At 64.0% G+C, this 55,690-nt stretch carries 57 protein-coding genes and 1 riboswitch (1 of these 58 only partly in view); of the genes, 29 read left to right on the forward strand and 28 right to left on the reverse strand.

The genetic code is table 11. The features are described from left to right. Positions 1–97: 97 nt before the first annotated feature. Both KY465_RS00335 and KY465_RS00340 read left to right on the forward strand, forming a co-directional pair. Entirely contained in the window at positions 98–1,480 is a 1,383-nt protein-coding gene (locus KY465_RS00335; protein WP_219157171.1) for a L,D-transpeptidase family protein, read from the forward strand. 102 nt (positions 1,481–1,582) lie between these two features. Further along, positions 1,583–2,692 (forward strand): pyridoxal phosphate-dependent aminotransferase, encoded by a 1,110-nt coding sequence (locus KY465_RS00340; protein ID WP_219157174.1) that lies wholly within the window; start codon positions 1,583–1,585, stop codon positions 2,690–2,692. Between the two features lie 42 nt (positions 2,693–2,734). On the opposite strand, the gene KY465_RS00345 is transcribed toward KY465_RS00340, so the two are convergent. Together KY465_RS00345 and KY465_RS00350 are read right to left on the reverse strand one after the other, a co-directional pair. Next, positions 2,735–3,259, reverse strand: a complete 525-nt coding sequence (locus KY465_RS00345) for a superoxide dismutase family protein (protein WP_219157177.1) — start codon at positions 3,257–3,259, stop codon at positions 2,735–2,737. Positions 3,260–3,492: 233 nt separating this feature from the next. After that, the gene (locus KY465_RS00350; RefSeq protein ID WP_219157180.1) at positions 3,493–3,759 is read right to left on the reverse strand and encodes a sel1 repeat family protein; all 267 of its coding nucleotides are present in this window, start codon (positions 3,757–3,759) and stop codon (positions 3,493–3,495) included. A 479-nt stretch (positions 3,760–4,238) separates the two neighbouring features. On the opposite strand from KY465_RS00350, the gene KY465_RS00355 reads away from it, so the two are divergent. The 5 genes from KY465_RS00355 (at position 4,239) to KY465_RS00375 (ending at position 7,691) form a co-directional block, all read left to right on the forward strand. Continuing rightward, positions 4,239–4,577 carry a DUF2147 domain-containing protein gene (locus KY465_RS00355; RefSeq protein ID WP_219157182.1) on the forward strand — a complete coding sequence of 113 codons (339 nt, stop codon included), beginning with the start codon at positions 4,239–4,241 and terminating at the stop codon, positions 4,575–4,577. A gap of 341 nt (positions 4,578–4,918) precedes the next feature. Then, complete coding sequence (locus KY465_RS00360; protein ID WP_219157185.1) at positions 4,919–5,083, forward strand: hypothetical protein; 165 nt, start codon at positions 4,919–4,921, stop codon at positions 5,081–5,083. Positions 5,084–5,096: 13 nt separating this feature from the next. Beyond that, positions 5,097–5,270 carry a hypothetical protein gene (locus tag KY465_RS00365; RefSeq protein WP_219157188.1) on the forward strand — a complete coding sequence of 58 codons (174 nt, stop codon included), beginning with the start codon at positions 5,097–5,099 and terminating at the stop codon, positions 5,268–5,270. A 191-nt stretch (positions 5,271–5,461) separates the two neighbouring features. Beyond that, positions 5,462–6,097: a DUF805 domain-containing protein gene (locus KY465_RS00370; RefSeq protein ID WP_219157191.1), complete on the forward strand. Its 636-nt coding sequence runs from the start codon at positions 5,462–5,464 to the stop codon at positions 6,095–6,097. A 94-nt stretch (positions 6,098–6,191) separates the two neighbouring features. Continuing rightward, positions 6,192–7,691 (forward strand): AMP nucleosidase, encoded by a 1,500-nt coding sequence (locus KY465_RS00375; protein ID WP_219157194.1) that lies wholly within the window; start codon positions 6,192–6,194, stop codon positions 7,689–7,691. A 15-nt stretch (positions 7,692–7,706) separates the two neighbouring features. Here the strand turns inward: KY465_RS00375 and KY465_RS00380 are convergent, their stop codons facing one another. From KY465_RS00380 to KY465_RS00390, 3 genes are all read right to left on the reverse strand, one after another. Beyond that, positions 7,707–8,612 (reverse strand): alpha/beta fold hydrolase, encoded by a 906-nt coding sequence (locus KY465_RS00380; protein ID WP_219157197.1) that lies wholly within the window; start codon positions 8,610–8,612, stop codon positions 7,707–7,709. A 32-nt stretch (positions 8,613–8,644) separates the two neighbouring features. Continuing rightward, complete coding sequence (locus KY465_RS00385) at positions 8,645–10,297, reverse strand: electron transfer flavoprotein-ubiquinone oxidoreductase (protein WP_219157200.1); 1,653 nt, start codon at positions 10,295–10,297, stop codon at positions 8,645–8,647. A gap of 302 nt (positions 10,298–10,599) precedes the next feature. After that, positions 10,600–11,265, reverse strand: a complete 666-nt coding sequence (locus KY465_RS00390; protein WP_219157203.1) for a PAS domain-containing protein — start codon at positions 11,263–11,265, stop codon at positions 10,600–10,602. Between the two features lie 338 nt (positions 11,266–11,603). Here KY465_RS00390 and KY465_RS00395 point away from each other — a divergent pair, with 338 nt between their 5' ends. From KY465_RS00395 to KY465_RS00420, 6 genes are all read left to right on the forward strand, one after another. Further along, positions 11,604–11,882, forward strand: a complete 279-nt coding sequence (locus tag KY465_RS00395; protein ID WP_219157206.1) for an acyl carrier protein — start codon at positions 11,604–11,606, stop codon at positions 11,880–11,882. A gap of 27 nt (positions 11,883–11,909) precedes the next feature. Further along, complete coding sequence (locus tag KY465_RS00400; RefSeq protein WP_219157209.1) at positions 11,910–12,395, forward strand: 3-hydroxyacyl-ACP dehydratase FabZ family protein; 486 nt, start codon at positions 11,910–11,912, stop codon at positions 12,393–12,395. Further along, positions 12,392–13,600 carry a beta-ketoacyl-ACP synthase gene (locus KY465_RS00405; RefSeq protein ID WP_428982901.1) on the forward strand — a complete coding sequence of 403 codons (1,209 nt, stop codon included), beginning with the start codon at positions 12,392–12,394 and terminating at the stop codon, positions 13,598–13,600. The genes KY465_RS00400 and KY465_RS00405 overlap by 4 nt, the downstream gene beginning before the upstream one ends. A gap of 44 nt (positions 13,601–13,644) precedes the next feature. Beyond that, entirely contained in the window at positions 13,645–14,931 is a 1,287-nt protein-coding gene (locus tag KY465_RS00410; RefSeq protein ID WP_219157212.1) for a beta-ketoacyl-ACP synthase, read from the forward strand. A gap of 125 nt (positions 14,932–15,056) precedes the next feature. Further along, complete coding sequence (locus KY465_RS00415; RefSeq protein WP_219157215.1) at positions 15,057–16,085, forward strand: zinc-binding dehydrogenase; 1,029 nt, start codon at positions 15,057–15,059, stop codon at positions 16,083–16,085. An 8-nt stretch (positions 16,086–16,093) separates the two neighbouring features. Continuing rightward, on the forward strand, positions 16,094–17,038 hold the full coding sequence (locus tag KY465_RS00420; RefSeq protein ID WP_219157219.1) for a lipid A biosynthesis lauroyl acyltransferase: 945 nt from the start codon (positions 16,094–16,096) through the stop codon (positions 17,036–17,038). A gap of 88 nt (positions 17,039–17,126) precedes the next feature. On the opposite strand, the gene KY465_RS00425 is transcribed toward KY465_RS00420, so the two are convergent. The 5 genes from KY465_RS00425 to cobA form a co-directional block, all read right to left on the reverse strand. Continuing rightward, positions 17,127–17,555 (reverse strand): L,D-transpeptidase, encoded by a 429-nt coding sequence (locus tag KY465_RS00425; RefSeq protein ID WP_219157222.1) that lies wholly within the window; start codon positions 17,553–17,555, stop codon positions 17,127–17,129. Between the two features lie 122 nt (positions 17,556–17,677). After that, positions 17,678–18,682 (reverse strand): adenosylcobinamide-phosphate synthase CbiB, encoded by a 1,005-nt coding sequence (gene cbiB / locus KY465_RS00430; protein WP_219157224.1) that lies wholly within the window; start codon positions 18,680–18,682, stop codon positions 17,678–17,680. Further along, positions 18,676–19,686 (reverse strand): threonine-phosphate decarboxylase CobD, encoded by a 1,011-nt coding sequence (cobD, locus tag KY465_RS00435; protein WP_219157227.1) that lies wholly within the window; start codon positions 19,684–19,686, stop codon positions 18,676–18,678. The genes cbiB and cobD overlap by 7 nt, the downstream gene beginning before the upstream one ends. A gap of 3 nt (positions 19,687–19,689) precedes the next feature. Next, positions 19,690–20,991 (reverse strand): cobyrinic acid a,c-diamide synthase CobB, encoded by a 1,302-nt coding sequence (locus KY465_RS00440; RefSeq protein ID WP_219157230.1) that lies wholly within the window; start codon positions 20,989–20,991, stop codon positions 19,690–19,692. Next, complete coding sequence (gene cobA / locus KY465_RS00445) at positions 20,988–21,845, reverse strand: uroporphyrinogen-III C-methyltransferase (protein ID WP_219157233.1); 858 nt, start codon at positions 21,843–21,845, stop codon at positions 20,988–20,990. Before cobA ends, KY465_RS00440 begins: the two co-directional genes overlap by 4 nt. Positions 21,846–21,928: 83 nt before the next feature. Here cobA and KY465_RS00450 point away from each other — a divergent pair, with 83 nt between their 5' ends. Then, positions 21,929–23,035 carry a cobalt-precorrin-5B (C(1))-methyltransferase gene (locus KY465_RS00450; RefSeq protein ID WP_219157236.1) on the forward strand — a complete coding sequence of 369 codons (1,107 nt, stop codon included), beginning with the start codon at positions 21,929–21,931 and terminating at the stop codon, positions 23,033–23,035. 28 nt (positions 23,036–23,063) lie between these two features. Beyond that, positions 23,064–23,795, forward strand: coding sequence for a cobalt-precorrin-6A reductase (locus KY465_RS00455; RefSeq protein ID WP_346432578.1), 732 nt, complete (start codon positions 23,064–23,066; stop codon positions 23,793–23,795). A gap of 20 nt (positions 23,796–23,815) precedes the next feature. Here KY465_RS00455 and cobM read toward each other — a convergent pair whose 3' ends face one another. The 9 genes from cobM to KY465_RS00500 form a co-directional block, all read right to left on the reverse strand. Then, positions 23,816–24,595 carry a precorrin-4 C(11)-methyltransferase gene (gene cobM, locus KY465_RS00460; protein WP_219157241.1) on the reverse strand — a complete coding sequence of 260 codons (780 nt, stop codon included), beginning with the start codon at positions 24,593–24,595 and terminating at the stop codon, positions 23,816–23,818. Further along, complete coding sequence (gene cobJ, locus KY465_RS00465) at positions 24,592–26,442, reverse strand: precorrin-3B C(17)-methyltransferase (RefSeq protein WP_219157244.1); 1,851 nt, start codon at positions 26,440–26,442, stop codon at positions 24,592–24,594. The genes cobM and cobJ overlap by 4 nt, the downstream gene beginning before the upstream one ends. Further along, entirely contained in the window at positions 26,436–27,209 is a 774-nt protein-coding gene (gene cobI / locus KY465_RS00470) for a precorrin-2 C(20)-methyltransferase (protein WP_219157246.1), read from the reverse strand. Before cobI ends, cobJ begins: the two co-directional genes overlap by 7 nt. Then, complete coding sequence (cbiE, locus tag KY465_RS00475; protein ID WP_219157250.1) at positions 27,206–28,432, reverse strand: precorrin-6y C5,15-methyltransferase (decarboxylating) subunit CbiE; 1,227 nt, start codon at positions 28,430–28,432, stop codon at positions 27,206–27,208. Before cbiE ends, cobI begins: the two co-directional genes overlap by 4 nt. Next, a complete protein-coding gene (locus tag KY465_RS00480) occupies positions 28,425–29,063 on the reverse strand; it encodes a precorrin-8X methylmutase (RefSeq protein WP_219157253.1) in 639 nt (212 codons plus the stop codon). Before KY465_RS00480 ends, cbiE begins: the two co-directional genes overlap by 8 nt. Positions 29,064–29,065: 2 nt before the next feature. Further along, positions 29,066–30,226 carry a sirohydrochlorin chelatase gene (locus tag KY465_RS00485; RefSeq protein ID WP_219157255.1) on the reverse strand — a complete coding sequence of 387 codons (1,161 nt, stop codon included), beginning with the start codon at positions 30,224–30,226 and terminating at the stop codon, positions 29,066–29,068. 13 nt (positions 30,227–30,239) lie between these two features. Then, positions 30,240–30,497, reverse strand: a complete 258-nt coding sequence (locus KY465_RS00490; protein ID WP_219157258.1) for a DUF6732 family protein — start codon at positions 30,495–30,497, stop codon at positions 30,240–30,242. 272 nt (positions 30,498–30,769) lie between these two features. Then, entirely contained in the window at positions 30,770–31,177 is a 408-nt protein-coding gene (locus KY465_RS00495) for a TerB family tellurite resistance protein (protein ID WP_219157262.1), read from the reverse strand. 2 nt (positions 31,178–31,179) lie between these two features. Further along, positions 31,180–31,677, reverse strand: coding sequence for a TerB family tellurite resistance protein (locus tag KY465_RS00500; protein WP_219157265.1), 498 nt, complete (start codon positions 31,675–31,677; stop codon positions 31,180–31,182). Between the two features lie 211 nt (positions 31,678–31,888). Here KY465_RS00500 and KY465_RS00505 point away from each other — a divergent pair, with 211 nt between their 5' ends. Continuing rightward, on the forward strand, positions 31,889–32,680 hold the full coding sequence (locus KY465_RS00505; protein ID WP_219157268.1) for a TSUP family transporter: 792 nt from the start codon (positions 31,889–31,891) through the stop codon (positions 32,678–32,680). Positions 32,681–32,689: 9 nt separating this feature from the next. Here KY465_RS00505 and cobO read toward each other — a convergent pair whose 3' ends face one another. From cobO to KY465_RS00545, 8 genes are all read right to left on the reverse strand, one after another. Further along, positions 32,690–33,304, reverse strand: a complete 615-nt coding sequence (cobO, locus tag KY465_RS00510) for a cob(I)yrinic acid a,c-diamide adenosyltransferase (protein WP_219157271.1) — start codon at positions 33,302–33,304, stop codon at positions 32,690–32,692. Further along, on the reverse strand, positions 33,297–33,764 hold the full coding sequence (locus KY465_RS00515; protein WP_219157274.1) for a GNAT family N-acetyltransferase: 468 nt from the start codon (positions 33,762–33,764) through the stop codon (positions 33,297–33,299). The genes cobO and KY465_RS00515 overlap by 8 nt, the downstream gene beginning before the upstream one ends. Continuing rightward, a complete protein-coding gene (gene cobN, locus KY465_RS00520; protein ID WP_219157276.1) occupies positions 33,757–37,527 on the reverse strand; it encodes a cobaltochelatase subunit CobN in 3,771 nt (1,256 codons plus the stop codon). Before cobN ends, KY465_RS00515 begins: the two co-directional genes overlap by 8 nt. Before the next feature lie 3 nt (positions 37,528–37,530). Then, on the reverse strand, positions 37,531–38,595 hold the full coding sequence (gene cobW, locus KY465_RS00525; RefSeq protein ID WP_219157279.1) for a cobalamin biosynthesis protein CobW: 1,065 nt from the start codon (positions 38,593–38,595) through the stop codon (positions 37,531–37,533). Positions 38,596–38,606: 11 nt separating this feature from the next. Then, a complete protein-coding gene (cobU, locus tag KY465_RS00530; RefSeq protein ID WP_219157282.1) occupies positions 38,607–39,155 on the reverse strand; it encodes a bifunctional adenosylcobinamide kinase/adenosylcobinamide-phosphate guanylyltransferase in 549 nt (182 codons plus the stop codon). After that, positions 39,156–39,926: a CbtA family protein gene (locus tag KY465_RS00535; RefSeq protein ID WP_219157285.1), complete on the reverse strand. Its 771-nt coding sequence runs from the start codon at positions 39,924–39,926 to the stop codon at positions 39,156–39,158. 12 nt (positions 39,927–39,938) lie between these two features. Next, on the reverse strand, positions 39,939–40,115 hold the full coding sequence (locus tag KY465_RS00540; RefSeq protein ID WP_219157288.1) for a CbtB domain-containing protein: 177 nt from the start codon (positions 40,113–40,115) through the stop codon (positions 39,939–39,941). A gap of 77 nt (positions 40,116–40,192) precedes the next feature. Beyond that, a riboswitch (cobalamin riboswitch) is annotated at positions 40,193–40,571 on the reverse strand. A gap of 20 nt (positions 40,572–40,591) precedes the next feature. Then, positions 40,592–42,091 carry a cobyric acid synthase gene (locus tag KY465_RS00545; RefSeq protein ID WP_219157291.1) on the reverse strand — a complete coding sequence of 500 codons (1,500 nt, stop codon included), beginning with the start codon at positions 42,089–42,091 and terminating at the stop codon, positions 40,592–40,594. A gap of 253 nt (positions 42,092–42,344) precedes the next feature. On the opposite strand from KY465_RS00545, the gene KY465_RS00550 reads away from it, so the two are divergent. The 5 genes from KY465_RS00550 (at position 42,345) to bmt (ending at position 47,687) form a co-directional block, all read left to right on the forward strand. Then, the gene (locus tag KY465_RS00550; RefSeq protein ID WP_219157294.1) at positions 42,345–42,482 is read left to right on the forward strand and encodes a hypothetical protein; all 138 of its coding nucleotides are present in this window, start codon (positions 42,345–42,347) and stop codon (positions 42,480–42,482) included. 913 nt (positions 42,483–43,395) lie between these two features. Then, complete coding sequence (locus KY465_RS00555; protein ID WP_219157297.1) at positions 43,396–44,400, forward strand: ABC transporter substrate-binding protein; 1,005 nt, start codon at positions 43,396–43,398, stop codon at positions 44,398–44,400. Between the two features lie 95 nt (positions 44,401–44,495). Beyond that, entirely contained in the window at positions 44,496–45,383 is an 888-nt protein-coding gene (locus tag KY465_RS00560) for an ABC transporter permease (RefSeq protein WP_219157300.1), read from the forward strand. Further along, a complete protein-coding gene (locus KY465_RS00565; RefSeq protein WP_219157303.1) occupies positions 45,376–46,449 on the forward strand; it encodes a quaternary amine ABC transporter ATP-binding protein in 1,074 nt (357 codons plus the stop codon). Before KY465_RS00560 ends, KY465_RS00565 begins: the two co-directional genes overlap by 8 nt. Before the next feature lie 224 nt (positions 46,450–46,673). Further along, positions 46,674–47,687 (forward strand): betaine--homocysteine S-methyltransferase, encoded by a 1,014-nt coding sequence (gene bmt, locus KY465_RS00570; RefSeq protein ID WP_219157306.1) that lies wholly within the window; start codon positions 46,674–46,676, stop codon positions 47,685–47,687. 42 nt (positions 47,688–47,729) lie between these two features. On the opposite strand, the gene KY465_RS00575 is transcribed toward bmt, so the two are convergent. Continuing rightward, complete coding sequence (locus tag KY465_RS00575) at positions 47,730–49,367, reverse strand: trimethylamine methyltransferase family protein (RefSeq protein WP_255561365.1); 1,638 nt, start codon at positions 49,365–49,367, stop codon at positions 47,730–47,732. 296 nt (positions 49,368–49,663) lie between these two features. Here KY465_RS00575 and KY465_RS00580 point away from each other — a divergent pair, with 296 nt between their 5' ends. The 8 genes from KY465_RS00580 to KY465_RS00615 all read left to right on the forward strand — a co-directional run. Then, the gene (locus KY465_RS00580) at positions 49,664–50,368 is read left to right on the forward strand and encodes a corrinoid protein (protein ID WP_219157309.1); all 705 of its coding nucleotides are present in this window, start codon (positions 49,664–49,666) and stop codon (positions 50,366–50,368) included. 149 nt (positions 50,369–50,517) lie between these two features. Continuing rightward, positions 50,518–51,156: a DUF1638 domain-containing protein gene (locus KY465_RS00585; protein WP_219157312.1), complete on the forward strand. Its 639-nt coding sequence runs from the start codon at positions 50,518–50,520 to the stop codon at positions 51,154–51,156. 96 nt (positions 51,157–51,252) lie between these two features. Then, positions 51,253–51,897 (forward strand): exopolysaccharide biosynthesis protein, encoded by a 645-nt coding sequence (locus tag KY465_RS00590; RefSeq protein ID WP_219157315.1) that lies wholly within the window; start codon positions 51,253–51,255, stop codon positions 51,895–51,897. Positions 51,898–51,986: 89 nt separating this feature from the next. Next, positions 51,987–52,760, forward strand: coding sequence for a formyl transferase (locus KY465_RS00595; RefSeq protein WP_219157318.1), 774 nt, complete (start codon positions 51,987–51,989; stop codon positions 52,758–52,760). A 249-nt stretch (positions 52,761–53,009) separates the two neighbouring features. Next, complete coding sequence (locus KY465_RS00600) at positions 53,010–53,300, forward strand: virulence factor (protein WP_346432600.1); 291 nt, start codon at positions 53,010–53,012, stop codon at positions 53,298–53,300. After that, positions 53,293–53,796 (forward strand): methylenetetrahydrofolate reductase C-terminal domain-containing protein, encoded by a 504-nt coding sequence (locus KY465_RS00605; RefSeq protein WP_219157324.1) that lies wholly within the window; start codon positions 53,293–53,295, stop codon positions 53,794–53,796. The genes KY465_RS00600 and KY465_RS00605 overlap by 8 nt, the downstream gene beginning before the upstream one ends. Next, a complete protein-coding gene (locus KY465_RS00610) occupies positions 53,793–54,935 on the forward strand; it encodes a methylenetetrahydrofolate reductase (protein ID WP_219157327.1) in 1,143 nt (380 codons plus the stop codon). The genes KY465_RS00605 and KY465_RS00610 overlap by 4 nt, the downstream gene beginning before the upstream one ends. A 121-nt stretch (positions 54,936–55,056) precedes the next feature. Next, positions 55,057–55,690 carry the 5' portion of a methyltetrahydrofolate cobalamin methyltransferase gene (locus KY465_RS00615; RefSeq protein ID WP_219157330.1) on the forward strand. It continues 317 nt past the right edge of the window, so the window shows 634 of its 951 coding nt (coding positions 1–634); it begins with the start codon at positions 55,057–55,059; its stop codon lies off the right edge, out of view.

The raw sequence follows: 55,690 nt of genomic DNA on the forward strand, positions 1-55,690 counted from the left end.
GCCGCAATAATGCCCGCTTTTTCGCCATTGTTCAGCTTGCATTCAGCTCACGCGGCCCAAAATATAGTCCTATGCAATTGATTGGCAGAGATTTACCATGATTCATCGTCGACTGTCCGTTTCCCTCTTCGCACTCGCAGCCATCGGCCTGGCGACGGCGCTGCCAGCCACGGCCCAGCAATATGGTGACGGAACCTTCCTCGTCACGCCGAACGGCCAGCCGCTGCGCAATATCCCGGAAATGGGCACCGTCCGCTCGGTAATGGATGTCGAAGGCCGCGAATTGCTGATCAACAGTTGGAACGAGGTCATCGCCATCCGCATGACGCCGCGCCAGTATGAGCGCCAGTTCGGCCATCCTCCGCCCTCGGTCAGGCGGCGGGAGCGGCAGCCGGACATGCGCGCCGGGCGCCCGATCGATCGCAGCCGGGTTCCGGTCATCCCCAACCCGGTCGATCCCTATCAGGACAATCGCAACGGCACGCCGCAAACCGAAACCTTCCCGGATCCGCCCCAGGCCAGCATCGAACGCCGCGACCTCAATCCGCAGACCGGTACGGTGCGCAGCGATGGCGGCTCGGCTGAAGAAAGCTCTGAACCCCAGGCTCCCGTCGTCGCCGATCCGATGACCGCGCTGAAGCGGGAACAGGTCACCGCCTTGCAGGTCTTTCTTGACCGCGCCGGCTTCTCGCCCGGCGTGATTGACGGACGCATGGGTTCGAATGTTCGAAAGGCCCTCAAGGCTTACCAGGAGGCGACGGGGGAGACGCTCGACCCGACGGACATTGCCGATATCATGGATCGCCTGACCAACGGCGATGGATTGCCCTTCACGCAATACGAGATTACTGCCGCCGATGCGGCTGGTCCCTTTGTCGCCTCGATCCCCTCGGATTATGGCGAAAAGGCCAAGCTCGAGCGCCTCGCCTTCACGTCGCCGCTCGAGATGCTCGCCGAGAAATTCCACATGGATCAGGATTACCTTGAGGCGATCAACCCCGATGCCGATTTCTCCCGGCCCGGAACCATCATCAAGGTCGTCAACACCGGCTCGCAGCGCAAGGGCAAGATCGCCCGGATCATCGCCGACAAGCAGCGCGAACAGGTGCGCGGCTACGATGCCGATGGCAACCTGCTTGTTGCCTATCCGGCGACCATCGGCTCCGCCGACACCCCCTCGCCGTCCGGCACCGTGACCATCGAGCGCATCGCCGCCAATCCGGGCTATACCTACAATCCGAAGATCAACTTCAAGCAGGGCGACAACGACAAGGTTCTTGAAATTCCGCCCGGTCCCAACGGCCCGGTCGGCTCCATGTGGATCGCCCTGTCGAAACCGACCTATGGCATCCACGGCACGCCCGAGCCCTCGACCATTGGCAAGACCGCCTCGCATGGCTGTGTGCGCCTGACGAACTGGGATGGGGCCGAGATCGCCAGCATGGTTGAACCCGGCGTGACGGTGATCTTCACCGATTGATCGGACCATCGGTCCGGCGCGCGTCGCAAATGCTTATTCACGGCTTGATGCGCGCCGGCTTGGCCGCTACGGCTTGGCGCACGTCAAGCTGGAGCTCGCCGCATGCCCCCTTTTTCTCGCTTCACGGCCCTGACCGAGCAATTGCCGGCCTCCGTGCCCTTTGTCGGTCCGGAGGTTCAGGAACGCCAGGCCGGAACGCCCTTCATGGCCCGCCTTGGCGCCAACGAAAGCGGGTTCGGCCCGGCACCCTCGGTGATCGCCGCGATCACGGAGGCCAGCGCGACTGTCTGGCGCTATGGCGATTCCGAAAGTTTTGACCTCTGCAGCGCGCTCGCCCGGCGCCTCGATCTGCCGTGCGAGCAGATCATCGTCGGAGAGGGTATTGATTCCCTGCTCGGCCTGACCGTTCGCCTGGTGGTCGAGACCGGCACGCCGGTCGTCACATCGCTCGGGGCGTATCCGACCTTCAACTATCATGTCACCGGCTATGGCGGACGCCTGGTCACCGTCCCCTATCGCGATGACCGTGAGGATCTGGAGGCCCTGCGCGACGCGGTTCTGCGCGAAGACGCGCCGCTCGTCTACCTGGCCAATCCCGACAATCCGATGGGCAGCTGGCATTCGGCGGATGCCGTAACCGCCTTTGCCAGATCCCTGCCGGACACCACGCTGCTGGTTCTCGACGAAGCCTATGGCGAATTCGCACCGGACGGTGTCCTGCCGCCGGTGTCTGATCTCGCGCAGTTGCCGAACGTCCTGCGCTACCGCACCTTTTCGAAGGCGCACGGCCTCGCCGGATTGCGCGTCGGCTATGTGTTCGGCACAGCCGAGACCGTGGCGCGCTTTCACCGCGTGCGCAATCATTTCGGCGTCAACCGGCTGGGACAGGTCGCCGCCCGCGCCGCCCTTGAGGATGCGCACTGGCTCGATCATGTCCGCGCCCAGGTGGCGGCGGCACTTCAGCGTCTGGCGCAAATTGCCGAGCAAAACGATCTGCAGCCACTGCCCAGCGCCACCAATTTCCTTGCGATCGATTGTGGCAGCGCAGTGCGCGCCCGCTCCATTCTGGAGGGCTTGAACGCCCACCGCGTTTTCATACGCATGCCGGGTGTCGCGCCGCTCGACCGCTGCATCCGCGTCTCGGCCGGCCCCGCTTCAGAGCTCGATGCGTTTGAAAAAGCCCTGCCAACGGTGCTGGCAGGGCTTACCTAGACCCTGTGTAGCGCTCAGGGATCAGCGCGCGACAAGCTGGTCCTAATTGTCGGCTTTCAGCACGGCACAAGCCAGCCGGCTGCCCGCATCTCCCGACGGCTGCGAGCTGTAGTCATCGGCCCCTTCATGCACGACGACGGCCGAACCGTCCTGATCGTGCAGCATCTCCCAGCTCAGCCCGCTGGAAAAGTATTCGATATTCGCGACGCCATCTGTGCTGACATGAATGTTCGGAAAGTCGCCCGGATGCGGGCCGTCCTCGGCCATGACGCCATGCGCCTTGTCGCCGGCGAGATGTCCGCCGGCGGATTTGAAGTCGCTGGATGAGCAATCGCCCTTCTCGTGAATGTGAAAGCCGTGCACACCTTGCGGAAGGCCTTGCAGCACAGCCGTCAGATGCAATTGCCCGGATGCCGTCTGGGCGAGCTCGACAGTGCCCGTCGCCTGTCCTTCGAAGGTGCCGCGGGCCGTCATTGTGTCCTGAGCTTGAGCGCCGCTGACCAGGGCGCCCACCAGGAATCCGGCAAGAATAAAGCTGCGGGGTTGCGGTGCGAAGCAAGTCATCATGAGATCTCCATCAGTTCCACAGGGCGCGTTTCGCCCTGTTTCCTTCCGATGAAAACGCATCGCGGATAGATAAGTTTCTGCGGAAACTTCCGCGGCGGCGCGTCAGCCGCATGATCAACAGCTGGACCGCGATGCAAACCGCAATGCAGTGGTTGGCAAAAAACTGTGTCTCTCCGCTGCCTTCTCAGCCTCCGGGCGCCGACCTTCTGCACCCGGCCTTCAGGGCCCGTCATTTAGTGCATGGTCATCCATTCGCGTGCTTCGCGCAGCGCCATGGCAAGTTCGGTTTTAGACATCGATGCCGCCAGTTCGGCGCGCAGCGCGGCGGCCCGGTCCGATCCCTTGACGGCCGCGATATTCAGCCATTTGTGCGCTGAAACCAGATCCACCCGGCATTCGCGCCCCGTGGCGTACATCAAGCCCATTTCGCAATAGACTTCCGCGTGGTTTTGCCCGCCGAGAGCGGCCCTGTCCTGCTCGTGCATTTCAAAACGTGCCATGAAACTCATCCCTGTAATCGTTGTCTGTGTCGTTGGCCCTGTCAGCCCTTGAGAAGCCGCCGTGTCGTCAGCGCTTTGCCGGTTTGTCCCGGCGCTTGTTGTTGATGACGAGAATGCGCCAGGCGTTTGAAAACCCAGTTAAATTGCATGCTTAATTTGCGACGAAGAAAGTTCAAATGCTTCGTAAATTTGGGACTTCGTTAAGCACCGAAAGCGCGCTGTTGCCGGCATTATCGCTCAAATTTACGCTTTGTTTGCCGGCACAAAATCAACCTTGCGCTAACCACCCCGCAAGGCAGGCGGCGCGATTGCACGCCCGGCGTCGACCATCTGCGCGGCTCCAACATGCCCGTTGCGGTGCATGAGCGGACCAGAAAAACCCATCGCCTCATCAACGCCAAATTGTCGATTTACCTTTACCTAAATCGCTTGTAAGTAAGAAATTGACGTGCGAGGCACGTCTTGAGGGAGGAACATTCATGATACGCACAACGACTTTGGCTTTGGCCCTGACCGCGCTGATGGCAGGTCCGGCTCTGGCCGATCCGATTGAAGGCAAGTGGCGCACCAAGAGCGGCGAAACAGCTGCGATCAGCAAATGCGGCGGCGCCTATTGCGTCACGCTGACCACCGGCGCCCACAAGGGCAAGCAGATCGGCCGCGTCTCCGGCAGCGGCGGCAAATATAAAGGCACGATCACCGATCCGAAAAAAGACAAGACCTATGCCGGCAATGCCACACTCAACGGCAACAGCCTGAAGATGCAGGGTTGCGTCGCCAAGATCCTCTGCCGCTCGGAGAACTGGAAGCGCCTCTAGGCCTTTCGGCGAACGATCCGTTTACAGACCGCACTGCAATCAAGTCCCCGCCCGCCGCGGCCTGCCCAGCGTGCCGCGGCGTGCCTTTCGATCACAGCCACGCGCTGATCGGCCCCTGCCCGAATGCTGCCACTTATTGCTGTCAGTGACGCGCCCATCCGCAGAGCACGCTCCACTTTCGACCCCTGACATGGTTCGGGTCATCAAGCGCGCTGAATATATTGCGCTCTTCGGCAGTTCAGGCCCGCGGGCCAGGTGAACGCAGGATGAACGGACCTCTCAGGGTCCATTCAGCGGCCAACCGTCATAGTCCCCTCAACATCAACGGGAGGGATCAGACGATGGCCATTATCACCCGGCGCTTCATCATCATCTGCCTCGCCGTTGCAATATTCGCCATGCTGCTCACTGCCGTGGTCACCAAACCCGGCCGCCAGAGCTCCATCAGCGCCATTCACGTGTGCCAAGCGCAGGATGATCCCGCCTGCGTCCTGGACTGGAATTGAGGAAGACCTGTCAATGATCCGTTCCGCCACCCGCTCCCTGAATACCTTCGTCCGCATTCTCGTCTTCTCTGCCATGTTCGTTGCGCCGGTCGGGGCATTTGCCTATTCCGTTGCCGGCACCGGCAGCCAGGGCCTGGGGGGCGCCGGTTTTGTCCTTTACGTCTCGCTGCAGCGCAACGCCGGCTGATCCGCCCCGGCCGATATGCCCTTGCGCCCTGCCCCTCCTGTCGGCCGCCTCGGCCGCAGGACCCCGCCTCCTCAAATCCCGGTCCCTCACTGCCCTGGGCCCCTCGACACCGATGGCCCCATTGTGCCCCTGATCTGAAATGCTAGGCTTGCCCTCCATCAGGTGATTCCGCATTTCGAACGAGGCGACGCATGGACCAAACCCGCTGGTATTACGCCGAGAACAACGAGCGCCGCGGCCCGGTCGCCGAGCAGGAAGCCGCGCTTCTCGTGCGGGACGGCATCATCGGCCCAAATACGCTGGTCTGGAGCGAGGGCATGAGCGACTGGGCGCCGGCAGACACCGCCATGCCGCACCTTTTTGCCGGGACCGCGGGCGCGACAGCCGCTCCTGGGCAGCCACCGCACGCAGGCACCACCGCGCAGGCAAGCTTTCCGCCAGGCGATCAAGGACCGCTGCCGTCGCATCCCACCGATTTCGTCAGTTCGGTAAAGACCGTTCTGAGCAAATATGCCACTTTCACCGGCCGCGCCCGCCGCCCTGAATACTGGTGGTATGTGCTGTTCTATTTCGTTGGCGGGCTGGTGACCGGCTTTCTCGATGGACTGCTCTTCGGTGCGGCCGCCGATTTTTCGCCGCTCAACACGATTTTCACGCTGGCGCTCATCATCCCATCCATTGCCGTCACCGCCCGGCGTCTGCATGACATCGGCCGCTCCGGCTGGTGGCAGCTCATCTGGTTCATTCCGCTCGTCGGCTGGATAGTCATGATCTACTGGACCACCCGCCGCGGCGATGAACTGTCAAATCGCTATGGCCCGGCCTGAGAAATCTGTGCCAAGCCTGAACGGCTGGGGACCGGGCCGTGCAACCACGCGATCCTGTCATTTTCTTTGCTCAAAGTTCCGGCTATAAGTCGCTATGGAACACACAATATTTCAGCATTCGCACGACGATTTCCTCACTCCGCCCGCCTACCAGCCTCGCGTCTTCGAAGATGCAGAGGCGGCGGTGGATGCGCTGATCGAACTGTATGAGCGCAATACCGGCTTCCTGCGCAAAGCCTTTGAAGATCTCGCACATGCCCAGCCTCAGGGCCGCTACCGCGCCTTTTATCCGCAGGTCAGCCTGCAGACCAGTTCGTTTGCGCATGTGGATTCACGCCTGTCCTACGGCCATGTCGCCGCACCGGGCATCTACGCCACGACGATCAGCCGACCGCGCCTCTTCCGCACCTATCTGATCGATCAGCTGGCGCTGCTGATCAAGAACCACAAGACGACCGTCACCATTTCCCAGTCGGAAACCCCGATCCCGCTGCATTTTGCCTTTGGTGAGGGCGCCTATGTCGAGGCCGCCGTGGCGGAGAGCCTCGACATGCCGCTGCGCGATCTCTTCGATGCACCCGACCTGTCCAACACCGATGATGAAATCGTCAACGGCCTGTATGAGCCGGCGCCCGGCGAGCCCCTGCCCCTGGCGCCCTTCAAGGGCCAGCGCATCGATTATTCGCTGGCGCGCCTGTCCCACTACACGGCCACCAGCGCCACGCATTTCCAGAATTTCGTCCTTTTCACCAACTATCAGTTCTACATCGACGACTTCATCGCCCATGCCCGTCAGCTGATGCGCGAGGGCGGCGGCGGCTACGACAGCTTCGTTGAACCGGGCAATCTCTTGACGCCGGCCGGGTCTGATGAGCCCATCAGCGGCCTGGCACCGCCGCGCATGCCGCAAATGCCGGCCTACCATCTGGTCAAGCCCGGGCATGGCGGCATCACGATGGTCAATATTGGCGTCGGCCCGTCGAATGCCAAGACGATCACCGATCACATCGCCGTCCTGCGGCCACATGCCTGGCTGATGCTCGGACACTGCGCAGGGCTGCGTCACAGCCAGAACCTCGGCGATTACGTTCTGGCCCACGCCTATGTCCGCGAGGACCATGTGCTCGATGACGACCTTCCGGCCTGGGTGCCGATCCCCGCATTGGCCGAGGTGCAGGTCGCCGTGCAGGAGGCCGTGGCGGAGGTCACCGGCTATGACGGCTACGATCTCAAACGCATCATGCGCACGGGAACCGTGGCCACCATCGACAACCGCAACTGGGAACTGCGCGACCAGCGCGGCCCGGTGCAGCGTCTGTCCCAATCGCGCGCCATCGCTCTCGACATGGAATCGGCGACAATTGCGGCCAACGGGTTTCGCTTCCGCGTCCCCTACGGCACGCTGCTCTGCGTCTCCGACAAGCCCCTGCATGGCGAGTTGAAACTGCCCGGCATGGCCTCGGATTTCTACCGCCAGCAAGTCAACCAGCATCTGCAGATCGGCCTGCTCGCCATGCAGAAACTGGCCGACATGCCGCCGGAGCGCCTGCATTCACGCAAACTGCGCAGCTTTTTTGAAACGGCCTTTCAGTAGGCGCCTCGCACCCCGTCAGTCGGCATCAGCCAGGAACGGCAGCAGCGCATCAAGGACGGCCTGCGGATTCTCCTCCATGGCAAAGTGCCCGGCATCGATCGGTCCGCTGCCCGTTACACAATCGGCCCATTCTCGCCAGATGGCGAGCGGATCGCCGGTTTTGGCGGGAAAGCCGTGCGCCGACCAGATGAAATGCAAAGGCACGGCGATCTTTCGGCCTGCCGCCCGGTCTGCCTCGTCCAGCGCCCGGTCGACGCCGGCGCCGGCGCGATAGTCCCAGCACATCGCCGCCACCCGGGCCGGATCCTGGAAAGCCGCCCGGTAGGACGCCAACGCGCCCGGGCTGAAGGTTTCCAGCGATTGCGCAGCTGTCCAGCTCTTCAAGGTCCAATCCACGTAAAAGGTCGGGTCGGCGGCAATCAGTGTCTCCGGCAATGGCTCCGGCTGCGCCAGGAATGTCCAGTGATAGGCCTTCAAGCCCATGCGCGCATCGAAATGCGCCCACATCTCCGCCGTCGGCACCACCTCGATGATTGCCAGCCTGTCGATACGCTGCGGCCGGTCAAATGCCATGCGATAGGCCACACGCGCCCCGCGATCATGCCCGACAAGAGCGAAACGCTCGATCCCCAGTCGATCGGCAACCGCAAAGATATCGGCGCCCATCGTCCGCTTGGCGTAGGTGCTGCCATCCGCCGCCGCGACCGGCGCGCCGCTTTCGCCGTAGCCGCGCAGATCCGGTACGATCACCGTGAACTGCTCCGCCAGTTGCGGCGCGATCCGGTGCCAGGTGGCATGGCTTTGCGGATAGCCATGCAACAGGAACAGCGCCGGTCCGGCGCCGCCGATCCGCAGGTGGATCGGACAACCGTTCGCCCCTTCTACATGGCGGCTGTCAAACCCGGGCAGAAGGTCGGTCATCGCCTCGTCCTCAATCGCCGGGCAGAGCGCCCCTACATGTCCTGATAGACGGGGCCCTCGCCGCCCTGCGGCGGCACCCAGTTGATGTTCTGGTTCGGATCCTTGATGTCGCAGGTCTTGCAGTGCACGCAGTTCTGCGCGTTGATCACATAGACGTCCTTGCCGCCTTCCTCGACCCATTCGTAGACCCCCGCCGGGCAATAGAGCTGCGACGGACCGCCGAACACGTCGTGCTCGGACCGTTTTTGCAATTCCATGTCCTTGACCTGCAGATGCACCGGCTGGTCTTCCTCGTGGTTGGTGTTCGACAGGAACACCGAGGACAAGCGGTCGAAGGTCAGTTCGCCGTCGGGCTTCGGATAGTCGATTGGCTTGTGCTTGCTGGCCGGCTCCAGGCAGGCATGGTCCGGCTTGCCGTGTTTCAGCGTGCCGAACACCGAGACTCCGAGCAAGGCATTCAGCCACATGTCGAAGCCGCCCAGCGTGATGCCGGCGATCGTGCCGAATTTCGACCACAACGGTTTGACGTTGCGTACTTTTTTCAGATCCTTGCCGACGGCTGAATCGCGCCACGCATCCTCGTAGCTCTCCAGCGTGTCATTGGCGCGCCCGGCTGCAATCGCCTCGACCAGGTGCTCGGCGGCCATCATTCCGGTCAGAACGGCATTGTGCGAGCCCTTGATGCGCGGCACGTTGACGAAGCCGGCCGAACATCCGATCAGCGCGCCGCCTGGGAAGGCCAGTTTCGGAACCGACTGCCAGCCTCCCTCGGTGATCGCCCGCGCACCGTATGACACCCGCTTGCCGCCTTCGAAGACCGGTGCGATCGCAGGATGCGTCTTGAAGCGCTGAAATTCCTGGAACGGCGACAGATAGGGATTCTTGTAATTCAGGTGAACAACGAAACCGACCGCCACGAGGTTGTCACCGTAGTGATAGAGAAACGACCCGCCCCCGGTCTTCATGTCGAGCGGCCAGCCGAACGAATGCTGCACCAGACCCGGCTTGTGGTGTTCCGGTTTGACTTCCCAGAGCTCCTTGAGCCCGATGCCGTATTTCTGCGGCTCGCGGTTTTCCGCCAGCGCGAATTTCCCGATAAGCTCCTTGGCCAGCGAACCGCGCACGCCCTCGCCGATCAGCACATATTTGCCATGCAGCTCCATGCCGCGTGCGTAGGAACTTCCCGGCTCGCCGTCGCGCCCGACGCCCATGTCGCCTGTCGCCACGCCCTTCACAGCACCGGCCTCGTTGTACAGGACTTCCGAGGCGGCAAATCCGGGATAGATCTCGACGCCAAGAGCCTCGGCCCGGGCGGCGAGCCATTTGCACACATTGCTCAGCGAGACGATGTAATTGCCGTGATTGTTCAGCATCGGCGGCATCATGAAGTTCGGCAGGCGAACCGAGCCGGCCGGGCCGAGCACCATAAAATGGTCGGCACTGACCTCGGTTTTCAACGGACATTCCGGATCGTCGCGCCAGTCGGGGATCAGCTTGTCGATGCCACTCGGATCGACGACGGCGCCTGACAGGACATGCGCGCCAACCTCGCCGCCCTTTTCGAGCACGACCACCGTCAGTTCGGGATCAAGTTCCTTGACGCGAATCGCTGCCGACAGGCCTGCTGGCCCTGCTCCGACAATCACCACATCGAATTCCATGCTCTCGCGTTCCGGAAGCTCCATCCCTTGATCCTCTGCTCTCTGACGCGCTTCGAAAAGCCGCAAGCGCTGCGCCAGACATCCCAATTAATCCGCCATCTTGTGACAAATGACCGGCGGCCTGTCGAGTCGCGCGCTGCGGCACCTGAAACACGTTGACACCGTGGCGGGCACCATCCGTTTGCAACGACGCGAAATTGACGTGAACGTAAATGTCGCAGCCGGTCCGGTTCGTCAATGGCAACGCCGACGATCGGCAACACGCGGAAACGCTTCCGCGAATTCCCGGTCCAGCTGCCGCGCCGCGACCGACGGGGCGCGCCGTTTCAGTGGCCGCCATCCATAAGAATGGCACCCGCCACATTGCCGTCCGGGCCGCGCAGCGCCGTCAGGCGATAGCGCAATCCCTCACGCCAGCTGTCGCAGCCCGAGCACGAGAACTCGTATCGGGTGCGCTTGCCGCTCAGGCAGGCCTGCAGCGCCGGTTCCAGCGCTCTGATGAAACACTCCTCACCGACCAGTTCGGCACTGTGCACACCGATCAGAGCGCCGGCAGCTGCGCCGTGAAACCGCGCAAAGGCATCGTTGCAGTAGATCAGCGTGTTATCGTGGCCGATGACGGCGATCTGTTCACTGAGCGAACTGAGCAGAAGTTCCTGAAGTGACAGATCATTGCCATCATGCGTATCGCGCAGGACCGCATGGCCGGCATTGGAGGCTCGGCTGAGATAGCGGTTGAACAAGCGCACCTGCATTGCAGAATACCGGCCAGACCCACCGGGGTCATCCTGATGCAGCTCGATCATACGTGAAAAGAAGCTGATCTGCCGGTTGATGTCGCTCCGCCTGGCCGCCGAATAGGAGAAGATCTCGTCGACCAGCCGACTGATCTTGTCGTCCAGCTCCGAGATCTCGCGGGTGTTCTCACCCTCGATAGCCTCTTTCAGCCTCAGGTTTTCATCATTAAATCTGCCAATCAGGCGCGCGATCATTACCGGCTTTCAAAGGATTATGATCTCGTCTCGTACTGTACCCCCCGCGGGAAATAGCAAAAAGACGCCATCTTTGTCGTATGACGATAAGTTTATCCAGTTTGTGCGCTGAAGACCAGCGGCTAGAAACTGCCCCTAACAAACGGCCATACCGGCACAGCCTGTGGCCTCTCATCCGCCGAGGAAGCAGCATCGGCCATCCGGACGGGGCCCCGCCGCTCCACTGAGCGGCCTGGTCCTGCGACTTGGAAAATCGGGATGACATCAAGGCCATTGGCTTTTGCCATGGTTTTTTCTATAGCTGCCCGCAAATTTGCAATGCAAGAAGGAAGACACGCGTGACCGCAACATTTGACAAGGTCGCCGACATCATCGCTGAAACCAGCGAGATCGACCGCGACACCATTACGCCCGAAAGTCATACGATTGACGATCTCGGCATCGATAGCCTTGATTTTCTCGACATCGTTTTCGCCATCGACAAGGAATTCGGCATCAAGATTCCGCTCGAGAAATGGACCCAGGAGGTCAACGAGGGCAAGGCGCCCACCGAGGAATACTTCGTGCTCGGAAATTTGTGCAACAAGATCGACGAATTGCGGGCGGCCAAGGCCTGATCTTGAATCTCGGGCGGATCCGGTCGAATGCTGCTTGAATATTTCCAGATGATTGACCGCGTCACGGCGCTCGATCCCGGCGCCGGGCGGCTTGAGGCTTCAAGCACGGTGCCGGCGGACAGCACGGTCTTTGAAGGGCACTTCCCGGGTATGCCACTGGTGCCGGGAGTCCTTCTGATCGAGACCATGGCGCAGGCGAGCGGTTTCCTCATCCTTGCGCACAGCCGGTTCGCGCACATGCCTTTCCTGATGGCCGTCGACAAGGCCAAGCTGCGCGATTTCGTGCGCCCCGAGGACGCCCTTGCGATAGGGGCGGAACTGGTGCACGAAGGATCAGGTTTCGCCGTCACCAAAGGCACCATCCGCTCAGCCGGCAAACCGGTCGCCGACTGCCAGCTGAAGTTCCGCACCGTCCCGCTTGGAGACACGCCATTGGGTCCGGTGATTCGCCGGCGGGCAGCCGAGGTCGGACTTGAAGGCGCTGCCCCTCTCGATCAGGAAGGTACATCATGACCGACATGCACCCGAAATCCGGTCGCGACGTCGTCATCACCGGTATCGGCCTTGTTACCTCGCTCGGCGTCGGCCTCGGCGCCCATGTCGAGAAGCTCCGCGGCGCCGAGCCGCTGCTGCCGGTCCTCGATTTCGATGTGCTGCCGTCTCACCCGGTGCATCCGCTGCCCGAGATCGACTGGAGTGGGCAGATTCCGCGCCGCGGCGATCAGCGGCAGATGGAGAATTGGCAGCGCCTCGGCGTCTATGCCGCCGGCCTGGCGCTGGACGATGCAGGCCTGAAAGAGGATCTGGATGCCTGCGCCGAAATGGACCTTTTCGTTGCCGCCGGCGGTGGCGAGCGCGACGTCGCGGTCGATTCCCTGATTGTCGAGGCGGCGCGCGGGCGCGATGACCGCGAGATCGTGCTCAACGAGAAATTGACAACCGAACTGCGTCCGACGCTGTTCCTCGCGCAATTGTCGAACCTGCTCGCCGGCAACATCACCATCGTGCACAAGGTGACCGGATCATCCCGCACATTCATGGGCGAAGAGAGCGCCGGCGTATCCGCCTTCGAGATCGCGCATGCGCGCATCGCCGCCGGCCAGTCCACCCGCTGCCTCGTCGGCAGTGCCTTCGTCGCCGAGCGCCCTGATATCATGTTCCACGTCACCTCGCTTGGCCAGAACGACCGCGCCCTGGCGCAAAGCCGCGATCCGTCCGTCCGTCCCGACGGTGTGGTGCTGGGAACCGTCGGCGCGTTCATGGTGCTGGAAGAGCGTTCAGCGGCAGAGGCGCGCGGCGCCCGCATCTATGCCACGCTCGACGCCGTGGCCGGTGACCGCGGCAGCCGTGAAGAGAATCGCCTCGAACAGCGGCTGATCCGGCTGGCAGACACGGTTGCCCCGGAAGCGCAGGCCGTCGATCTGGTGGTCTCCGCCGCTCCGGGCATTCCGGCGATCGACGCCCGCCAGGCGGCCAGCATCGACCAATTGTACCCCGATGCCACGCTGCGCCGGCCGGTGACGGCTTTCGGCCACAGCGTCGAAGCGCAATTCCCCCTGAGCGTCGCCCTCGCCGCGCTTGCCGTGGCTGCAGATCATCCTCTGGCACCCCTCGCCGCGGATGATCGGCAAGGGAACACACCGGCGCGCACCGCGGTCATAGCAGCGTCCGGCATGCGCCGTGGCGAGGCCATGGCCCGCGTCTCACGCTTCGACTGAAGTGCTGAGCCTGACGAGGACACCGGAAACCGAGGAACGAAGCGATGGCCCAAGATAAATTTCTCGACCACCTCGGCCGCCCGATCGTCGCCGTGACGGGGATGGGTGTCATGACCTCGCTTGGCGAGGGGATCAAGGACAATTGGGATGCTTTGACCGCCGGCCGCTCGGGGATCCGTTCCATAAGCCGTTTCCCCACCGACCACCTCTCCACCACCATTGGCGGATTGATCGACTTTGCCGCCGCACCGCACGCCGATGTCGTCGAGCGTTCGATGACTTTTGCGCGCTCCACGATGCGCGAGGCGCTCGCCCAGGCCCAGATTTCCGGTGAGTTTGGCGGTCCGCTGTTTCTCGCCGCGCCGCCGATCGAGCCGGAGTGGCAAGCCCGCTTCGAACTTGGCGAGCGCGTCGCCGAGGCCGACCGGGATAGCGATGCCTATACACAGTTTCTCAAGCTGTTGCGGCAACAGCCGGACCCGCACTTCTACGATCAGATCTCGTTTGGAACCATCGCCGATCGACTCGCCGACGAGTTCGGCACGCGCGGTCTGCCGGTGACGCTGTCGACCGCCTGCGCCTCGGGCGCCACGGCCATCCAGCTCGGCGTCGAGGCGATCCGTCAGGGCCGAACCGACAGGACGCTGGTCGCCGGCACAGATGGATCGGTGACCGCTGAATCGCTGATCCGGTTTTCGCTGCTCTCGGCGCTGTCGCGTCATAATGAAGCCCCCGAGCAGGCCTCTCGGCCATTCACCAAGAACCGGGATGGCTTCGTCATCGCCGAGGGCGGCGCAGCACTTGTGCTCGAATCGCTGTCTGCGGCCACGGCGCGCGGCGCGAGCGTTCTCGGGATCGTTGCAGGCTGCAAGGAGAAAGCCGATTCCTTCCACCGCACCCGCTCCTCTCCCGACGGCGGGCCGGCGATCGCCACCATTCGCGGCGCGCTCGAGGACGCCGGCCTCGGCGAGGATGGCATTGATTACATCAACGCCCATGGCACCTCGACGCCGGAAAACGACAAGATGGAGTATCTCGCCATCTCCAGTGTCTTTGGTGACCGCATGCCGGACATCCCCGTCTCCTCGAACAAGTCGATGATCGGCCATACGCTGACCGCCGCCGGAGCCATCGAAGCCGTGTTCTCGCTGATGTCGCTGCAAACCGGGACTTTGCCGCCCACCATCAATTACGACACGCCCGATCCGGCCATCCCGCTCGACACCGTGCCCAACGTCAAGCGCGACGTGCCCATCGCCAGCGTCCTGTCGAACTCGTTCGGCTTTGGCGGACAGAATGCCTGCCTTGTCATGCGGGCCGAACCCGCTTAAGCGGTGTCTGAACCAGGCCGTCGTCCACAGTGAGCGCTCCGAAAGGCGCGTTGCGCGCGTGTGCGGCACGCGGCCACGATCCGGACCGGCAACAATAAAGGGCCCCGCCCCGGGGAGATATCGGCATGCAGGCATTGCAACTGATCGAAGACCGTCGCCTTGAATGCGTCGATGTGAGTGCACCGGAAGCGCCCGGCCTCGGTGAGGTGACGGTGCGCATCGGCGCCGTCGCCCTCAACCATATCGATGTCTGGGGATGGCGCGGCATGGCCTTCGCCAAGCGCAAGCTGCCCCTGACCATCGGCGCCGAAGCAGCCGGTTTTGTCGAGGCGGTCGGTGCCGGCGTCGGCCATCTGCAGCCCGGCCAGCTCGTCTCGATCTACGGCGCGCGCACCTGTGGCCTGTGCAAGCCATGCCGCGAAGGCCGCGACAATTTGTGCGAACATGTCAGCGGCGTGCATGGCTTCCATCTTGACGGCTTCGCCTGCGAAAAGGTCAATCTGCCGGCCCGTCTGCTGGTTCCCGCGCCGCCCGGTATTGATGTCGTCGCCGCTGCCGTCGCGCCGGTGACCTTTGGCACCGTCGAACACATGCTGTTCGACAATGCAAAGCTCGAGCCCGGTGAACATATCCTCATCCATGCGGGTGGCTCCGGCATCGGCAGCGCCGCGATCCAGCTGGCCAAGAAACTGGGCTGCACGGTGTATACGACGGTCGGTTCCGACGACAAGATCGAGCCGGCGCTGGCGCTCGGTGCCGATCATGTCATCAATTACCGCAAGGACCGCTTTGAAGGCGTGTTGCGCAAGCTGACGAAGAAGCGCGGCGTCGACGTGGTCTTCGAGCATGTCGGCAAGGATACATGGGCCGGCTCGATGTTCAGCCTGAAGCGCGGCGGCCGTCTCGTCACTTGCGGCTCAACCTCCGGCGTGTCGACCGAGATCAACCTTATGATGCTGTTCCAGCAGCAATTGCGCCTCATCGGCTCGTTCGGCTGCCGCCGCGAAAACATGGCAAATGCAATGCTCAAGCTGGCCGCTGGCCAGGTGCGGCCGGTCATCGACACCGAGGTCGCTCTGAGCGATATCGCCACTGCCCTGGAGCGTATGGAAACCCGCGAAGTCTTCGGCAAGATCATTCTGAGAATGGACTGAGGCAGCAGATGAAGCTGCACCACGCCCCGCCGTCGGTCATCCGGCTCGCCAACCGCCTCGGCCGGGTCAAGGACTGGATGATCGCGCTGGTGGCCGTCTCGGTTCTGCGCATCGCCGCGCTGTTTCCCGCCGATGCCTCGATCAATTTCGTCGATCGGCTGGCGCGGCGCATCGGTCCGCGCACCTTCCGCCACAAGCTGGCCCTCGCCAATCTCGAGCGGGCCTATCCGGAAAAATCCGCCGATGAGCGTGAGCGGATCGCCCGCGACATGTGGGGCAACATGGCCCGCCTCGCGGTGGAATATGTCTTTCTCGATCAGATTTTCGATTTCGATCCCGAGCAGCCGGATAAGGGCCGGATCGAAGTGGAAGGCAGAGAGATCTTTTCGCAGCTGCGTGCCGCGCAGAAGCCGTTCATCGTCTTCACCGCCCATACGGGCAATTTCGAATTGCTGCCCATTGCCGCCGCCACGTACGATTTGCATACCACGGTGTTGTTCCGCCCGCCCAACAATCCCTATGTCGCCGAGCGCATTCTCGCCGCGCGCCGCGGCCGCATGGGCAATCTGGTGCCCTCGCAGGCCGGCGCGGCGATTGCCCTTGCCCGCAAGCTCGAGGACGGCGAAGGCGTCGGCATGCTGGTCGATCAGAAATTCCACCGCGGACCGAAGACGACGTTTTTCGGGCTGCCGGTGATCTCCAATCGGCTGCTGCCGAAACTGGCGCGGCAGTTCGACTGTGATGTGTATCCGGCCCGTTGCATCCGCTTGCCTGGCGGGCGCTTTCGCCTGTCAATCGAGCCGGCCCTGGAGCTGCCGCGCAACGCCGACGGTCAGATCGATGTCGTCGCCACCTGCCAGGTGCTCAACGACAAGGTCGAAACATGGGTGCGGGAATATCCCGGCCAGTGGCAGTGGTTTCACGACCGCTGGAACATCAAGTCAAAGCTTTAAGCCGCAGCGCATGTCTGCGTTGCCGGTCCGCCGCGCGAAAGGCGCGCCGGACCTTTACACACCGCACCACCCACCGGGCGGCGCATTTCTACCACTTGATGACGATGCGCGTGTTCGAATTGCCGTAACGCTGCACCAGCCGGAAGAACTTTGCCGCATTGTTCGGATGCAGGCGGATACAGCCGTGCGATGCCGGGCGGCCGAGCCGCTTCAGATCATAGGTGCCATGCACCGCATAGCCGCCGCGGAAGAAAACCGAGTAAGGCATCGGCGCATTGTTGTATTTCCGCGAGCGATGATTCTTCGACAGCCATTTGGCCGAATAGCTGCCCGTCGGCGTGCCATAGCCCTTGCGACCTGTCGATACCCTCCAGCGATATGTGACCTTGCCGTTCTGCGAGACGACCATTGTCTGGGAAGACAGATCGACCTTGGCGACAAGGCGAGCCGCCTGCGCTGAAGTGGCGGACAAAATGAAACCGAGTGCCACTGCCGCGGCTACGAAATACTTTCTCATGACGCTTCTCGCTCCCCTTCGAGCCCATTGAGCTTCGCCCCCCACCTAAACCTATAGGGTGAACCGCATCAGAAAAAGTTAAAAACCGGATTGCAATGCCGGTGATTCGGCAAAAAAGCGCTTCAGCCAGCCGCGATCAGTGCCGCAACCAGCGCCACGCCGAGCACAAGCAGCAGGCCGGCCACGGCTGCGCCCTGCGCCACCGACAGCGCCAGCCGCAGTCTGGCCACCGAGGCCGACGACGAACCGGCTGCGTTGAGCGGAACCGCTGCGACAACCACCTCTCCGTAGCGTCGCGGTCCCCCGAGCGGCAGGTCGAGCGCCCCGGCCATGGCGCATTCCGGCCAGCCCGCATTTGGCGACCGATGCACGCCCGCATCGCGGCGCGCCGTACTGATCGCGCGCCATCCGGACGTCATGCCCTGAATGGCTGCTGCCGCGATCGCCAGCAGTGCTGCGCTGAGCCGAGCCGCCGGCCAGTTCACGACATCGTCGAGACGCGCTGCGGCCCATCCGAAATCGCGATGCCGCGACGACAGATGCCCGATCATCGAATCCGCCGTGTTGATCATCTTGTAGGCCATCAGGCCCGGCAGGCCGAGAACCGCGAACCAGAAGGCCGGCGCCACCAGCCCGTCGGAAAAATTCTCGGCCAGACTCTCGATCGCCGCGCGGCAGACGCCCGGCCGGTCAAGCGTCTCGGGATCGCGCCCGACAATCTGCGCCACGGCGCGGCGGCCGCCCTCAAGTCCCTCGCGCTGCAGGCTGTCGGCCACCGCAGCGACATGTTCGAACAGGCTTTTCTGCGCCAGGAAAACCGCAACAATCAGCAATTCGAGCAGCAGGCCGGCCCAGCCCAATGCGGTCAGGGCAAGATGCAGTCCAAGCCCGGTTGCAAAAGCCAGGACGCTCAGCAGCGCCATGGCGATCACCCCCCTGCGACGGCGGCGATCCGGCGCAAGCTCGGGATCATTCAGGGCCTCGTCCGCCCAGCCGATCAACCTGCCGAAAACGACCACCGGGTGCGGCACACGCCGCCACAGGCGCGGCGGGTCACCGACGAGCCGGTCCAGCCCGAGCGCACCGGCGAGGATCATGAGATGCAGGAAGAACGGCGAGATCAGCATCCGTTCGGCACGCGCAAACCGGCCAGCCCCGCCTTGAGCCGGCTCGCCTCTTTTTCATCGCGCACCAGGCCAAGTCGAAGCCAGCGCGGCGAATGGTCAAAGGCGCGGGACAGGATGTGGCGCTGTGCCAGGGCGGCCCGCGCGCGGGCGCCATCCGCCACCGCGATCAGGAAGAACAGCTTCGTCTCCCCCACAATGGTCTGTCCAGATTGCACAAGAGCGCACCGCGTCAGCGCATGAGCCTCCAGATTGCACGCTCGTTGTGCCGCCACGAGGTCCGGGCGCGAGAACGCGTGTCGGGCGATCTCCAGCGCCGGTCCCGACACCGGCCATGGCCCGAGCGCCGTTTTCAGCACCACAGCCAGCGGCGCGGGCAGAAAGGCAAAGCCAAGCCGTACGCCCGCAAGCCCGAAGAACTTGCCGAACGAGCGCAACACGACGAGGCCGGGCACTTCGCCGGCCCATCGCGCCACAGACACATCCGGATGCAGGTCGGCAAAGGCCTCATCGATCACGGTCAGCCGGCCCGTCCGGGCCCGCGCGAAATCGAGCAGCCCTTCCGCTTGCACCTGCCGCCCATCCGGATTGTTCGGATTGGCCAGTACGACAACATCAGACCCGGCCGCATCCGCCAAATCACGGGCCGCGCTGACCGCGTAACCGGCCCGCGTGAACGCCGCTTCATATTCGCCATAGGTCGGCGCCAGCACCGCGACATGGCCGGATTTCGGATCGATCAGGCGCGCCAGCGTCGGCAGATGCTGGATCGCCGCCTGGCTGCCAGGGGTGATGCAGGGCGCATCAGCGCCGCCGTAAAAATCGCGTGCCGCCTGCGCCACCGCCTCCACGAGCCCCGGATCGGGAAGCCGCTGCCACGTCGCGGTGGGAAGATCGGGCAAGGGAAAGCAATGCGGGCTGATCCCGGTCGACAGATCGAGCCACTCTGCGGCCTCGCCGCCATTGTGCTCCATCGCCTCGCGCAACGCCCCGCCGTGAACCACCATCGGCTATTCCCCGGCAATATCAATGATATGCATATAGGATCCTGCCACTCGTCCGCGCCGCTGGCCGGCAGCGCCAAGGTCTGTGCCGCGCGCATCCGTGACCATGAACAAGGGGTCCGCCGCACTCTCGCGCACCACGCTGGAATAGTGGAATTCGTGGCCGGTAAGCGGCGAATCCCAAATAAAACCGTTGCACGGCGTCAGTCTGCGATAGCCGAGATGGCGCTGGCGCTGCGCAAAGCTGGTCGTCACCGGCAGGACGCCAAGCATCGCATGCTCCACATGCGCGGCATCGACAAGCACGTCACCGAGCACCATGTAGCCGCCGCACTCCCCATAGACCATCGCGCCCCGGTCGATCGCGGCCGCCATGCCGTCGCGAAATCCCTGCGCCGCCGCGATGCGGCCGGCATGCAATTCCGGATAGCCGCCGGGCAGGAACACCGCATCCGCACTCAAATCCGGTCCTTCGTCCGCCAGCGGCGAGAAGAAGCTGATGGTCGCGCCACGCCGCCGCCAGCCGAACAGAAGATGTTCATAGATGAAAGAGAACGCCTTATCGCGCGCCACGGCAATATGCTGCCCGAGCGGCGGCAGGCGCAAGATGTTGGCCGGCACTTCAAACGCCATGCCATGCCGCGCAAGGCGTGTCAGCGCCGCCATGTCCAGGTGCGCGGCAACATGGTCGGCCGCCGCTTCGATGAAAGTTTCAAGCGCATCGTTTTCCTGCGCCTGCACCAGTCCCAGATGCCGTTCCGGCACGGTCAGGTCCGGATTGTGCGGCAGGCTGCCGTAAACCGTGATGTTACAGTCGGCGAGTGCAGCCGAAAGCATGGCCGCATGCCGGGTGCTGCCGACCCGGTTGAGGATGACACCGGCGACATAGACATCCGGCGCAAAGTCGAAAAAGCCGCGCGCCAGCGGCGCCACCGAATGCGACAGCCGCGCACAGTCGATCACCAGCACCACCGGCAGGCCAAGCAGGCGGCCGAGATCGGCTGACGATCCCTTCCCATCTGCCGCCGCATCGAACAGGCCCATCATCGCCTCGACCACCAGGGTGCGTTCGTTGCCGGCGACCAGGCTGGCATTGGCCCGCAGCAGATCGGCGCGCATGGCCCAGGGATCGAAGTTCAGACAGGGGGCGCCGGCCGCCACCGTATGGAAGGCCGGATCGATGTAGTCCGGCCCGGCCTTGGCTGGTGCCAGCGCGATGCCGTTGCGGCGCAGGGCCCGCAGCAGGCCGAGGGTCACCGTCGTTTTGCCCGATCCCGATTGCGGCGCCGCGATCATCAGCCCCTTCATGCGCTGTCCTTCCGGACAATGCGGCGCGTGCCGAGCGGATCATGCGCCAGTTGCCGCCCTTCTGCGGCCCCCAGCCAGTCCAGCGCCTCGCGCAGATGCACCACTTCGCCGATGACGACGATCGCCGGCGGCTCCAGGCCGGCGGCGCGCAGATCGGCAACGCCGGCTCCCAGCGTGGTCACCAGCACCCGTTGCCGCTCCGTCGAGGCATCGGTGACAAAGGCCACGGCTTCATCGGCCCGCCGGCCGGCTTGCATCAGCCGCGCGAAGATCGTCTCGATATGTTTGATCGCCATGTACATCACGATCACTTCGCTGCCGCGCGCAACGCCATCCCAGTCAATACGATCGGGCACCAGTCCGCTGGAACTGTGTCCGGTCAGGAAGGTCACCGAATAATTCGTCTCGCGGTGCGTGACCGGGATGCCGGCATAGGCCAGCCCGCCGATCCCCGCCGTGATGCCGGGCACGACCCGGAAGCCGACATTGTGCTCGACAAGTGTCAGCGCCTCCTCGCCGCCGCGGCCGAAAACGAACGGGTCACCGCCCTTCAGGCGCAACACGCGCCCGCCCGCCTGCGCCAGTTCAACCAGCCGCAGCGAGATGTCGCGCTGCTTGGCTGAGGGCTTGCCGCCGCGCTTGCCGGCATATTCGATCCGCGCCCCCTCCTTGGCCAGCGCCAGACAGGCATCGCTGACCAGCGCATCATGCACGATCACGTCAGCCTGCGTCAGGGCATGGATGGCATGCAGCGTCAAAAGACCCGGATCGCCGGGACCGGCACCGACCAGCCAGACCTCTCCGGGCTGCATCTCCGGCAGTCCGGCCGTCAGTTTTTCCCATCCGTCGATCATCACTGTCCCAGTTGGTTTCGCTCTTTCCGGTCTATCGGCAGCCGGCTATATCGGCAATCGGCAAAGGCGAATAAAGTGGTTGGATGAGTGCCGAGACCGACGACAGCGATTCCCCGTCCGCCACCGCTTTGCGCCGCGGCTGGACCACGGGCGCCTGCGCCACTGCTGCCACCAAGGCTGCCCTCACCGCGCTTCTCGAGGGTGAGTTCCCCGACCCGGTCGAGATCACCTTGCCGGGCGGCCAGACGCCGAGCTTCGCCCTGTGCGCTGAAAAGCGCGGCGAAGACTGCGCCCAGGCCTCGATCATCAAGGATGCCGGCGACGATCCCGACATCACGCACGGCGCCACGATCAGCGCTGAAGTTAGCCGTGCCCCCGTCGGCAGCGGCATCAGTTTCCATGCCGGCGAAGGGGTCGGCACCGTCACTCTTGCCGGATTGCCCATCCCCCCCGGCGAACCGGCGATCAATCCGGTACCGCGCCGGATGATGCGTGAGGTGGCCGAGGCCCTGTGCGCCCGGCACGCCATCGCGCCCGATTTCGCCATCACCATCTCCATCCCCGGCGGCGCGGCCCTCGCCGAGAAAACCTGGAATCCACGCCTCGGCATCGTCGGCGGCCTGTCGATCCTCGGCACGACCGGCATCGTCAAGCCCTTCTCCTGCTCCTCGTGGATCCATTCGATCCATCGCGGCATCGACGTGGCGCGCGCCGCCGGCCTGACCCATGTGCTCGGCGCCACCGGATCGACATCCGAGACCGCGGCCCGAAATTTTTACCAATTGGACGAAATTGCCTGTCTCGACATGGGCGATTTTGCCGGCGGCCTGCTGAAATATCTGCGCGCCCATCCGGTTGACCGGCTGACCATTGCCGGCGGTTTTGCCAAGCTCACCAAGCTGGCGCAGGGCGCCCTCGACCTGCATTCCGGACGCAGCCAGGTCGACATGCAGTGGCTCGCCGACACCGCCACACCAAGCGACGTGAATCAATCTCTCAACCAGCAGATTCGATCTGCCAACACGGCGCTCGAAGCCCTTGAATTGACTCGCCAACAGGGCATCGACCTGGCCGCAATCATCGCCGAAAGGGCGCACGCCCAGGCGCTCGATGTCATGCGCGGCGCGCCGGTCAGCGTCGATGTGATGGTCATCAGCCGGTCCGGCGCGATCCTTGCCCATGCCCGCTGAACGGCGCTCCCGCCAAGAGAGCAGGGCGGTGCTCATTCTCGGCGGCACGCAGGAAGCCGCCGACCTGGCAGCCCGGCTTGTTGAGGACGCGCCGCAATGGCGCATTGTCACGTCCCTGGCTGGCCGAACGCAAGCGCCACGGCCGCTTCCCGGCCAGGTGCGCAGCGGCGGGTTTGGCGGCGCCGAAGGCCTGGCACGCTATCTCGCAGACAATGCCATTTCGGCCCTGGTGGACGCCACGCATCCCTTCGCCACGCAAATGTCCGCCAATGCCGCGGCGGCTGCGGCTGAGACCGCGACACCGCTCTACCGCCTGTGCCGGCCGCCCTGGCAGCCTCGATCCGAGGACAAGTGGCAGATCGTCGACAGCCTGCAGGCCGCCGCCGCGCGCCTGCCTGAAGCATCCACGGCCTTTCTCGCCCTTGGCCACCAGCACATTGGCGCTTTTGCGCGCCGACGCGATTGCCGCTTCGTGCTGCGCATGATCGATCCGCCCGCCGCGCCTCTGCCTTTCGATGCCACTCTCGTGCTGGGACGCCCGGGTCTCTCCCCTGATGCCGAGGCGGACACCCTCGCCGCCCATGGCGTCACCCATCTTGTTTGCCGAAATTCCGGCGGCAGGATCGGCTGGTCGAAACTTGAGGCCGCGCGCCGTCTCGGCCTCGCGGTGATCATGCTGGCGCGACCGCCCGAGCCGGCGGCGGCACATTTTGACGATGTTGAGACAGTGGTGGCGGCGCTGATCGCCGCCGATTGCTGAGGACCCGGACCCCAGCCGTGTCAGCCGGCCACGCGTTTCTTCTTGCCGCGATTGCGCAGCACATGCGCATAATCGGCGTCATAAAGGGCGGAATCGCGGAACTGCACGTCTCCGAACACCGGACCGACCATGATCAGCGCCGTGCGCGTGATCTTGTGCGCACGCACCGCCTCTTTCATCTCGGCAAGCGTTGTGCGGATGTACAATTCGTCGGGCCAGGTGGCGCGATAGGCCACCACCACCGGGCAATCATCGCCATAATGGGGTTCCAGCGCCCGCCGCACATAATCGAGATTGCGCACCGACAGATGGATCGCCAGTGTCGCACGCGACTGACCGAGCACTTCCAACTGCTCGCCCTCCGGCATCGATGAGGCTTTCATGCCGGTGCGGGTCAGGATGATTGTCTGGGCGATTTCCGGCAGTGTCAGTTCCGTGGCCAGCCGCGCCGCCGCACCGGCGAAGGCCGGCACCCCGGGCACCACTTCATAAGCAATGTTCAGAGCATCCAGCCGGCGCATCTGTTCGGCTGTCGCGCCGTAGATCGAGGGATCGCCCGAATGCACGCGTGCCACATCCTGGCCCGCAGCATCAGCGGCCTTGATTTCCGCAATGATCGCTTCCAGATGCATCGGCGCCGTATCCATCACCCGCGCATCGTCCGGCGCCGCTTGCACGATCTCCTCGGGCACCAGCGATCCGGCGTAGAGGCAAACCGGGCAGCGCTCGATCAGCTTGAGCCCGCGCACGGTGATCAGATCGGCGGCGCCCGGTCCGGCACCGATAAAATAGACCGTCATTGTCCCGTCTCCGTTCTGCGCATGGCGCTGCCCGCCTTCTGCGCGTAGCCGCGCGGTGTGTACACCCATTCGCGCCCGTCACCGGTGCGCGTCACCGCCGTGTTCGACGAACCGACAATCACCACCGTCAGCATGTCGACATCGTCGACCTGCAAGGCGCCGAGCGGCACGACACCCACCTGTTCGCCGTCACGACCGAGATTGCTGGCCAGTATGACAGGCGTATCAAAGGGACGATGCTCGAGCAGGCAATCGCGCGCCCAGGCCAGCTGGCTGCGCCGCTTGCGCGACACCGGGTTGTAAAAGGCGATAACGAAATCCCCTTCCCCGGCGGCCCGCACACGCCTTTGGATATCGGCCCACGGCGTCAGAAGGTCGGACAGCGAGATCGTGCAGAAATCATGCCCGAGCGGCGCTCCGGCCCGCGCCGCTGCAGCCTGCAGCGCGGAGATTCCCGGGCTGACCGCAATGCCAATGCGCCGCGCCGCGTCGCTCAGACCATCGCCGCCAGCGGATGTCTCCAGCAGTTCAAAAACCAGCGTCGCCATGGCATAGATGCCGGCGTCGCCGGAACAGACCAGCGCCACCTCGCGGCCCTCGCCGGCCAGTTCCATCGCATGTCGCACCCGTGCCTCTTCGGCGCCAAGCGGAAAATCGTGGCGCGTCTTCCCGGCTGCCAGCGGGCCGAGCAGGTCAAGATACAGCGAATAGCCGACCAGGTCGCTCGAAGCGGCGACCATGCGGCTCACCTCCGGCGAGCGCCAAGCCTCCGAGCCCGGCCCGATTCCGACGACACACAAACGGCCGCGGGCACGCCCCGGCAGATCATCGGCTGCGAACGGCCGCGCCGCTTGCGCAATCGCCGCCGTCGCGCGTTGTGATTTCTGCTTGGCGACCAGCAATACACCCTCGGTTCCGGCGGCTGCCAGCGCCGCGCCTTCCGCCACACCGTGACAGCCGACCTCCTGGAACACCACGTCCGACGGGGTTGCCAGCCGCCCGCGTTCGGCTTCCAGCCGCTGCGCCGGAAAAAATCGCGCCGGACAGCCAAGCCGCTCGGCCACCGCATGAATGGCCGCCTCGTCTGCCTTCACATCAAGCGACACGATTACCCCGACCGCCTCTGCAGCCAGTCCGGCATCACCGAGCGTTGCCATCGCCAACTGCCAGACCTCCTCGGCATCAGCGCCGCGCTCGCAGCCAAGGCCGAGCGCCAGGTGGCGTGGCCGGTACACCAGTCCGCCGCCTTCCGTTGCCGCGAGGCGGTCGGAAACGGCAATGCGGACCGTGCCCTTCGGGTCGAACGGCAGATCCGACTGCTCCAGCCAGTCTGCGCTCCCCTCGAGCCGCGCCTTGGCCCCGCCAACAAGATCCGCCATTACCGTTTTGGCCGCACGCGGATCGGCCAGCCGGTAGCCCTCCGGCGGCGCGTCGAGGGCAATATTGAACCGCAGATCGCCGGCTGTCGTCACCGCTGCCACCCCGCCGGTAAGCGCCGCGATGCGCCGCGCCAGATCGTTGGCCCCGTGATGCCCGCCGACAAGCGGCACCACCACCGAACCATCTTCGGCAACAGCCAGCACCGGCGGCTCGTTATGCTTGTCACTGAGACACGGCGCCAGGAGGCGGATCACGGCACCCGCCGAAAACAGCGCGATGATCGTCCGGCCGTCCTCAAACAGCACCTGCAGATGCGCGCTCGTATCCGCGAACGCAATCTCCGGTGTCTCGACCCGGCGCGCCAGACCATGCACTTCGCCCTGCAAATCCGCCGCCAGGCGTTCGGCGAGCGGGCGCGCCGCGGACGAGAGGACAATGATGGCCGGAGACCTGTCGTGCATCAGCATTTTCCATAGTCTGAAGAAGAAGGAGAGCGCGCGTCGGCGGCATGGCCGGCGGCATCGTCACTTCGGCCCCAGCTCTCCGCGCCGCGATAGATCAGCAGCATCGAAAAATACGGCGCCGTCTCTTCGCAAAGGTCCGCAAGCGGCAGCACCCGCTGGTTCGGCAGCCCGACACGCTCGATGTAAAAAGCTTGAGGCAACAGATTCATTTTCTCAATCAAGGCCCGCAAGCGTTTGAAATGGCGGCCGACCTTGATGATCACCGCCGCCTCCGATGCATCCAGACGCGCCGCAATGACCTCATCGGCGAGCGGTCCGGGTATGATGCTGAGCACATCATTGCGCGCCGCCAGCGGCCGCCCGGCCACCGCGGCAGCCGCCATCACCGAGGACACGCCGGGCACCACTTCGGTGTCATAGGCTCCGGCCAGCCGCTCGAAGACATACATGAACGAGCCGTAGAAAAACGGATCTCCCTCGCACAACAGAGCCACATCGCGGCCCGCATCGAGCTGTGCCGCGATCTCGGCCGCCGCCCGGTCATAGACCTCGCGCGCCGGAAAGCGCTCGACCCGCATCGGCACGCGGATGGCGATTTCCTGCTGTCCGCCCGGCAGATGCGGCGCGGCGATCGATCGCGCCAGACTGTCGCCCGTCTCCGGCGCCGGCCAGGCAATCACCGGCACCTGGCGCAGGATGCGCAGCGCCTTGAGGGTCAACAGCTCGGGATCTCCCGGTCCCAGCCCAAGCCCGTAGAGCCGACCGCTCATGCCGCCGCCTCCTTGCGCACGGACCACAATGTCACCGGCATCAGCGGTTTCCAGCCGTGAAAGCGTCCAACCGGCTCGGCACGGCTGATCTGCATGCGCACCAGCTCGCCGCCATGCGCCGCCTGCAATGCGATGAGACGCGCCTCGCCCTCGACCGTCACCGCATTGGCCACCAGGCGGCCGCCCGCTTTCAGCACCGGCCACAGCGCATCGAACAGCGCCGCGTCCGAGAGGCCGCCGCCGATGAACACTGCATCGGGCGGAGCCAGTCCGGCGAGCGCTTCCGGAGCGCGCCCCTCGCGAATATCCAGCGTCGGCACCCCGAGCGCCAGCGCATTGGCAGCGATCAGGGCGCGCCGTTCAGATTTCTGTTCGATGGCAATCGCCCTTGCGCCGGGCGCAGCACGCATCCACTCGATCGCCACCGAACCGCAACCGGCACCGATATCCCACAACAGGGCGGCGGGGCGTGGCGCCAGATGCGCCAGGGTCACGGCGCGGATCTCGCGCTTGGTCAATTGCCCGTCATGCTCGAAAAGCTGGTCCGGCAAACCGGGCACCGCGCCGACCGGCACGCTGCCGGCATCGGCCAGGCATTCAATGGCAAGCGTATTGAAATCCGCAAATCTTTCGGTTTCATCCAGCTCGGCGGCCGTCAACCGCAGGCAGCGCTCGGCGCGTCCGCCCATATGCTCAAGCACGCTCAAAGCGGATCTGCCATAGCCGTGCTGGCGCAACAGCGCCGCCGCTTCATGCACCGTCCGCCCTGTCGAGGTCAGCGCCAGGATGCGTTGGCCGGGAAAAAGCTGCGCCGCCAGCGCGTGCACCGAACGGCCGTGCAGCGAGATCGCCGCCACCTCCTGCAACGGCCAGCCAAGGCGCGCCGCCGCCAGCGAGAACGCCGAGGGGGAAGGCAAGACGCGCATTTCCGTTGCTTGCAGATTTCGCAACAGCGTCGCCCCGATTCCGAAATGCATCGGATCGCCTGTCGCCAGCACGGTGACCGGGGTACCGCGCCGCGCCTTCAGCAGGGCGATCGTCTCCTTCACGCCGAATGTCCAGGCGATCACCTCGCGATCGCCGCAGTCGATTTTCTCAAGAACCCGTTGCGGCGCAATGATCGTCCGCGCCTGCTCAAACAGCGTCCGCGCCGGCGGCGTCAGGCTGTCGAGGCCATCATCGCCAATTCCGAGAATGGTCAGCCAGGGGGAGGCTTCAGCCATGGCCTTCAAGCCCCGCGGCCAAACCGTTCAGCGCCGCTGCCGCCATGGCGCTGCCGCCGCGCCGGCCCTCTACTGTCAAAAAGGGCACCCCGCGCGGATTGCCGGACAATTCCGCCTTCGATTCCGCAGCCCCGACGAAACCGACCGGCAGACCGATGATCGCTCCCGGTTTCGGCGCCCCCTCGTCAAGCCGTTCGAGCAGGCGGAACAGGGCTGTGGGCGCATTGCCGATCACCACCACCGCGCCGCCAAGCTGTTCGCCCCAGATATCGACCTGGGCCGCAGACCGGGTCGTTGCCAGCGCTTCGGCCCGCTGCGCGACGGCCGGCGTGCCGATCAGCGAGACGAGCGGATTGCCGGCGCCCAGCAGCCGCTTGATGATGCCGTGCTTGACCATTTCGACATCGCAAAGGATTGGGGCGCCGCGCGCCAGTGCCGCCTGCCCGGCAGCGGCGAAATCGGGCGAGACAGCGATGTCCGATACCAGATCGACCATGCCGCAGGCATGGATCATCCGCACCACCACCGCCGCCGTCGCCGCATCGAAACGCGTCAGATCGGTCTCGGCGCGAATGATCGCGAAGGACTGTTGGTAGATCGCATCCGGTCGGCGTTCATAGGCATGCGCCATGCTCACGCCTTCGGCTTTTCCATCGAGCGCGGCCCGAGCGGGTGATCGGCATGCGGATAGGGATGATGGTGATGAGCATGATCGTGCCCGTGGCCATGCGCATGCCCGTGACCATGGCCGTCCTGCTCTGGGCTCCCCTGCTCCGGGCTCCCCTGCGCCGTCAGCGGGCCGGGTTCCGCATGGCTGTGCACCGGCGTGAACGGCAAGCCATGCTTGCGGCAGAATTCCTCATCCCGGCACGAGGCGTCGCAGTCGCCCTGACACGGACAATCCTCCAGCCCTCCGCCGATGCCTTCGACATGATGGTGATGACTTTCCTGCGGCAACCCGACCTCGGCTTCAAAGCCGAGCACCTGCTCGCGATATTTGCACATCTGGCAATTCATCAGCGCCTTGCCGTCAAGGATCTCCTGCACCCGGTCCTGAAAGGTATCGAGCACCAGCGGGTGATCGTTGAGATACGGTGCCTTGATGAACTGGATATCCGGATGCCGCGCCGCGACCTGGTCGGTCTCGTGATAGATGCGTTTCACCAATACGCCGGTGAACAGGAAATAGGGAAACACGATGATCCGCTTGTAGCCGAGGCGGGCCGCATGCTCGAGACCGGGGCCGACCAGCGGAAAGGTCACGCCGGAATAGCAGGTTTCACCCCAGCCGAAGCCGAGGCCTTCCCACAACATGCGCATCACCTTAGCGACGTTCGAATTGGCATCCGGATCGGATGCGCCGCGGCCGACGACCATCAACAGCGTCTCGTGCCGCCCGATCGCACCATGTTCGGCATCCGCAGCCGCCATGGCTTCTTCCACGCGGGCGCCGGCAGCGCGGATCATCTTCACATCGATGCCGAGCTCGCGCCCGTATTCAATGCTCACACCCGGATTCTGCGCCTGATAGGCGTTCAGCACCGAGGGGATGTCATTCTTGGCATGCCCGGCAGCGAACAGCATGCCCGGCACCGCCAGCACCCGATCGACCCCCTTTTCGCGCAGGCGGTCGAGCCCCTTGGCGATCACCGGATTGCAGAATTCCAGATAGCCGTATTCAACCGGCGTCTCCGGATGCCGGGCCCGCAGACCCTCTGCCACGGTGGCGAATTCGCGCGCTGCATTCTGGTTGCGGCTGCCATGGCCGCACACCATGATTCCGATCTTGCTCATTGCCAGTGTCCTCTCAGGCCGCGGTCTTCTTGCGCGCACGGCCGCCGCGCGCCTTGCCGTCGCCTTTTTCCACAGAGGCCTGTTCACCGCCGCCTGATCGGCTGCGCCGGCGCTTCTTGCGCGCCCAGGCCGCAAGCCCCGCCGCAGCGGCCACCGCCGCCCAGCCGAGCCAGTGCGAATGACCGGCGAGTTCGCCCAGATGTCCGCCATGCGCAAGCGCCGGCGAAACCGGAAGAATCAACAGGAGAAAAGCGAGAATTTGCTGGCGCATGGCGGGCTCCGATCGGCGGTTTCAGCGTGCACGAAACGCCGGAGACCCCCGCAAAGCCAATTGGCCGCGAGGAACAGACCCGAACCGGACAGCTCCGGACTTGGCCCTTGAAGTAAGTCAGCCGCACCGGAATATCTCTCAGCCTGTCGCCAGGCGCCGTCGCACAATCGCCGCGACTTTAGGCAAGCCGGTCTGCCGGGTCAAACGCTGTTTGCCTTGCGGCGCTGCAATCCACTCCTGGTTTGATGGACCAGCAGGCGGAGAACAGCGCCTCACTCCAGGCCAAGTCGCCGTGCAGTAGCGTGAAACAGCGCCCGTTCGCTGTCGGTCACCGTACCGTCAGCGCGCGCCATCGTCGCCAGGTGATCCATGATTTCGCGGCGCCGCTTCTCCGGCAGATCACGCAGCATTTCGGCCGCCTGTGCGCTGCTGGTTTCATATCCGAAGGAATCGAGAAAGCGGATGATGTCGCCGAGTTCATCGCCATCAAGCCCCAGCGCCCGGGTGCAGATCGCCCTGAACGCGGCCGCTTCCGGCGCATTCACCTCGTGATCGGCAAAGCCCATGCGCACCAGCAGCAGGAGTTCCGCGGTCAGCACCGGATCATCAGCGACCTGGCTGACCGAGGTACGTTCCCCGATCAAGGAGGCAAGACGCTCCGCAAAACCCGAAAGTGCCATAGTTACTCTCCTGCCATCTTGATCCCGGTGTCGCCGCTGTCCGGCTTCCTGTCCTCGCTGGCGTCCGATGTGCTCTCCGGCTGCCCCGGACCGTCGAGATCGAGAAGTCGCGCCGTCATGGCAATCAACCGTGCTGCCCGCGCATGCTCATCAGCGTTCGCCAGGGCAATCTCGCGCATCATTGCCAGCAAAGCCTGGCGCGCTGCATGGTCAAGACTGCCGATCAGCTCGGTCATCTGCGCTGCCACCGCCTGACCGTGCGAAGATTCAAGCAGGTCATGCAACGCCTCTCGATCCTCGCGCTCAATGCCGAAGCGGCGCGCACAGATGCGCTCGAAGGCGGCCAGTTCGGCGCTCTCGACCACGCCGTTGACCAGCACGGTGCGAAACAGCAGAAGAATTTGTGCCAGATCGGCGGGCGCCGCCTTCAATCGCGCGATGGCCGGCGAATTGCTTGGGCGCCGCCTGAAAAAGTCTGTAAATGTCGCGATTCGAATCACGGCGACACTCCCACCGGTCCGGCCGCACGAATCAACCGGGAGTCGAGCCTATTGGAGACGCGGCGCTTGTCCAGCACTTGTGCACTTCATACCCAACCTTTGCGCCTCGGCAGCCACGATGCTCGGCCCTGCGGATCGCGTTGCCGCCTCTCCGGCGGGTGCCTATGCCGCATCTCCGGCAAGCGTCCATGCCGCATCTCCGGCTCAACCGATGTCTGAACTGCCGGTCTATCTGCTGCTGTTTCTGCTTGTTGCAGCCTTCCTGGCCGGTTTCATCGATTCCATTGCCGGCGGCGGCGGGCTGGTCACCATCCCGGCGCTTCTGTTGAGCGGCATGCCGCCGATCACCGCGCTCGGAACCAACAAGTTGCAGGGTCTGTTCGGCGCCGCCTCTTCAACCATCGCCTATGCCCGCGGCGGCCATGTCGATTTGAGGAAACAGTTTCGATTTGCCGTCCTGTCGTCGCTCGGCGCCGCACTCGGTGCCCTCGCGGCCACGCTCATACCCGGTGACTTTTTCCACGCCATCCTGCCGGTTCTGCTCATCGCCATCGCGCTTTATTTCGCGTTCAAGCCGGACATGTCCGACATCGATCGCGCGCAACGCCTGACGCCGCTGGTGTTCGGCGCTACGATCGTGCCGCTGATCGGCGCCTATGATGGCGTGTTCGGGCCGGGAACGGGTTCGTTCTTCATGCTGGCATTTGTCAGCCTCGCCGGCTTTGGTCTGCTCAAAGCCACCGCCCATACCAAGCTGTTGAACTTCGCGTCCAATCTCGGCGCCTTCGCGGTCTTTGCCTTTGCCGGCGCGATCGCCTGGAAGGTTGGCCTGATGATGGGCGTCGCGCAGATTTTCGGCGCGCAGGTCGGCGCCCGCCTGGCCATGCGCCGCGGCTCAGCCATCATCAAGCCGCTGCTGGTCCTCACCTGTACCATTCTGGCAATCAAACTGGTGTCCGACCCGGCCAATCCGCTGCGCCTCTGGCTCGGCATCACGCCGTAAGTCCGGCGCTCAGTATTCAACCCCGATCTGCGCCTTGATGCCGGAGCGGAACGGGTGCTTGACCATCTCCATCTCGGTGACCAGATCGGCGCATTCGATCAGCGCCTCCTTGGCGTTGCGCCCGGTCAGGACAACATGCGTCATCGCTGGCTTCTCGCTCTCGAGAAACTCCACCACTTCGGCGACATCGATATAGTCATAGCGCAGCGCGATGTTGATTTCGTCAAGCAGGACCATGCTGTTGCGCTCGTCGCGGATCAATTCCTTGGCCTTGTCCCAAGCAGCTTTCGCCATGGCGATATCGCGCGCCTTGTCCTGGGTCTCCCAGGTAAAGCCTTCGCCGAGCGTGTGAAATTCGCACAGATCGGCGAACCGCTCCTCGATCAGGTTGCGCTCGCCGGTGGCCATCGCCCCCTTGATGAACTGCACCACCGCGCATTTGCGGCCATGCGCGATGTGGCGGAAAATCATCCCGAAGGCGGCGGTCGATTTCCCCTTGCCCTTGCCGGTATGGACGATCACCAGACCCTTTTCATCGGTCTTCGTCGCCATGATCTTTTCGCGCGCCGCCTTCTTCTTCGCCATCTTCATGGAATGGCGGGCGAGATCCTCGTCTTCACTCATCTTGATCAATCTCCTTTGCGGCGTGCTTTGTTTCACCTGTCGCGGCAAGTTTCCTGGCAAACCAGATGCGTTGCGGATGCCCGTCAATAGCCGGAAGCCGTCCGATCTCGCGGTAGCCAAGCTTGCGGTAGAACGCGGGAGCCTGAAAGGTGAACGTGTCGAGATACACGCCCGACCACCCATGTTCCCGCGCCACATCCTCCGCCCGCCGGATCAATTGCATGCCGACTCCCCGGCCGCGTGCCTCCGGCGTCAGCGCCAGCAATTTGACAAACAGCCAGCCGAGCTGGCCGTAGCCTGACAGCCCGCCCAGCAAAGTGCCATCCGGCTCGCGCGCCTCCAGCACCACCTCGACCGGGTTGAACGGCACGCCGAGCGCATCGGCCGCCTCGTCCAGCATCGCGTCAAGACGCGCCGCCAGTTCCACTCCACCGGTGGCAAGGCGCCGGATCTCAACCATCTGCCGTTCTCCCCGCCGCCAGCTCCTCCAGCGCGAACATCGCCGAATTGGAGCGCGGCGTCCACAATTGCCGGTCGATCGCCTCGCCGAACCGCTCCGCCATCTCGCGCAACGCGTCCGGGTTCTTCTCGCGCAGAAAGGCCAGAATCGCCGCATCGCACAGATAGGCGGCGTACAGCGCTTCGAAATGATGATCGCGCACCGCCCCGGTCGTCGCCGCAAAGGCGAACAGATAGTCGACCGTCGCCGCCATCTCGAATGCGCCCTTGTAGCCGTGCCGCATGACGCCAGAAATCCACTTCGGATTGGCCGCGCGGCCGCGCACGACCCGGGCGATTTCCTCTTCCAGCGAGCGGATCAGCGGCCGCTCGGGCCGGGAATGATCATTGTGATAGATCGCCGGCCGCTGCCCCGACAGCGCCTCGACAGCCGCCGTCATGCCACCTTCGAACTGGTAGTAGTCGTCGGAATCCAGAAGGTCATGCTCGCGGTTGTCCTGGTTCTGCACCACCGCCTCGACGCCCGACAGCCGCTTTTCGAACAGGCCGCGCGCCGCCTGCCCCTCTGCCTGCCCGTCGCTGCGCGCGCCATAGGCGTAACCGCCCCATACGATGAACGCCTCGGCGAGATCGCCGCGAGCGCTCCATCCCTTCTCGTCGATCAGCGCCTGCAGACCGGCGCCATACGACCCCGGCTTCGACCCGAAAACGCGGAACGATGCATTGCGGGCCGCCTCCTCGCTGCTTGCGCCTGCGGCGATCAGCTCGGCCTTCTCGCGGACAAAGCGCGCCGCGAGCGGATTGTCCGCCGCTTCCTCGTCGCGCTCCGCAATGGCCCGTGCGGCGCGGTCGAACAGGGCGATCTGGTCGGGAAACGCATCACGGAAAAATCCGGAAATGCGCAGGATCACGTCAACCCGCGGCCGCGCCATCTTGGCCAGCGGGATGATCTCGTAACCGGTCACCCGGCGTGAGGCGGTATCCCACACCGGTTTGGCGCCGATCAGGGCCATCGCCTGGGCGATATCGTCGCCACCGGTGCGCATGTTGGACGTGCCCCAGGCGGTCAGCGCCAGCGAGGTCGGCCATTCTCCATGATCCTGGGCGTGGCGGGTCACCAGCAGTTCCGCCGATTTGCGCCCCAGTTCCCAGGCCGCGGGGGTCGGAATGGCGCGGCTGTCGACCGAATAGAAATTGCGCCCGGTCGGCAACACATCCGGCCTGCCGCGGGTTGGCGCGCCGGATGGCCCGGGCGCCACGAAGCGTCCCTCGAGCGCCGTCAGAACGCCCTTCAGCTCGGCTTGTCCACAGGCCGTCACGGCAGGTATCAACCGGTTGTGGATTTCCGCCATCACGGCCGCACTCCGCCTCCAGCCTTGCGGGACGGACAATGCCCCGGAAACCAGCGCACTTGCCAGCAATTCGATGCGCTCGACCGTATCGCCGCAACTGCGCCAGGGCGCTGTGGACAGGCTGTGGAAAAGCTGTGGACGAGGTCCGTGCCAGGGGGCGGAAAAGTCGCAATCGAGCGGATCGAAATTCTGACCCTCGGCCGCCAAACCGTCTGCCGCCAGCGCCCGGTGCAGACTCGCCTCACCCGCTGCCGTCCCGCGCGGCAGACGCGCCAGCGCCACCACAAGATCGTCACGCAGACGCCCCGCCGGGGCCACGCCGAAGACATGCAGCCCGTCGCGGATCTGCATCTCCTTGAGATCGCAGAGATAGGCATCCAGCTTCTGCAACGCCAGATCGTCGTCATCCGCTTCCGCAATGCCGGCATCCTCATCAAGCCCGATGTCGCGCACCAGTTCGAGGATCTGCCCTTTGAGCAATTTCAGACGTCGCGGATCATGTCCCGAAGCCTCGTAGAATTCATCCACCAGCGCTTCCAGATCGGCCAGCGCCCCGTAGCTCTCGGCGCGTGTCAGCGGCGGCGTCAGATGATCGATGATCACCGCCGAACTGCGCCGCTTTGCTTGCGTTCCTTCGCCGGGGTCATTGACGATGAACGGATAGATGTGCGGCACCGGCCCGAGCACCGCCTCCGGGTAACAGGCCGATGACAGGGCCAGCGCCTTGCCCGGCAGCCATTCAAGATTGCCGTGCTTGCCCATATGCAGGACCGCATCGACACCTTCGACCGAGCGCAGATAGGCATAAAAGGCGAAATAGCCGTGCGGCGGCACCAGGTCCGGATCGTGGTAACTGGCTTTCGGATCAATATTGTAGCCCCGCGCCGGCTGGATGCCGACCAGGGCATTGCCGAACCGTTGCAGGGCGAGACGAAAGCTGCCGCCGGCAACCATCGGATCGGCCTCCGGCTGTCCCCACCGCCTGACCACCGCCTGGCGCACGGCGTCAGGCAGAGACGCGAAGAAGTCCCGGTAGTCGCCGAGTGGCAGGCTGGCAACGCCATTGTCCTGGCGCTTCCCGGCCGAACCGCGCGCATTGGTCGGTCCCTCACGCAGCCGCGCAATCAACTGATCGCCGTCCGCCGGCAAATCAGGGATCCCATAGCCCGCCCCGGACATCGCCCGCAGCACCTCGAGCGTTGCCGCCGGCGTATCCAGCCCGACACCATTGGCGATCCGCCCGTCGCGATTGGGGTAATTGGCGAGGATAATCGCCACCTTGCGCACCGCCGCCGGCGTGCTTCTGAGCGCCGCCCAGCCCTTCGCCTGCTGCGCAACGAAGCGCATGCGCTCGCGATCCGGCGCATGCGTGACGATATTGGTCTGCACGCGGTCGTCATAGCGCGCCGCCGCCTTGAAGCTGACGGCACGCGTCAGCACCCGGCCATCGATTTCCGGCAGCGCCACATGCATCGCCAGGTCACGCGATCCCAGCCCTTGCGAAGAACCGGCCCACGCATCGCGCCCGATGCTGGAAAACAGGGCCTGCAACACCGGTGCGCCGGTGGCCTCGAGCACTGTGCCGGTTGTTTCGCCACCGGGTGAGGCGACCGCGAAGCCGGTGGCGTTGAGCACGATGGCGGGCGGCATCTCGGCAAAGATTGATTGCACGACGCCCTGCGAGACGCCGTCCTTGAGGCTGGCGACAAAAATCGGCAAGGGATTGAGCCCCTCGCCGCGCAATTCCTCGATAAAGGCATCGACCGGCGTCAGCTGCCCGCTCTGCACCAGGGCCCGATAAAAGACCAGCGCCGCCACCGGCCGGTCCGGTGCGAAAAACCGCGACGACAGGCTGGCCACCGACGGTGCTGCCTCTCCCGGCCAGTAAAGGCCGGCACGCAGCAAGGGTGCGGCCGGTGGCGGCGCCTCCGCATCACTCAAACAGGCTTCGCAAGCGGTGACGAAGCGCGACATGTTGAGCGCCCCGCCCTCGCTGAGATAGTGCCCCAGCTGTTGCTGCCAGGCCGCATCGACCGTCGACAGTGCCGCCAGTTCCGGGTCGGGTCGCTCGTCACCGGGCAAGACAGCCAGCTTGATGTCCTGCGCCGTGGCCGCCGCATGAATGGCTTCGAGCGCATAGGAGAAGTAGCTGACGCCGCCCAAGGCCCGCACGACAATCAGCCGCGCCTTGCACACCGTCCGTTCCACATAGGTGTCGATCGACAGCGGATGGCGCAATTGCGTCAGACTGGCCAGGCGCCAGTCCAGCCCCGCCCCGCCGCAAGCCTGCGCCACAGCCGCCAGTTCGGTGTCGGCGGCACTGAGGAAGATCACATCACCCGGCGTCTGCGCAAGATCGAGCGCCTCGCCCTCCTCCGCCAATGTCCCCTGTTGTGCCGCCAGAAGATGCATGGTTCAGCCTGACTGGCCGTCAAGCGCCGCCATCTCCGCTGCGATGCCTTCGCGATCGAGCCCGTGCAGGCCAATCACCACGAGCCGCGTGGTGCGACGCTCGCCCGCCGCCCACACGCGATCGAAATAACTGTCGAGCCGTCCGCCGACCGCCTGGATCACCTGCCGCATCGGCTTGCCGCCGATATCGGCAAATCCCTTGAGACGCAGGATGTCATGCCGGGTGATCAGCGCTTTCAGCTCGGACAGGAACCTCTCCGGATTGCTGACCGTGCCGAGTTCGACAACAAAACTGTCAAATTCATCATGGTCGTGATCATGATCGGCGCCTTCGTGATGCAGTTCATGATGCGATTTGCGATTGCCGATGTCGTCTTCCGTCCCGACGCCAAGACCAAGCAGCACTTCCGGCGCCACGATGCCGTTCTTCGCCGCAATCATCGCGGGCTGACGCTTGAGATGCGCATTGATGCTGGTGCGGATCGTCTCGAGCTCTCTTTCGTCGACAAGATCGGCCTTGTTCAGGACAATGAGGTCCGCGGCGGTCAACTGGTCCTCGAACAGCTCCTCGAGCGGACTTTCGTGATCGAGGCTCTCATCATCCGCCCGCTGCGCTTCCAGCCGATCGTGGTCATCGGCAAACCGCCCCGCTGCCACGGCGGCGCTGTCAACCACGGTGACGACCCCATCGACCGTCACCCGCGTCTTGATGCCCGGCCAGTTGAAGGCATTGACCAGCGGTTGCGGCAGCGCCAGCCCGGAGGTTTCGATGACGATGTGATCGGGTCTCTCCTCGCGCTCGAGCAGCTTCTCCATTGTCGGGATGAAATCGTCGGCAACCGTGCAGCAGATGCAGCCATTGGTCAGTTCGACGATATCCTCCTCACTGCAGGCTTCGGCACCGCAGCCGCGCAGCACCTCGCCGTCGACGCCAAGATCGCCGAACTCGTTGATGATCAGCGCAATGCGCTTGCCGCCGGCATGGCCCAGCATGTGGCGGATCAGCGTCGTCTTGCCGGCCCCGAGAAAGCCGGTGATCACCGTCGCCGGTATCTTTGCCTGTGTCATGGTGTCCCTGTTCAACCCTTCATTTTCAACGGCAGCCCGGCGGCCACGAAATAAACCGCTCCGCTCAGAGCCGCGATGTCCTGATGCAAACGCCCGGCATGGTCGCGGAAGTCCCGCGCCAGGCTGTTGTCCGGCACGATGCCGAGCCCCACTTCGCTCGATACCAGCACCAGCGGACCGCGATAGGCCGCGATTGCCGTGCAAAGTCGCCCGCATTCTGCCGCGATATCATGCTCGGCGAGCATGTGATTGCTCAGCCACAGGGTCAGGCAATCAACCAGCACCGCCGCGGGTGCCTCGACCGCCATTGACAGAGCATCGAGCGCCGCGGCCAGGTCGAGCGGCACTTCGCGCGTCTGCCAATCAGCCCCGCGCCGCTGGCGATGCTGCACAATGCGCGCCTGCATCTCGTCGTCTCGCGCTTGCGCAGTGGCGATATAGAGGCGCGGCCCGGCATGCTCCGCGACCAGCTGCTCGGCGAAAAGAGACTTGCCCGAGCGCGCGCCGCCAAGCACCAGCGTCGTCTTCCCCTGCCCCGGCGCGCTCCCTTCCGGCGTCATTCACACCGCCTCGGCAGGCACAGTTTCGGCGTCCACCCGCGACAGGAAGAAGCCGAGCAGCCCGCCAAGCAGCAGCCAGAAGAACAGCGTCGTCGCCAGCGCCGCAGTGGCATATTCGGAGGCCAGCAGCGCCGGAACATCCGAACTGATGTCGTTGGGCACCGGCGCACCGTACAGATGCGGAGCGGCAATCAGCGCCACGCCGAGGATCTTCGCGGCAAATTTCGGCTGCATGACGAGGAAATACAGCCCGACAGCCGACAGCGCGACGGTCGACACCCACCAGATCTGCCGCTGCGCCAGATCGACATAGGGAAAGCCCGGCAATTCCGGCGGCAGACCCCAACCCGGCGCCAGTTGCACGGAAAACCAGCCGGCAGCGCCCAGCATCAGGCCGCGCACGACCCCCTCCCGACCGGCCGGAAAATTCAGCCCGGCAATCAGGGCCGCGCCGGCCAGCAGCAGAGCGAACCCGCCCCCGGCGACCAGATTGGCCAAGACGGTGTTGCCGAAGCGTCCGAGATGCAGAAAGCCGGCGCCATCGTGACTGTGGCCATCGGCGTGGTGGTCGCTTGCCGGGGCGCTATCGGACCCGGCAGACACAGCGGCATCGACATCCGGCGCCGCGCCGTGATCGTACGCCGCACCACCGCTTTCATAGGTTTCAGCCTGTTCGATCAGCGGCACCAGCCGCGCATATTGCGCCGGTGTCATCAACAGACCAGCAATCAGCCCGGCGGCAAGCGCCGCCAGGAAAATCCTGACAATCATCGGAAATCCCCCTCAGTGACAGGGGAAGCCGTAGGCGTGACGCGTATCGTGCGCCGCTTCGTGCAGCGCTGACGAATGTGCCAAACCGACGCCGAACACCAAAAGTGCACCGACAAACAGGGCAGCAAGCCCGGCCTGCAGCCGCGTATCCGCGCCGGTCAGCGTCGTTGAAAAAGTTCTTGCAGCCATGACAACCTCCGTGAATGGCCTCGGGACCCGTTGGTCCCTGATGTCGCCCGGAAAGACAGTTTTCCGGATTCGGGCCCAGTGCCCTTTCACGAATGGCAGGTCTCCTGGCTCACGGTTGACGGTGAGCAGCCTTTTCGGCTTGGCTCACCTGCAGCGCCTGTCGGCCTTCCCGGTGGGACAAGCGGCATGAAAACGGGACGATTCGTAGACAAAGAGGCGTCCGCGCCTTGGTTCATCATGCCGCCACACCAGTGGCGCTCCGTCCGGTCCCGCTGACATCATTCCGGCCCTATTGCCTGTGATGTCGAAAGGATCCTTTCGGTGACAGCCGCCTCGCCGTACTACAGTCGCGGGGTCGGCTGCGATTTGGATGCCCGACTTGGGTCCATCCCTCGCATTCCCTTTTGATCCTGGAGCGCTGTTCGCGCTCCTGGAACCACTCGGTCCTCAACTGATACGTCGCACCCGGCAGGCTGTCAATCACAGCCGCCAGCACAATGGGTCGCCGCCCCGTCAGCGCCGGCAGCCGCACAATGCAGCAATTGCGCTACGTCAACGCAGTCTTCAAGCGTCGCAGCGATCCGGTCGAGCGCCTTGTCGACTTCGGCGCGGTAATCAGCGATCCGGCCCGTGCCTCCGAGCGATGACAGCAACGTGGCGCGATACGCATCGCTGTCGAAAAAGCCATGCAGATAGGTGCCTGCCACGCGTCCATCGGCGGAGCAGGCCCCGTCCGGCCGGCTATTGATCATCGCAAAAGGACGCAGGCAATCGGCGCCCCGCGTCACGCCCATGTGGATTTCATATCCCGATAGATCCGCCCCGGATGCGACGCTGCGCGCGGTCACATTGCGCACGGTCTTGCGCGGCCGCAATTCGGTTTCGATGTCGAGTAGACCCAGCCCCTCGGCCTGGCGCAGCGGACCCTCGATACCGTGCGGATCGCTGATGTGACGGCCAAGCATCTGCAATCCGCCGCAAATGCCGAGCACCCGCCCGCCGGCCTTGAGATGCGCCTCGAGATCCCGATCCCAGCCCTGTTCGCGGAAACCGACAAGATCGCTGATCGTCGATTTTGTGCCGGGAAGAATGACCAGCGCCGCATCGGCCGGCAGACGCTCGCCGGGCCGCACGAAGCAAAGTTCGACCTCCGGCTCGGCCGCCAGGGCATCGAAATCGTCAAAATTGGCCATGCGCGAGATCATCGGCACGGCAATCTTCACCGGCGCCGACGCGGCGTCCGCAAGCCGCTCGAGCACCACCGAATCCTCCGCCGGCAGGCGGCGCGCATCCTGCAGCCACGGCACGATGCCGAAACAGGGCCAGCCGGTAAACCGCTCGATGGCGCTCACCCCTTCGGCAAACAGCCCGGCATCGCCGCGAAACTTGTTGATCAGATAGCCGCGGACCATCGACCGGTCATCCTCGTCAAGTAGCGCATGCGTTCCGACCAGCGAGGCAATAACCCCGCCGCGATCGATATCGCCCACCAGCACCACCGGCACATTGGCGGCACGCGCAAACCCCATATTGGCGATGTCGCCGCCGCGCAGGTTGATTTCCGCCGGCGACCCGGCCCCCTCGACCAGCACGATGTCGGCCGCCGCCGCAACCTTTGTGAAACTTTCGAGAACCGGCGCCAGCAATTGCGTTTTCAGGCGCTGGTAATCGCGCCCCTGCGCCTGGCCCCACACCTTGCCATGCACAATGATCTGGCTGCCGGTCTCGCTCTGCGGCTTGAGCAGCACGGGGTTCATATGCACCGACGCCGGTGTGCGGCAGGCCAGGGCCTGCAACCACTGCGCCCGGCCGATCTCGCCCCCATCCTCGGCGACCGCCGCATTGTTGGACATGTTCTGAGGCTTGAATGGGCGCACGGCGAGGCCGCGATTGGCCAGCAGCCGGCACAGTCCGGCAACCAGCACCGTTTTGCCGACATCCGACCCCGTCCCCTGCATCATGATCGCCCCGGTCATGCCGTCCCCCGCATCTCGCACGCGCCTTCGCTCATCGCAGCGCCGACCCCGTTGTCAATCATGTTTGCGTCGCGCTGGCGAGCGCCCATGTTTGCGTCGCGCGGGCGAGCCTCCGAGAATTTTTTCGCCAACCGTCAAAATTGCGACATCCGATGCCGCTTTTGCTGGCGCATGAGCAGGCGATTCGGTCTAGCTTAGGATAGCGGAACACGGCCGGTCCGAGTTTCAGTTGCCATCTCGTGTCGGAAGGAAGATGGAAATGCTGTTTATCTTCAATAAATCGAACGGTGTACAGATCGCTTGGCACAGCCAGGCTCCGCAGAGCAAGTTCGGCCGCGGCGGATTGGCCAGTGGTTTCGCCCGGCTGATCCGCACCCGCTCCGCCGGCTGAAAACCTTCTGATTTCGACAGACCACCAGACCCGACGGCCCGCGCCGCCGGTCGGGGAAGCGTGGCCGAAGATTGGGCCGCCGCTCCTCGGGCCCGGGTCCTGGGCGCATTGGCTTTGCCTGCGCGCATTGGCTTTGCCTTCGCGTAATGGCTGGCCTGTGTGCATCCGGCAGCGAAACTTGACACCTTGATGGGTCCGGTTTCCCGCGGCTGAACGCCACTCATTGCTCCCCGCGCGGAGGCTGGCGCGGCGCTGCATCAGGCCGATCGGCATGATCTGAGATGTGCATTTCGCAAGTTCAGGCGCGGAGTACAGGGCGTTCGCGCTGATTTTCTGATCAGCCGCGCATCCGCCGCCCTTACTTGCAGACGCGCGAAAGCCGCCCGATTGCAAAACAATTGGGCGGCTTGCCAAAGATACGCATGGCGCCTCGATCACCATACACGTGAGAGGCTCAAAACCCCGGTACGCAAGACCTGATCCGGAGCCGCCGACGGTGTCCCCCGCCGCACCAATGTTCTAACCTGTAGATTCTTACCGGGGAGTTAGTGAAACCCTAAGCAAGGATGAACGCGTCGTTTTTTTCGTTAACGCCGACCGTCGCCAGGGCCCCTTTCATTCCGCAAGGTTCTATCCGCGACATAGCAACTTTGCGCGCTCGGCTGTTGATTTCCTTGGCCAACCGCTTAGGTTAGAAGCTGGCTTAAACGTCGCATGGTTTCCGCATGCCGGTTCCCACCGGACAAAAGATGCAACGGATGTCGCAAATAAGGCATCTTGATGTGCTTCCTTTCATGTTGCGGAAAATCGCACGCGTCGTGCCTTCCGACACTTCGGGTTTCGGTCAATGCAGTTGCCGGAAGCCGGAACAGATGAAACTGCATCCACGACATAAAGACTGGGAGGTCTTTTCATGACGAAGCTTCTTGCTTCCACTATCCTCGCCGCTGGCCTGATGGGCTTTGCCGGCGCCGCTTCCGCACAGGAAGATTGCGGTCGCGTCACCATCGCCAACATGAACTGGGCATCGGCCGAGGTGCTGGCCCATATCGACCAGATCATCCTCGAAGAAGGCTATGGCTGCGATGCCGAGCTTGTCGCCGGTGACACCACGCCGACGCTGACCTCGATGATCGAGAAGGGCGAGCCGGATGTTGCGCCGGAAGCCTGGATCAACGCCATGCGCACGGTGCTCGACAAGGCGACCGAAGAAGGCTCGCTGCATTACGCCGCTGAATCGCTCAGCGACGGCGGTGTCGAAGGCTGGTGGATTCCAAAATACATCGCTGACAAGCATCCGGAGATCAAGACGGTTGAAGACGCCCTCGACCATCCGGAAATCTTCCCGCATCCCGACGATGCCGAAAAGGGCGGCCTCTACAACTGCCCTGAAGGCTGGGGCTGCCGCATCAACACCACCAACCTGTTCAAGGCCTATGAGGGCGAAGAGCACAATTTCGAACTGGTGGAAACCGGCTCGGCTGCCGGCCTCGACGGCTCCATGGCCAAGGCCTATGAAAGCGGCGATCCGTGGTTCGGCTACTACTGGGCGCCGACCGCCATTCTCGGCAAATACGAGATGGTCAAGCTCGAGTTCCCCGCCGAACACAACAAGGAAGAGTGGGACAGCTGCATCACCGTTCCCGATTGCGCTGATCCGAAGCCCAACTCCTGGACCAAGTCCGAGGTCTATACGGTGGTGACCGACCGCTTCAAGCAGGCCGGCGGCCCGGCCTATGACTATCTGGAAACCCGCAGCTGGCCGAACAGCACGGTCAACCAGCTGCTGGCCTGGATGGCCGACAACCAGGCCTCCGGTGAAGATGCCGCTCGTCATTTCCTGAAGGAAAACGAAGACATCTGGACCGAGTGGGTCACGCCGGAAGCGGCTGAAAAGGTCAAGAAGGAAGTGATGTAAGTCACTTTCCGTTAAGTGTGGCGGGCTTCGGCCCGCCACTTTAATTTTGCGCCTGCCAGATCGGCGGGTGCAGGGGTTTTTTGGGGAACACGGGTATGGAATGGCTCATCGAATTTCCGGCCATGGATCGCGACTCGCTGACCGCCTTTAAGAAGGCGATCGACTTTGCGTTCCGAGATTTTACGCGCGCTTATGGCGATGCGTTCGAAACGGCTTTGCTGCCGGTCAAGTGGTTCATGTTCTGGATGGAAGACCTGCTGACCGAATCGCCATGGCCGCTGGTGCTGCTTGGCATTGCCTTCATCGCCTGGCTGGCCAGCCGCAGCCTGAAGATCACGCTCGGCGTGATCATAACCTTGCTGCTCATCGGCTATTTCGACATGTGGGAAGACACCATGAAGACCATCGCCATGACGGTTGTGGCAACGCTTCTGGCAATCATCGTCGGCATCCCCATCGGCATTGTCATGGCCCGCTCCAACAAGGTGCAGACGATGATCAATCCGGTGCTCGACGTCATGCAGACCATGCCGAGCTTCGTGTATCTCATCCCCGTCGTGATGCTTCTCGGCATTGGCCGGGTTCCCGGCCTCATCGCCGTGATGGTCTACGCCATTCCACCGATCATCCGCCTGACCAATCTCGGCATTCGCCTGGTTGACAAGGACGTCCTGGAAGCCGCCGACGCGTTCGGCTCATCCAGCTGGCAACGGCTGAAAAACGTGCAGATGCCGCTCGCCCTGCCCACCATCATGGCTGGCGTCAACCAGACCATCATGATGGCGCTGGCCATGGTCGTCGTCGCCTCGATGATCGGTGTTCCGGGTCTCGGCCTGCCGGTGCTGAAAGCCATCTCGAACCAGTATTTCACACTCGGCGTTCTCAACGGCCTCGCCATTGTCGGTATCGCCATCATCTTCGACCGCGCCAGCCAGGCTTATGGCAAGCGGCTGCAAAAACATCTGGAGGTCGTTCATGGCTGATCCTGCCCCCGAGATCGGCATTTCGATCCGCAATCTCTACAAGATCTTCGGCCCCAACCCCGAAGCCTATATCGACGCTGTGCGGCAGGGGATGAGCAAGACCGAGCTCAATGATCAGCACAATCACGTGCTCGGCTTGAAGGACATCAACATCGACATGCCGCGCGGCGCCATCCAGGTGGTGATGGGGCTGTCGGGATCGGGAAAATCCACCCTGATCCGCCACATCAACCGCTTGATCGATCCGACCGTTGGCGAAGTCATCGTTGGCGACCAGGATGTGGTCAAGATGAGCGAGACCGAGCTGCGCGAATTTCGCCGTCACCAGACGGCAATGGTGTTTCAGAAATTCGCCCTGCTGCCGCACCGCACGGTTCTCGACAACGTCGTTTACGGTCTCGAGATCCAGGGCATCCCGCGCAAGAAGCAGGAAGAGGAGGCCCGCCGCTGGATCACCCGCGTCGGACTTGAAGGCTTTGAGGAGTCCTATCCCAATCAGCTTTCCGGCGGCATGCAGCAGCGTGTCGGCCTGGCCCGCGCTTTGACCAACGACGCGCCGATCCTTTTGATGGACGAAGCCTTCTCGGCACTCGACCCGCTGATCCGAATGGACATGCAATCGGTGCTGCTCGATCTGCAGAAGGAAATCCGCAAGACCATCGTCTTCATCACCCACGATCTCGATGAGGCGCTGCGTCTTGGCGACCGCATCGCCATTCTGCGCGATGGCGAGGTGATTCAGCAAAGCACCGCCCAGGAAATCGTCCTGCGTCCGTCCGACGAATACATCTCGAGCTTCGTGCGCGAGGTCAATCGCGGCCGGGTGATCTCCGTCGACATGGTGATGACGCCGCTTTCCGAAGCCGAACCTGGCGCCATGACGGTGCGCTCCGGCTCCGTGCTGGAAAACGCCGCCAAGAAGATGACCGAAAAATCCGCCAATCATGCCATTGTCATCGACAAGGCCGGCAAGCCGATCGGCGCGCTCGACATCCAGGATGTCATTTCGGCGATGGTGACGCCGGTCGACCACACCATGGTCGAAGACGAGGAAGATGCCGCCTGACGCCAGCTCCGGCGGACCGACCGGCAATCAGACTTCAATTCTGGCCCGTGGCGCCGTGGCGCCGCGGGTTTTTTGTTGAGGGCCGCGACCGCTTGCGTTGACATAAAGAAAACTTTATATCAACGACCGAAAACCCCGCGCACCGTTTACCGGCCTGAAGCCATGCCATCGCCCGCAGCCAAGGGCCGATCGATGCAACCCGGTGCCGCCCGATGGAGAATTGCATGACCGCGACCGCCAATCCCCTCGCCGAACTCCTGGCCGAAAAGGGTGTCCTGCTCGCCGATGGTGCCACCGGCACCAACCTGTTCGCCATGGGGCTTGAATCCGGCGAAGCACCGGAAATGTGGCTTGAAAGCGCGCCGGAAAAGATCGTCAAGCTGCACCAGGATTTCGTCGATGCCGGTGCCGACATCATCCTGACCAATTCGTTCGGCGGCACGCGGCAGCGCCTCAAGCTGCACGACGCCCAGGATCGTGTCGTCGAGTTGAACCGCAAGGCGGCCGAGATTGCCCGTGCCGTTGCCGACGCCGCGCCGCGCAGGATCATCGTCGGCGGTTCGGTCGGCCCGACCGGCGAATTGCTGGTGCCCCTCGGCGCGATGACCTACGAAGACGCCGTCGCAGCCTTTGCCGAGCAGATCGAGGGTCTCAAGGCCGGCGGCATCGATGTCGTCTGGATTGAGACCATGTCGGCTGTCGATGAGATCCGTGCCGCGGCCGAGGCGGCGGTCAAGGCGGGGCTGCCCTATGTCTATACCGCCTCCTTCGACACCGCCGGCAAGACCATGATGGGTTTGCACCCGAGCGACATTCACCGCGTTGCAGGTGATGTTGGCGACGGCCCTTTCGCGGTCGGGGCCAATTGCGGCGTCGGCGCCTCCGACATCCTGTCCTCGCTCCTCGACATGACCGAGGCCGACCCCTCGGCCACTGTCGTGGTCAAGGGCAATTGCGGTATTCCCGAATTCAAGGGGGCGGAAATCCAGTATTCCGGCAACCCGGAACTGATGGCAGACTATGCCCGCCTCGCCATCGATTCCGGCGCCCGGATCATCGGCGGCTGCTGCGGCACATCATGTGATCATCTGGCCGCAATGCGCGAGGCCATCGATACACACAAGCCGGCGCCACGTCCCAGTCTCGAGGCGATCATCGAGCGCATCGGTCCGATGAAGAATGCGCGCGCCGCCGCCGCTGCCGACATGCCAACCAGGCCCCGCCGCCGTCGCGGCTGACGCTGCGGCGCGAAACGCCTGCATCGACTTGCGCAACGCCGATCAGCTGAACGCATCCGGCATGGCCGCTTTCTTCGCGTCCATGAAGGCGAGCAGCGCTTCGTCGATGCTCGGGTCGAGGTCAGGCGCCACGTAAGCATCAAGCCATTCCTGGCATTGCTGCCGCGCGCGATCCTCGATGCGCTTCTCCCCGTCCGCCAGCCACTGCTCGTAGGAATTGTTGTCGGTCAGCGCCGAACGGTAAAAGGCGGTCTGGAAATTGGCCTGCGTGTGGGCGCATCCGAGATAGTGGCTGCCCGGGCCCACCTCGCGGATGGCGTCAAGCGCCTGGCCGCTCTCCGACAGGTCGACGCCTTCGGAAAACCGCTGCAGCATGCCGAGCTGATCGCAATCGATCATGAACTTCTCATAGGACGCGACGAGGCCGCCTTCCAGCCAGCCGGCGGCATGCAGCGCGAAATTGGTGCCGGCCATCAGTGTCGTGTTCAACGTCGTCGCCGTTTCGTGTGCCGCCTGCGCATCGGGCACCTTGGATCCGCATAAGGCACCGCCGGTGCGGAACGGCAGTTTCAGCCGCCGCGCCAGCTGCGCCGCGCCATAGGACACCAGCGATGGCTCGGGCGTCCCGAAGGTCGGCGCTCCCGACTGCATCGAGATCGATGCCGCGAATGTGCCGAAAATCACCGGCGCGCCGGGCCGCACCAGCTGCGTCACCGCCGCCCCCGCCAGCACTTCGGCGAGCACCTGCGTCAGGGTCCCGGCCACGGTCACCGGGCTCATCGCGCCGGCCAGGATGAACGGCGAGACGATGGCCGCCTGGTTGGCGCGGGCATAGACCTTGAGCGCCCCGAGCATTGTCTCGTCGAAGACCATCGGCGAGTTGGCATTGATCAGATTGATGACCACGCAATTCTGATCGACGAAGTCGCTGCCGAACAGGATCCGGCACATCTCCACCGTATCCTCGGCCCGTTCCGGCGCCGTCACCGAGCCCATGAACGGTTTGTCGGTGTAGCGCATATGGCTGTAGACCATGTCGAGATGGCGCTTGTTGACGGGAATGTCGACCGGCTCGCACACCGTGCCGCCGGAATGATGCATGGCCGGCGCCATATAGGCCAGTTTCACGAAATTGCGGAAATCCTCGAGCGTCGCATAGCGGCGCACGCCCGTCAGGTCGCGCACGAAGGGCGGCCCGTAGACCGGCGCGAACACCGTCGCGTCGCCGCCGATCTGCACCGAGCGGGCCGGGTTGCGCGCGTGTTGCGTGAACGTCTCTGGCGCGGTTGCGAGCAATTGCCGGCACAGCCCCTTGGGGAAATGAACACGCTCGCCGCGCACGTCGGCGCCGGCCTCTTTCCACAGCGAGATGATTTCGCTGTCATCGCGAAACTCGATGCCGATCTCCTCGAGAATTGTATCGGCATTGGCCTCGATCAGTTCCAGCCCTTCCTCGTCGAGCACCTCGTAGGATTTCAGCTTGCGCTTGATATATGGCATCGAGGTTCCCGGCCCCGCGCCGCCGCGCTGCGCCCGCCGCCCGGCCGAACCGCGACTGCGACGCCCGCTGCGCCCGCCCGCGCCCCCCTCGTCCGCGGCTGGTGCCGGATCGCTGCCGGAATCAACGCCCACATTCTGCACGTCCTTCAGGGAATCATCGCCCGTCATCGTTTCGCTCATGCCTGTTCCGCTTTGCACTCAGGCGAAGCCGGGTCGTCGCGCCGCTCCGCGTCCTGTCCCGATCTTGGCGCCTTGCGCCGCCAAATCACGCTTTCAGATGCGCCCTTGGCTGGCTAAGCCGCGACACCATGCGCATCCCGCGGCAGTGATCGGTCAAATCTCCGCAAATGTCTCATCGGGCCCCGGCCTGTCGTTTTGCGATGTTGTTATTGTCGCGGGCTAAATGATATAGGGGCCAGATTACACCTAGGGTGGCAGCATTCGCACGTCCCTGGTCGCCTCATGGAGGGCCTTATATGTCCGATGACGAAGAAATCGTTCTTTCCGAACTGCCTGACGACGAGCTTGTCCAGCAGATGATGGACGACCTTTATGATGGCCTGAAGGAGGAAATCCAGGAAGGCGTCAATATCCTTCTGGCGCGCGGCTGGGCACCCTATGACGTGCTGACGAAGTCGCTCGTCGAGGGCATGCGCATCGTCGGCGAGGATTTCCGCGACGGCATCCTGTTCGTTCCGGAAGTGCTGATGTCGGCCAATGCGATGAAAGCCGGCATGGCCATTCTGCGCCCCCTCCTGGTCGAAACCGGCGCGCCGAAACTCGGCAAGATGGTCATCGGCACGGTGAAGGGCGACATCCACGACATCGGCAAGAACCTCGTCGGCATGATGATGGAAGGCGCCGGTTTCGAAGTCATCGACCTCGGCATCAACAACGCGGCGGAGACCTTCCTCGAGGCGATTGAGGAGCACAAGCCGGAAATTATCGGCATGTCGGCACTGCTGACCACCACCATGCCCTACATGAAGGTGATCATCGACACGCTGAAGGAAAAGGGCATCCGCGACGACTTCATCGTCATGGTCGGCGGCGCCCCCCTCAACCAGGAATTCGGCGACGCGATCGGCGCCGATGCCTATTGCCGAGATGCTGCGGTCGCCGTGGAGACGGCCAAGGAACTGATGAAGCGCCGCCATAACAAGTCTGCCGCAACCGCCTGAGGATCGCGCCGCTCGGCGCCAGGAGACCACGGCCGCCATGCCACCGCCGCGATCCTGATGCAGGATGGGTGATTGCCGCATGGCTGTGCCGCAAGGGCAAATGGCGGTGCGGTCTGCACTGCGAAAGCGTGCACGGAGCCAGAACCGACATGGAAGCGCAGGACAAGCTCAACTCAGAAGCCGGCGTCCCGGATGGCGAGCGCATCCGGGTCATTGCCTGCGGCATGATTGCCCGTGAGATCCTCGCGCTCAACCGGCAACTCGGGCTCGATCACATCGACCTGAAATGCCTGCCGGCCGATTTTCACCATCATCCCGAAAAGATCGCTCCGGCGGCCGATGCGGCCATCCGCCAGGCGCGCGCCGAAGGTTTTGACCACATTTTTATCGGCTATGCCGACTGCGGCACCGGGGGCGCCCTCGACCGCGTGTGCGCCGAGCATGATGTTCAGCGCATCGCCGGCCCGCATTGCTTCTCGTTCTATCTTGGCAATGCCGCTTTCGATCAGAGCGCCGACGACTACGTCACCACTTTCTTCATCACCGACTTTCTCGCCCGCCATTACGAAACGTTTCTGATCCGCCCGCTCGGACTGGACCGCCACCCGGAGCTGCGCGAGATCTATTTCGGCAATTACGAGCGGGCGCTTTACCTGGCTCAGACCGACGATGCGGAGCTGACCCGGCGCGCCCGCCAGGTGGCGGACCGCATCGGCCTGCCGTTCGAGCGCCGCTTGACTGGCTATGGCGATCTCGCTCCCGCTTTGAAGGCGTTAACCCGGTCCTGATAGTTTTTCCTGACGCCCTGCGCTCCTCCGTCACAATTTGGTGGTAGAGTGCAGCTAATTGAGTATCAGTTTCGTCCAGGACAGTTGCGCCCCGTTGTGAACAGACATTCTTTTGATTCCGATTTTGCTGCCCCGCCGCATGATGAGGCACCGCATGGCGAGAAGCTGTCGGAACTCCTTGACCGGCTTGCCGATACGCCGGGTGACCAGGTGAGCATCCGGCAGATTGCCGGCGCGCTCGAGGATCGCTCTTTCGGCGCATTTCTGCTGGTCTTCGCGATCCCCAATCTGATTCCCCTGCCGCCCGGCGCCACCCTCATTCTCGGTCTGCCGATGGTGTTCATCGCTTGGCAGATCGTTGCCGGTTACCCGAAGGTCTGGCTGCCGCGTTTCCTTGCCGACACCTCCATCGAGAAGAAGCGCTTCCGCGCCATGGTCGACAAGGTCATACCTTGGCTGGGCCGCTCGGAACGATGGGTACGGCCACGCCGCTGGCCGATCAATGGCACCGTGCGCGAGCGGCTGTTCGGCCTTTTCGCCCTTGTGCTGGCGATCGTCTGTGTCCTGCCGATCCCGTTTGGCAACTGGCTGCCGGCCTTCGCCGTCGGCGTGCTCGGTGTTGCGCATACCGAGCGCGACGGCATCTGCCTCGCGGCAGGCTTTGCCGTCGGGATTGTGTCCATCGCGCTCGCCGGCATCGTCGTTCTCGCCACGGGCGCCCTGCTGATGAGCATTTTCTAGTCGGCGGCGCGCGCATGCAGCGTTTCTTTACCCCCTGAGCCTACACTGTCCGCAATCGCGTCTTTGACAGAACGGGGGCAGTTGTGACCATGCCGCACCAACCACGTATTCTGATCCTCACCGCCGGCGGACCGGCCCCTTCCATCCTCATCAATGCGGTCGCGGCGGAATTTAGCGACGTCGTCATCATCGAGGAAGCGAGCGAATCGCGCGGGCGCTTTCTGCGCCGCCGGGCCCGGCTGATCGGTTGGGTGCAAACCATCGGTCAACTGGCGACAATGGTCCTGTCGCGCCTGGGAAAGCGCATCGGCGCCAGGAGCATGGCAGCAGCGGCGCGCGCCTACGATGTCGATCTGACCGTGACCAGGGACCTGCCTTGCCACGCCGTCGATTCCGCCAATGGATCGCAAGCCCTGGCGCTGATCAATGACCTGAAGCCGGACGCGGTTCTTCTCGTCAGCTGTCGTCTTCTCAGCGCCCGCACCTTAACCGCGATCCCCTGCCCGGTGCTCAATTTTCATCCGGGAATCACCCCGGAATATCGCGGCATGTGGGGCGGCTACTGGGCCCGCGCCGCGCGCGACGCCGCCGGCTACGGCGCCACCGTGCATCTCGTCACCCCGGATGTCGATGAAGGCCCGATTCTCTATCAGCAAACCATCGCGCCGCTTGTCCGGCCGAGCATCTTTACCGATCCGGTCATCCAGGCAGCCGCCGCTTCGCCGCTTGTCCTGGCGGGCCTGCGCAACGCGGTCGCCGATACCATGCAGCCGCAGGCCGCGACCGGACGCCGCTCCCGGCAATATTTCCATCCGCCGGTCTGGAGCTATCTGTGGCGCGGCGTAACGCGCGGAATCTGGTAGCACTGCAGCGCCTCGATTCGCAGGCAACCCGAAGTCGCATTTGAAACCGGCGCGCGTCGTCACCGAAATAGCGGTGCCACGAGCGCCGCGTCATTGTTTTGCAAGGAGACAGTCATGGCCACCAGTTCAGACCCTCACGGCACATCCCCCCGCCGCCCCGATGCCGAGCAGGCCGGCGCCCAGGCCGCTTCCGGCCGCGGCAGGCGCCGCGCCGGGCAGAACGCCGGCACGGCGACAGCCGAGCGGCGCATCGTCTACTGGCGCGACATTCCCGCCCAGGTCATCGTCAAAAAGGGCCGGGAGAGCGCCAAGTGCGAGCTGGCACCCCGCTTTGCCGAAGCCATCGACATGGCCGCCATGCGCGCCGGCGCTTCCGCCACCGATGACTATCTCGCCGACTGGCGCCGCGGCGATCCCGAACCGGTCAGCGGCGATCTGCAGGCCGCAGCCGAGTCGCTGCGTGCGTCGCTGGAGGAAGCATGGCCGCAGGAGCGGCTGGTTGCCGTCGCCCGCAACAAAGGTCGATTGCCCGATGACTGAAAGCCGATCCGCAAGCCCGCGTCGATACGCCATCCGGCTCTGGTCGGTGCACCATGCGCGCGCTCTTGAAAGGATCTACAACGGCCTTGCGCACCTTTTGCTGCGGCTGCACCCGATGTTTGCCGCCCTCGGCTACCAGCGCTTTGAACCGCCAGTGCGGTTTCTCGAAGCCGCCGTCAAGAAGCCGCTTTTCGGCTGCCGGATGTGCGGCCAATGCGTCCTCTCCTCGACCGGCATGTCCTGTCCGATGAACTGCCCGAAGCAATTGCGCAACGGCCCGTGCGGCGGCGTCCGCGCCAATGGCAACTGCGAAGTCATACCCGACATGCCCTGCGTCTGGGTCCAGGCGGTCGCCGGCGCCGAGAAAATGGCGGCGGGCGATGCCATCAGGCAGGTGCAGCCGCCCGTCGATCAGCGTCTGGGCGGCACCTCGTCCTGGCTGCGGGTGACGCAGCAGGCAAAAGCGCCGTCATCACTGCAAGGACCGCGTCGATGACCCCGTCGCCGCCGGACCGCGCTGACGGGCAAGCGGCAAGCGAGACCTCCGGCCGCGACATCAATCCCGCCGGCGTTCATCTTCCACTCGATCCGCTGCCCGGCCATGCCTCACGCGGGCGACTTGAGCGCATCCTGCGGCGCGGCGAATTTGCCGTCACCGCGGAACTCAACCCGCCGGACAGCGCCGACCCCGATGACGTGTATGACCGCGCTGCGGTATTTGACGGTTGGGTTGACGGCATCAACGCCGTCGATGCGTCCGGCGCCAATTGCCACATGTCCTCGGTCGGCATTTGCGCCCTTCTGACCCGCATGGGCTACGCGCCGATCATGCAGATCGCCTGCCGCGACCGAAACCGCATCGCCATTCAGGGCGATGTTCTCGGCGCCGCGGCCATGGGTGTGATGAACATTCTCTGTCTGACCGGCGACGGCGTGCAGACCGGTGACCAGGCCGGCGCAAAGCCGGTCTTCGATCTCGACTGCATGTCGCTGCTCGAGACCATCCGCACGATGCGCGATGAGCACAAGTTTCTCTCCGGCCGCAAGCTGACCGCGGCGCCGCAGGTGTTTCTCGGAGCCGCCATCAATCCCTTCGCGCCACCGTTTGATTTCCGGCCGCTGCGGCTCGCCAAGAAGATCGCGGCCGGCGCCCAGTTCGTGCAAAGCCAGTACTGCTTCGACGTGCCGATGTTCCGCGACTACATGCGCCGGGTGCGCGATCTCGGCCTGCATGAGCACTGTTTCATTCTCTGCGGCGTCGGACCGCTCGCCTCGGCCCGCGCCGCCCGCTGGATGCGCACGCATGTGCCCGGCGTGCATATCCCCGACCATATCATCACCCGCCTCGACGCGGCCTCCGACCAGAAGGAGGAGGGCAAGCGGATCTGCCTCGACATCATCTCCGAGGTCAAGGAGATCGAAGGGGTCGCCGGCATTCATGTCATGGCCTACCGCCAGGAGGAGTATGTCGCTGAAATCGTCCATCAATCGGGCGTGCTGAAAGGGCGCGCGCCATGGCGCAAGGAACCCAATCCGGCCAATGAGATGGCCGAGGCGCGCCTTGAGGAAAGCGCCCGGGCACCCGACCAGGCCCTCCAAGCGCTGGCCGCGGCGGCGGCCGAACCCGAGACCTGAACAGCATTGGCCGGGATGCACGCCGCTGGCCCATCGTCACACTTGAAATGCTCTGCGATCACCTATAATGACATAAAGAAATCTTTATGTCTCTTCTCAGGCCCCCAGTCGAGGACCCTTCATGACACGCACCATCGTCGCCTCCGCCACCCGTGAAGCCATCATCGGCTTCGACCAGCCCTTCTGCGTCATCGGCGAGCGAATCAACCCGACCGGCCGCAAGAAGCTCGCTGCCGAGATGGTCGCCGGCAATTTCGACACTGTCCGCGCCGATGCCATTGCCCAGGTCGAGGCCGGAGCCACGATGCTCGACATCAATGCCGGGGTCACCGCCGTCAATCCGAACGAGACCGAACCGCCGCTGCTGGTCGAGACGCTGCGCATTGTCCAGGAGCTTGTCGATGTGCCCCTGTGCATCGATTCCTCGGTCAGTGCCGCGCTCGAGGCGGCGCTGGCCGTCGCCAAGGGGCGGCCCCTGATCAACTCGGTCACCGGCGAAGTGGAAAAGCTCGAAGCCATCCTGCCGCTGTGCAAGAAATACGATGTTCCGGTCGTTGCCATTTCCAACGACGAGACCGGCATTTCCGAAGATCCCGACGTGCGCTTTGCCGTCGCCAAGAAGATCGTCGAGCACGCCGCCGACTACGGCATCAAGCCGCATGACATTGTCGTCGATCCCCTGGTCATGCCGATCGGCGCCATGGGCACGGCTGGTCAGCAGGTCTTTCAGCTGCTGCACCGCCTGCGCCATGAAT

The organism is Neohoeflea coraliihabitans (assembly GCF_019334345.1).
Taxonomy (GTDB): domain Bacteria; phylum Pseudomonadota; class Alphaproteobacteria; order Rhizobiales; family Rhizobiaceae; genus Pseudohoeflea; species Pseudohoeflea coraliihabitans.

What these genes read in the sequence shown, in the direction of transcription:
- KY465_RS00335 (WP_219157171.1), top strand. Translation starts at nt 98, where the DNA reads ATGATTCATCGTCGACTGTCCGTTTCCCTCTTCGCACTCGCAGCCATC.
- KY465_RS00340 (WP_219157174.1), top strand. Translation starts at nt 1,583, where the DNA reads ATGCCCCCTTTTTCTCGCTTCACGGCCCTGACCGAGCAATTGCCGGCC.
- KY465_RS00345 (WP_219157177.1), bottom strand. Translation starts at nt 3,259, where the DNA reads ATGATGACTTGCTTCGCACCGCAACCCCGCAGCTTTATTCTTGCCGGA.
- KY465_RS00350 (WP_219157180.1), bottom strand. Translation starts at nt 3,759, where the DNA reads ATGGCACGTTTTGAAATGCACGAGCAGGACAGGGCCGCTCTCGGCGGG.
- KY465_RS00355 (WP_219157182.1), top strand. Translation starts at nt 4,239, where the DNA reads ATGATACGCACAACGACTTTGGCTTTGGCCCTGACCGCGCTGATGGCA.
- KY465_RS00360 (WP_219157185.1), top strand. Translation starts at nt 4,919, where the DNA reads ATGGCCATTATCACCCGGCGCTTCATCATCATCTGCCTCGCCGTTGCA.
- KY465_RS00365 (WP_219157188.1), top strand. Translation starts at nt 5,097, where the DNA reads ATGATCCGTTCCGCCACCCGCTCCCTGAATACCTTCGTCCGCATTCTC.
- KY465_RS00370 (WP_219157191.1), top strand. Translation starts at nt 5,462, where the DNA reads ATGGACCAAACCCGCTGGTATTACGCCGAGAACAACGAGCGCCGCGGC.
- KY465_RS00375 (WP_219157194.1), top strand. Translation starts at nt 6,192, where the DNA reads ATGGAACACACAATATTTCAGCATTCGCACGACGATTTCCTCACTCCG.
- KY465_RS00380 (WP_219157197.1), bottom strand. Translation starts at nt 8,612, where the DNA reads ATGACCGACCTTCTGCCCGGGTTTGACAGCCGCCATGTAGAAGGGGCG.
- KY465_RS00385 (WP_219157200.1), bottom strand. Translation starts at nt 10,297, where the DNA reads ATGGAGCTTCCGGAACGCGAGAGCATGGAATTCGATGTGGTGATTGTC.
- KY465_RS00390 (WP_219157203.1), bottom strand. Translation starts at nt 11,265, where the DNA reads ATGATCGCGCGCCTGATTGGCAGATTTAATGATGAAAACCTGAGGCTG.
- KY465_RS00400 (WP_219157209.1), top strand. Translation starts at nt 11,910, where the DNA reads ATGCTGCTTGAATATTTCCAGATGATTGACCGCGTCACGGCGCTCGAT.
- KY465_RS00405 (WP_428982901.1), top strand. Translation starts at nt 12,392, where the DNA reads ATGACCGACATGCACCCGAAATCCGGTCGCGACGTCGTCATCACCGGT.
- KY465_RS00410 (WP_219157212.1), top strand. Translation starts at nt 13,645, where the DNA reads ATGGCCCAAGATAAATTTCTCGACCACCTCGGCCGCCCGATCGTCGCC.
- KY465_RS00415 (WP_219157215.1), top strand. Translation starts at nt 15,057, where the DNA reads ATGCAGGCATTGCAACTGATCGAAGACCGTCGCCTTGAATGCGTCGAT.
- KY465_RS00420 (WP_219157219.1), top strand. Translation starts at nt 16,094, where the DNA reads ATGAAGCTGCACCACGCCCCGCCGTCGGTCATCCGGCTCGCCAACCGC.
- KY465_RS00425 (WP_219157222.1), bottom strand. Translation starts at nt 17,555, where the DNA reads ATGAGAAAGTATTTCGTAGCCGCGGCAGTGGCACTCGGTTTCATTTTG.
- cbiB (WP_219157224.1), bottom strand. Translation starts at nt 18,682, where the DNA reads ATGCTGATCTCGCCGTTCTTCCTGCATCTCATGATCCTCGCCGGTGCG.
- cobD (WP_219157227.1), bottom strand. Translation starts at nt 19,686, where the DNA reads ATGGTGGTTCACGGCGGGGCGTTGCGCGAGGCGATGGAGCACAATGGC.
- KY465_RS00440 (WP_219157230.1), bottom strand. Translation starts at nt 20,991, where the DNA reads ATGAAGGGGCTGATGATCGCGGCGCCGCAATCGGGATCGGGCAAAACG.
- cobA (WP_219157233.1), bottom strand. Translation starts at nt 21,845, where the DNA reads ATGATCGACGGATGGGAAAAACTGACGGCCGGACTGCCGGAGATGCAG.
- KY465_RS00450 (WP_219157236.1), top strand. Translation starts at nt 21,929, where the DNA reads ATGAGTGCCGAGACCGACGACAGCGATTCCCCGTCCGCCACCGCTTTG.
- cobM (WP_219157241.1), bottom strand. Translation starts at nt 24,595, where the DNA reads ATGACGGTCTATTTTATCGGTGCCGGACCGGGCGCCGCCGATCTGATC.
- cobJ (WP_219157244.1), bottom strand. Translation starts at nt 26,442, where the DNA reads ATGCTGATGCACGACAGGTCTCCGGCCATCATTGTCCTCTCGTCCGCG.
- cobI (WP_219157246.1), bottom strand. Translation starts at nt 27,209, where the DNA reads ATGAGCGGTCGGCTCTACGGGCTTGGGCTGGGACCGGGAGATCCCGAG.
- cbiE (WP_219157250.1), bottom strand. Translation starts at nt 28,432, where the DNA reads ATGGCTGAAGCCTCCCCCTGGCTGACCATTCTCGGAATTGGCGATGAT.
- KY465_RS00480 (WP_219157253.1), bottom strand. Translation starts at nt 29,063, where the DNA reads ATGGCGCATGCCTATGAACGCCGACCGGATGCGATCTACCAACAGTCC.
- KY465_RS00485 (WP_219157255.1), bottom strand. Translation starts at nt 30,226, where the DNA reads ATGAGCAAGATCGGAATCATGGTGTGCGGCCATGGCAGCCGCAACCAG.
- KY465_RS00490 (WP_219157258.1), bottom strand. Translation starts at nt 30,497, where the DNA reads ATGCGCCAGCAAATTCTCGCTTTTCTCCTGTTGATTCTTCCGGTTTCG.
- KY465_RS00495 (WP_219157262.1), bottom strand. Translation starts at nt 31,177, where the DNA reads ATGGCACTTTCGGGTTTTGCGGAGCGTCTTGCCTCCTTGATCGGGGAA.
- KY465_RS00505 (WP_219157268.1), top strand. Translation starts at nt 31,889, where the DNA reads ATGTCTGAACTGCCGGTCTATCTGCTGCTGTTTCTGCTTGTTGCAGCC.
- cobO (WP_219157271.1), bottom strand. Translation starts at nt 33,304, where the DNA reads ATGAGTGAAGACGAGGATCTCGCCCGCCATTCCATGAAGATGGCGAAG.
- KY465_RS00515 (WP_219157274.1), bottom strand. Translation starts at nt 33,764, where the DNA reads ATGGTTGAGATCCGGCGCCTTGCCACCGGTGGAGTGGAACTGGCGGCG.
- cobN (WP_219157276.1), bottom strand. Translation starts at nt 37,527, where the DNA reads ATGCATCTTCTGGCGGCACAACAGGGGACATTGGCGGAGGAGGGCGAG.
- cobW (WP_219157279.1), bottom strand. Translation starts at nt 38,595, where the DNA reads ATGACACAGGCAAAGATACCGGCGACGGTGATCACCGGCTTTCTCGGG.
- cobU (WP_219157282.1), bottom strand. Translation starts at nt 39,155, where the DNA reads ATGACGCCGGAAGGGAGCGCGCCGGGGCAGGGGAAGACGACGCTGGTG.
- KY465_RS00535 (WP_219157285.1), bottom strand. Translation starts at nt 39,926, where the DNA reads ATGATTGTCAGGATTTTCCTGGCGGCGCTTGCCGCCGGGCTGATTGCT.
- KY465_RS00540 (WP_219157288.1), bottom strand. Translation starts at nt 40,115, where the DNA reads ATGGCTGCAAGAACTTTTTCAACGACGCTGACCGGCGCGGATACGCGG.
- KY465_RS00545 (WP_219157291.1), bottom strand. Translation starts at nt 42,091, where the DNA reads ATGACCGGGGCGATCATGATGCAGGGGACGGGGTCGGATGTCGGCAAA.
- KY465_RS00550 (WP_219157294.1), top strand. Translation starts at nt 42,345, where the DNA reads ATGGAAATGCTGTTTATCTTCAATAAATCGAACGGTGTACAGATCGCT.
- KY465_RS00555 (WP_219157297.1), top strand. Translation starts at nt 43,396, where the DNA reads ATGACGAAGCTTCTTGCTTCCACTATCCTCGCCGCTGGCCTGATGGGC.
- KY465_RS00560 (WP_219157300.1), top strand. Translation starts at nt 44,496, where the DNA reads ATGGAATGGCTCATCGAATTTCCGGCCATGGATCGCGACTCGCTGACC.
- KY465_RS00565 (WP_219157303.1), top strand. Translation starts at nt 45,376, where the DNA reads ATGGCTGATCCTGCCCCCGAGATCGGCATTTCGATCCGCAATCTCTAC.
- bmt (WP_219157306.1), top strand. Translation starts at nt 46,674, where the DNA reads ATGACCGCGACCGCCAATCCCCTCGCCGAACTCCTGGCCGAAAAGGGT.
- KY465_RS00575 (WP_255561365.1), bottom strand. Translation starts at nt 49,367, where the DNA reads ATGAGCGAAACGATGACGGGCGATGATTCCCTGAAGGACGTGCAGAAT.
- KY465_RS00580 (WP_219157309.1), top strand. Translation starts at nt 49,664, where the DNA reads ATGTCCGATGACGAAGAAATCGTTCTTTCCGAACTGCCTGACGACGAG.
- KY465_RS00585 (WP_219157312.1), top strand. Translation starts at nt 50,518, where the DNA reads ATGGAAGCGCAGGACAAGCTCAACTCAGAAGCCGGCGTCCCGGATGGC.
- KY465_RS00595 (WP_219157318.1), top strand. Translation starts at nt 51,987, where the DNA reads ATGCCGCACCAACCACGTATTCTGATCCTCACCGCCGGCGGACCGGCC.
- KY465_RS00605 (WP_219157324.1), top strand. Translation starts at nt 53,293, where the DNA reads ATGACTGAAAGCCGATCCGCAAGCCCGCGTCGATACGCCATCCGGCTC.
- KY465_RS00610 (WP_219157327.1), top strand. Translation starts at nt 53,793, where the DNA reads ATGACCCCGTCGCCGCCGGACCGCGCTGACGGGCAAGCGGCAAGCGAG.